Origin of the sequence: Clostridium sp. (genome assembly GCF_030532265.1) — a bacterium.
Classification (GTDB): Bacteria; Bacillota; Clostridia; order Clostridiales; family Clostridiaceae; genus Clostridium.
Genome location: NZ_JAUNLM010000001.1, coordinates 115,344 through 173,014, shown reverse-complemented (window position 1 = coordinate 173,014; position 57,671 = coordinate 115,344). Strand labels below are relative to the sequence as shown.

Below are 57,671 nucleotides of genomic sequence, written 5' to 3'. Positions count from 1 at the left end.
ACATCTAAACACAATAGGAATATTAAAAAAATCTCTAATTTCTTCTAATCTATCTTTATACAACCAATGACATTCTACAAATAATAATTTTATTTTCTTTTCATTTATAATATTTCTTATTTCTTCTAATGTTTCACCTGGAACTTCAAATATACTTCCAGAATTTATTACATCAAGAACTCCAAATTCACCTGTTATATTTTTTAAAATATTATGATTAAATTTTATAATTTCTGATGTTTTTGTAGAATTATCATCTATATAATCACAAAATTTACATCTTCCCCATTTACAAGGAAATGCTTTTAACATAACCATTTCCCTACTATTTTTTCCAAATATTTTACTATACCTTTGCATTTAAAATTACTCTCCTTAATTTTTAGTTATTAAAAGGCAAAAATAACAATAAAAAAAGACAGCAAAAAGCCATCTATTATATATTATAAGATGCCTTAGTTTTGTTTTTTGACAGGAGGCTTACGAACTGTCATTTATTTATTTATATTTTTTATTATATATATTAATATTATAAATTTCAATATTTAAAAGTTTTTGTTTTTATTTATTTTTTTATTTTAAATAATCATTTACGAGTATATCTTATTAGATTTATAATCAATTAATATTTTTCTCTTTTATATATAATTTAATATATCAGAATATTAAAGCTAAAAAGCTCGTAAAATACATTATTTTACGAGCTTTTTATAATCAATATAATTTAGTTTTCATAATTGTATATTTAAAATAATACTCCTCTAAATGACATAATAACAAAAGCTATTACTATTATTACACATACAACTAATGCAATTTTTTGAATTAATTTAGTCTCCTTCATATACGCTTATACCCCCATATTTATTATGTGAATATTTTACCATATGTACTTATATTATATGTAAACTATTTATTACTATAAAATTAATATTCATTTTACATTTAAAATATTGTTAAAAATCCTAATGGCAATTATAATAGCTTGGTATGTATTTAACTAAGGAGGACGTATTTTGAACTTAGAATTAATTTTTGATTCAGTACTTAATTGGATTTCTAGAAACGGAATAAAATTAATTATAGGCCTTATTGGTCTTTGGATTGGATGGAAACTTGTTAATAAATTAATTGCTTGGTTAAACATTTTATTCAAAAAGCAAAATATTGATTTAACATTAGTTTCCTTCTTTAATGCATTTGCTGATGTAGCTCTTAAAATATTATTAATAATAGCTTTCGTTGGATTTTTAGGTGTACCAACTGCAAGTTTTACTGCCATTTTAGCATCTGCTGGACTTGCCATAGGTCTCGCACTTCAAGGAAGTTTATCAAACTTTGCAGGTGGAGTAATAATTTTACTTATAAGACCATTTAAAGTTGGAGACTATATAGAAACAGCTTCTTATCAAGGTAAAGTTGAAAAAATAAGTATTTTTTATTCTCATTTAGTTACTTCAGATAATAAAGAAATACTTATACCAAATGGGGCATTAGCTAATGGAAGTTTAATAAATTATTCTTCTAAACCAATTAGAAGAGTTGATTTAACATTTAGTGTAGCATATGAAAGCGATTTACAATCTGTAAAAAATATATTAAATAATATAACACTTAAAAATAATTTAATACTAAATGACCCTGAGCCATTTGTTGCTATAAGTGCTCAAGCTGCAAGTTCTATAGATTTTATAGTTAGAGCTTGGTGTAAAACAGAAGACTATTGGAATGTTCATTTTTATTTATTAGAAGAAGTTAAACTAAAATTTGATGAAAATAATATTTCAATTCCTTTTCCACAAATGGACATACATATGTATAAATAAAAAGAGATAGAATTTTTTTCTATCTCTTTTTATTTATAATTTTATTTATAGTATTATAAATTCAAATTAAAATTATTATATTCTATCTTTATTTGAAATTTTATTTATAATATAATGTTTAATATATTGAAAATTTGAAGGGAGGAAATTATTTTAAGTTTCATCTTAAAATAATAAGTTTTATGAAAAAATTAAATATAGATTGGAATAACTTAGGTTTTGAATATATTAAAACAGATTATAGATATATATCTATATGGGAAAATGGTAAATGGGATGATGGTAAGTTAATAGAAGATAATAAACTTTTAATTGAAGAAGGAGCACCAGCTTTACATTATGGTCAACAATGTTTTGAAGGTTTAAAAGCCTATAGAACAAAAAATGGAGATATACAATTATTTAGACCTAATAAAAATGCAGAAAGATTAAATAATAGCTGCAAAAGATTGTTAATGCCAGAAGTGCCTGTTGAAAAATTTATTGATGCATGTATACAAGTTGTTAAAGCTAATGAACATTTTGTTCCTCCATATGGAACAGGTGCTACATTATATTTAAGACCTTTTTTAATAGGTGTAGGTGATAATATAGGCCTTAAATCTGCAAATAAATTTATATTTTCAGTATTTTGTATACCTGTAGGGCCTTATTTTAAAGGTGGAATGAAACCAGTAAACTTTATGGTATCTGATTATGATAGAGCTGCTCCAAATGGTACTGGAGCACAAAAAGTAGGAGGAAATTATGCCGGTAGTTTAATTGCACAAAAAAAAGCTAAAAGCTTAGGATTTGCTGATGCAATATTCTTAGATCCGGCTACTCACACAAAAATTGAAGAAGTTGGATCAGCTAATTTTTTTGGAATTACTAAAGATAATAAATTTATAACTCCTCTTTCACCTTCAATACTTCCAAGTATTACAAAATACTCTCTTTTAGAACTTGCTAGAGATTATTTTAATATGGAAACTTCAGAAGAAGATGTATTTATTGATAATCTAAATATATTTAAAGAAGCTGGTGCATGTGGAACGGCTGCAGTAATAACTCCAATAGGTGGTATATATTACAAGGATAATTTACATATTTTTTATAGTGAAACGGAAGTTGGTCCAATAACTAAAAAATTATATGATACTTTAATTGGTATTCAATTTGGTGATATTGATCCAATTCATAGTGATTGGATATATAAGATTAAATAATATTTTTAGACAATATTAAATTGATTTTAGTATTGTCTTTTTTATTATTTCTAATTATCATTTACGAGGAAATCTTTTTAGAATATTATACGTTTTAATTATAAAATAATTTTATAATTAAAATAAAAAGAAGCGGCACTTTATACCACTTCTTTTTTATTATTTGTTTTATTAATAAAAATTAAAGATGTAACAAAATATAATATTATTAAACTAATTCCCTTTATTATTAGTGATATTATATTTTGTTCTAATAAATAAGTACTTAAAATATTATTTAAATATATACAGGCAATAATAAGTATTATTGATAAAATTATTAATAATACTTTTATTAATTTTTTGTTTAATACTTTTATAGATGAGATTTTTTTAAAAGCCTTACTATTTCTCCAAATATAATCTAATAAATAAAAAATCAAAGCTATATATATAACATTTAACGCATAATTCATTTATCTTACTTCCTTATTATCTTTTGTATTTTCTAATTCTATCTCTTTATTTATAATATTTTCTGAGTCTTCTAAAAATTCTTTTACTTTAAGTAAATCAACATTTTCTTCAATTAATTTAGCTAATTTATCATATTGTTTTAATCTATAAATTTTATATTTTTCTTTTTCTTCTACACTATTTTCAATAACAACATTATATTTTTCTTTAAGGCTATTTAAAAGTTTTTTTCTAAATTCTTCCACCTCAAAGATACCATGAATATATGTTCCAAAAACATCTCCAGTTTCATTAGATAAACCAACTATATTATTGTTTTTATCTATAATAAAAACTTCCCCACCATCTAACATCTCACTATATCCATTTTGAATTTCATATCCATATATTTTTATATTAGATAAAGATTTTAATTCGTTTTCCATTGAGCAAACAATGCCTCGTGCTATAGCAGTTTTTTTATTTAATGAAAGCTTAGTATTAAATGGTAACATTTCAAAACCTTCTATTGGCATTTTCTCTTCTGTAGCAATTAAATGTTTTCCAAGCATTTGAAATCCACTACAAATTCCCATTACAGTTGCTCCATTTTTATGTAATTCTAGTATTTTATTATACATTCCATTTTCTTTTAATTTATTTAAATCACCTAGTATATCTTTTGTACTTGGTATTATTATTAAATGAGCACCTTCTATTTCATTCTCTGAACTAACATATCTAATATTTATATTTTTCTCTAACTCTAATGGATAAAAATCTGTTAAATTAGATATATTATCTAATTTAACTATTGCTATGTTAAGTCCACTTCTTTTAGTGCTTCTTATCTTTTTAATAACTGTTTTTTCTTTATCTAATTCTATATTTTCATATGGTATAGTACCTAAAATCGGTATGTTGAAATATTCCTCAAATTGTTTTAATTGTTCTTTAAAAGAATCGCTATTATCTTTATTTTTATTTATTATAATACCTTTTATAGATTTTTTAATATTCTCATCGATAATCATTAAAGTTCCATATAATGAAGGTATTGCTGCGCCTCTCTCATTATCAGATAATAATATAATATCAGAATCTGATATTTCTTTTGTAAAGTCATTAGATATAAAATTATATTCATATCCTTTTTGTGATATTGAACCATTTCCTTCTATTATTCTATATTCATAATCTTTACATACTTTTTCAAAATCTTCAGTTATAAAGGCTTTAAAATCTTCTATTAGCTCGTCTGATTTAAAGTTTTCCTTATTTCTATAAAACTTACCATTTATAAGTATTTTATTGCTATCTTCTTTTATACATATAGGATTTAATATACCTCTAGGATTTATTTCACATGCTTCAGCTTGTACAAATTCTTCTACTGATATATATTCTCCTAAATCATTTTTTTTAACTTCTCTACATATGCTTATACTTTTAAATGGAGCTATATTATAACCTTGATTTTTTAAATACCTACATAATGCTATTGAAACAGTTGTTTTACCAACTCCTGATTCTGTACCTAAAATCATTAAATTTCTCTTCAAAGCTATAATCTCCTTTCATAAACTATTTACTAATTAATATATGATTATAATTTTTACCTATAACTCTATCTACTATTTTAAACTCTATTGAATTTTTAAAAATAGGTCCACTACAAACAAAAGTGTGATATTCTCCATTTTCTCCACAAGGATCAGCACCTCTTTTTTTTATTTGTGATACAAGATCTTTTGTTAAAGTTTTTCCTAAAAAACTGCTATCTAGTTCTTTATTATTGCAGCATTTTATAATAGCTTCAAATCCACTATCTATAAATTCATTTGTTAGATCTTCCCTACCTTCATTCCAAAGGGGAAATAAATAACCTATATCTACATTATCACATCTATCAGTACACCATTTTTTATGAGCTTCTATGTCTATATCTCCAAATGCACATTTAGTAGCCCCTAAACTTTTAGCTTTTTTTAAAGCCATTTCAAATTCATCCTCATAATTATCGCCTATACATTCTACCTTTATTAGAGGTATTTCTAGTGATTTGGAAACTTCTTCTAAAATTTCATTTGGTATTCCATGAAACCAAGATTTATTCTCATCTTTATTTACTGTAACGATTAATCCTACTGGATTGTGACCTTCTTTAATTAATCTATATAATGCTAATGTGCTATCTTTACCGCAACTATATGATAATACAAAATTCATCTTAAAACTGTTCTCCTTAATTTTTAATTATTTCATAAATTATTTTATCATGTTATTTTAAAGTAGTAAAAGTTTATTATTATTTATTTACTAAAGATACATATTTAGTATATATCTTTTATATTATTTATTTTAAATCCTTTTTCAGTAAATTTAATACTTAATATATATCCTTTTCCGCATTCTGGTTGCCACTCATAAAAACTTTTTCTATTATCATAAAATACTTCTAAAATTGTTCCTATTGTACCACCATGACATACTAATACAACTCTTTTTTTATTTTCATATGATATTTTATTTATAAAATTATTAAATGCCTTTTTAATTCTTTTTCTATACTCATTTTTACTTTCTCCATTTGGTATTACAAAATCTCCAATTTCATCTGTTATCCATGATATATAATTATTATCTTCTTTTAATTCATCATAACCTTTCATTTCAAAAGATCCAAAATTATATTCTCTGAAATTTTCTTCAACATTATAGTTATCACTAAAAAGTATACTCATAGTTTTGTTTGTTCTTCTTAATCCAGTAGTATAATATCCGTCAAATTTAATTTGTTTTTTAATATTATCATATATTTTCTTATTTATATATAAATCCTCTATTCCATTTTTAGACAAATCTAAATCTGTCTTTCCACAATACAATCTTTTTTCATTTCCATATGTTTTTCCATGTCTTATAATGTACAACTCTAAATTATTCATCTTTTAACACCATCTCTAAACCAAAAAATACTCTTATAACCTTAGTATTTTCTTTTGATAATATTTGTAGAGCTTTTCCGTTTACATCTCTCCATTTTCTATCAAATTTATCTATAGGAACAATTCCTGAATTAATATCATCTGCTATTAAAATTTTTTCTTTAAGTAATTCTTTATTCTCTTCAATATATTTTATTGCATCTTTATTATTTATTAGCATTTCTCTAATAAATATATGAAAACCTGAAATAACTTTTTTTTCAAGATTTATTTCATCTGATTTACAGTAATAAATTTCTTCATCTTTTAAACTATATTTATCTTTCACATATTTTAACTTTCCGTTAAAAGCACCACCTAAAACTAACATATAATCCCCTCCTAAATTAATGCTAATGTTATTAAACCAACTAACTCTCCAGTTATAAGACAATATCCTGCAACATCTCCATTTATACCGTCTAAATCTTTTACATTTTTATATGTCTTATAAAACATACAAATGCACATAATAACTAAAATAAGATCATATTTAATTCCTAATAATAAATAAATTATAATAATTAATATTGAAATAATTATTATTTGCAATATTCTGTCAAACTTATTTGTATTTTCTTTAAAAAATTTAGTTAAAGTACTTGCCTTAAGATCTTTATTTATTAAAATCATAAGTGCAGAAAAACTCCTAGATATTATAGGAATGAATATAATAAATATAATCTCTTTTTTTTCTAATAAAATTGTATTCACAGATGCATACTCAAACATTATTAAAATAACTAAACTTATTACAGAAAATGCACCAGTACAAGAATCCTTTAAAATTTTAATCTTTGTTTCCCTATCTCTTCTTGATAAAATAGCATCACTAACATCCATAAAGCCATCTAAATGTAGCATACCTGTTATATATACTGGAAATGCAACGAGTATAGCTGACATTAATATATAGTTTATAGAAAAATAATTTAATATCATATAAATCAAATACCAAAGAACTCCTATTATGACACCAACAAGTGGATAAAACTTCAATATATGTCTTACATTTTTATCATCCCATTTATATTTAGGTGCTGGAATTACAGAGAACATTGATAATGACATAAAAAAACTTCTAATATATTTCATTTAATAATTTCTTCCCTTCTTCTTTTCCTTTATGAATTATATAATTATTACTACTACATTCTAATACTAAATCAAACTCTTTAACTATTTCCCTATTTATATAAGCAAGCTCTTTTGTATATTTTATAACTAAGTCATCATAAATTATTGAATCACTAAATAAATAATCACTAACTATTATAATGTTTTTACATAATTTACTTATTTCCAATATTTCTTTAGATATTTTTTTATGGATTTTTTCTTTAATTTTTTCTTCACCAAACATTTCATTATTAAGTAATGTAGTAATGCTATCTAACAAAATAGTATCATTATACTTTATTTTATTTTTTATACTAGAAATATCTTTAAATACTTCTATTGTTTTAAATTTACTTCCTCTTCTTCTTTCTACATGAATACTTATTCTTTCTTTATCTTCAGAACAAAATGGTTTCATTGTAGCTAAATATAAAATATTATTTTCTTCATTTAATAATTTACTTAATTCTTCTGCTATAAATGACTTTCCACTCCTTGTTCCTCCAATTACAATGATTTTCATAAATTATCTCCTTTAATAAGTAATTATATATTATAACACTTTTCATCTCTTATTGACTCTAAGTATTCGCAATCTATACCAGACTCTTCAAATGTAGCCATATTACTAACAATAGCATTTGCTGTATCTATAATTGTAAATGCTATTGGACAGCCACTTCCTTCGCCAAGTCTCATATCCAAATTAATCATAGGCTCTAATTCAAGTTCCTCTATAGCTTTCATATATCCTAATTCTTTACTTATATGAGATGCAAATGTATATTCTCTTACTTTATCATTTAACTTTGTAGCTGTAACTGCTGCAACTGCTGAAATAAATCCATCAATTACTATTGGAACTTTATAATAAGCAGCTCCAATGAATGCTCCTGTCATTGCTGCAATATCAAACCCACCAACTTTTTGTAACACATCAACTGGATCTAAACCATTTGGCTTATTTATATTTAAGGCTTTTTTTATAACCTCCTTTTTCTTTTTAAATGCACTATCTGTAAGACCAGAACCCTTACCTATTGCTAAATTCATATCACAATTTGTAAGTGCTATTAAAATAGAACTACTTGTTGTTGTATTTCCTATTCCCATTTCACCAACACCAATTAATTCATATCCATTATCCACAGCATTTTTTACAGCTTCTATTCCTACTAAAAGTGCCTTAATACACTCATCTCTATTCATCGCAGGACCTTTCGCTATATTACTTGTGCCTTTTCTTATTTTCCTATCTATTACACCATCTATTTTTAAATTACTATTAATACCAACATCGATTGGAACTATATCACTACCATTTTGTTTTGCTATAACACCTACTCCTGATAACCCTTTTGTAAAATTTATTGTTTGCGCTACTGTTACATACTGAGGTGTACTTGCAATTCCTTCTTCAAATAATCCATTATCCGCACAAAAGATTAATACACATTTTTTATTAAATTTATTTTTTATATTACCAGTAATTCCCGATATTTTAATTCCTATTTTCTCTAATTTTCCCAAACTGCCTAAAGGCTTAGCTAAAGAATCTAACCTTTCTTTAGTTTTATGTTTTATATTTTCATCTATCTCACTAATATTATTAACTATATTATAAAAATTCTTTTCATTTAAACTCATTGAATTTATCTCCTTTTAATAAAATTAGCTGAATATATTATATATTCAGCTCTATAAATTATCTTTCTTTTATTGTTTTACTAGCTAAGCATAAAAATATAAATGTAATAAATATAGATATTGGTACTATAAATATTGCAAATTTTATTCCAATTAAGTCTGATACTACCCCTAAAAACAAATTAACAATCATATTTACTACACTTGCAAGAGCTATTATTATTCCTGTAATATAAGCTGTACTTCTTTTAAATGTATTACTAACTATTACTACAACAGTTGGAAACATTATTGAAAAGAAAAATCCAGCTATTGATATAATGTATAATCCACTTTCCCCTAAAAATAATCCTATAATAAATATAATTGAACCAATAAGAGAAAAAGATTTAACAGCCGTCATAGACCCTATCTTTTCTACTATAAATCCACCTATAAGTCTACCTATAGTTAATAATAAGAAGAACATTGACACATATGATGCTATTTTTGATTCATTTATATTGTTATAACTACTTTCTATAAAAGTTGGTAGCCATCTTCCAGTTCCTTGTTCTGCTAATATGTAAAATCCAAGACCTACAAAGAAAAACCAAACTAACTTATCTTTTAATATAATAGTAATTGGTAATTTATCTTCTTTTTCTTGTTTATATATTGGAAGTTTTATGAACATAAATATTATAAAAACTATTAAAGTTAATATAGCAGATCCAATATATATTTTTCTCCATGAAAACCCATCAACCATTAAAATACCTGATAGTTTTTGTGAGGCTGAAAGCCCTACTCCATATGCAAAGTGTGTCAAATTCATAGCTATAGCTTGTCCTGTTATCCATATTACAGGAATTATAGTATTAGTAGCTATTGACATTAAAGCTAAAAATGCTTGTATAAGTGCAAAAGAAATTGTAAATACTATAAAATTAGGAGACCAAGCTTGAATTAAATTAGTTATTATTGCTCCTAACAAACCTACTAATATAATTCTTTTTTGTCCTATTCTATCACATAAAGCTCCACCTACATAATTAAATATTAAATAAGCCAATGTTCCAAACATAAACATAACTGATAAATTAGTATCTGTTATATTAAATTCACTTTTTATTGGAACAGTAAAAATATTTATTAAACCTTCTGCAATAGCTGCTATTACCATAACTAAATATATAAGAGTTGTAGCTATTATTTTATTTTTTTTATCCATTTTTTTCTCCTTCCAATTATAATAAACCGAATATTATTATATCATATTAGTTAATTATAATTAAAGGAAAAAACTAGAAGCAAAACACTTCTAGTTTTTTATTTTAAACAGTAATTTCACTCTTTATATCAACTGCATCTTTATTTTTTTCTATTATAGGATTTACATACTCATCTATAAATTCTACAACTTGACTTGGCGCTCTACCTATAAATTTAGTAGGATCTATAATATTTTCTATTTGCTCTTTTGAAAGCTTTATATTTTCATCATTAATAATTCTTTTTATTAAATCATTATCAAGACCTTCTGCTTTAACTCTTTTTGCAGCATCCATTGAATGAATTCTAATTCTCTCATGAAGTTCTTGTCTGTCTCCACCTAATTTAACAGCTTCCATCATTATATTTTCAGTAGCCATAAATGGTAATTCATTATTAACATGAGCTTTTATAACTTTTTCATAAACAACCATATTTTCAGCTATGTTTATATATAAATTAAGAACTCCGTCTAAAGCTAAAAAGCCTTCAGCTATAGATAGTCTTTTATTAGCTGAATCATCTAAAGTTCTTTCAAACCATTGAGTAGATGCTGTAATTGCTGGATTTAATGAATCTACTATTACAAATCTTGCTAAAGCACCCATTCTTTCACTTCTCATTGGATTTCTTTTATATGCCATAGCTGATGATCCTATTTGATGCTTTTCAAATGGTTCTTCTATTTCTTTCATACTTTGTAGTAATCTTAAATCATTACTAAACTTGTAGCAACTTTGAGCAACCTCTGATAATGTGTTTAAAACTATTGAATCTAATTTTCTTGGATAAGTTTGACCTGTTACAGCATAACTTTTTTCAAATCCCATTTTTTCAGCAACTTTTTTATCTAATAACTTAACCTTTTCTTCATCATTATTAAATAAGTTCATAAAACTTGCTTGAGTTCCTGTAGTACCTTTTACCCCTCTTAATTTTAATGTGCTTAATACAAAATCTATATTTTCTAAATCCATAACTAAATCTTGCATCCAAAGTGTCGCTCTCTTTCCTACTGTAGTAAGTTGAGCTGGTTGAAAATGAGTAAATCCTAATGTTGGCATATCTTTATATTTAAGTGCAAACTTACTTAATCTATCTAATACTGTTATTATTTTTTTCTTTACTAAAAGTAGCGCATCTCTCATTATTATTACATCAGTATTATCACCAACATAACAGCTAGTCGCCCCTAAATGTATTATTCCTTTTGCACATTCACATTGAAGTCCATAAGCATACACATGACTCATTACATCATGTCTAACTTCTTTTTCTCTTTTTATAGCTTCATCATAATTTATATCATTAACATATTTTTTTAATTCATTAATTTGTTCTTCTGTTATATTTAATCCTAATTCTTTTTCACTTTCCGCAAGTGCTACCCATAACTTTCTCCAAGTTATAAATTTCATATCATCAGAAAAAATATAACTCATTTCTTTTGATGCATATCTTGAATTTAAAGGTGTACTATATAAGTTTCTCATATCTTTCCTCCACACGAATATATTATAATTAAACTTTAACATAGTTCGTATTATAACATAAATTTTATTTATTTTCATCATTTTATTTATTTTTATATAAATCTCATTAAGTTAAGTAATTATTCTTATTATATCCTCATATATATATTTTAAATAATATTTATTTAAAGGAGTTTTTATGTGTAAAATAACTTGGTTAGACAAACTTTCCTTCTTACTTGTGTTAATAGGAGCTTTAAACTGGGGACTTGTTGGACTACTTAATTTTAACTTAGTAACTTTTTTAACTTTAGGTGTACCTATTATATCTAGAATAATATATGTATTAGTTGCCATTTCAGGAATAAACCTAATTTCTTTATTATTTAGATGTAATTTTGTACAGAAGTAATAAATTATAATACATAATTTATTATAAAAGAAAAGGTTCCTAATTAAATTAGGAACCTTAATCTTTAAAATTAATCTTCTAAGTTTTCAATTAATTTTGCAATCTCTTCTGCAGCTAAAGCTTCATCATCTCCTGAAGCAATAACGTTTACTACTGAGTTAGCAGTAACAGCTAATGAAAGAACTCCGATTAAACTCTTAACATTTGCCTTCTTTCCATTAAACTCTAAGCTTATGTCTGATTTAAATGAAGAAGCTTTCTTTACTAATAAAGTTGCTGGTCTAGCATGTAAGCCAGTAGCATTTTTAACTAAAACCTCTTTAGATACCATGTAAATACACCTCTTTACTATTTTTTAAGTTAATATCCTATTAACCATTTCATTATAAATGTTTTTTAGTAAAATTTCAACTATTCAATACTTTTATTTTAAATAATTTAAATTATTATTATTTTTTTAAATAATATATTTATATTAGATAAAATAATATTTTATCTAGGTTGTACTATTAATTTAATAGCTGTTCTTTCTTCTCCATCTATAACTATATCCGTAAATGCAGGTATACATATTATATCCTTTCCACTTGGAGCTACAAAACCTCTAGCAATAGCAATAGCTTTAATAGCTTGATTTATAGCTCCTGCTCCTACAGCTTGTATTTCTACTATATTTTTCTCTTTTATTATTGCAGCTAATGCTCCTGCAACTGAATTTGGATTTGATTTTGTTGAAACCTTTAATACTTCCATTTTTATTATTCCTCCTACATATATTACTAATCGTTTACATTTTAAATTTATATACTTTCGTATAAGTATAATATTCTACTTTTTTTTTGAAAATCCTTTTATTTTCTTGTAATTTTTTATATTTTTTAGTAAATTAAAAAATACACTTTGTTTAAAACAAAATGTATTTTAATTATCTTTATTATTTATTTAGCAAAATCAACCGCCCTTGTTTCTCTAATTACGTTGATTTTTATTTGACCTGGATATTCTAATTGTTCTTCTACACTTTTCGCAAGATTTCTAGCTAACTCAACTGCTCCAGCATCATCAATTTGTTCTGGTTTAACCATAATTCTAATCTCTCTACCAGCTTGAATGGCATATGACTTTTCTACACCTTCATATGAGTTTGAAATTTCTTCTAATTTCTCCAATCTCTTTATATATGCCTCCAATGTTTCTCTTCTTGCACCTGGTCTAGCTGCTGATATAGCATCTGCCGCCTGAACCAATACTGCTTCTAAAGATTGCATTTCAACATCCCCATGATGGGCTCCTATAGCATTTACTACTAATTTAGATTCTCCATATTTCTTAGCAAGGTCTGAACCAATAATAGCATGTGGTCCTTCTTGTTCTTGATCTACAGCCTTTCCTATATCATGTAGTAATCCTGCTCTTCTAGCTAGAGTAACATCTAAACCTAACTCCGAAGCCATCAAACCAGCTAAGTATGAAACTTCTATGGAATGTTTTAATACATTTTGACCATAACTTGTTCTATACTTTAATCTACCAAGTAATCTTGTAAGCTCTGGATGAAGTCCGTGAACTGCAGTTTCAAGTGTTGCTTGTTCTCCTTCTTCTTTTATGTCGTTTTCAACATCTTTTTGAGCTCTTTCTACCATCTCTTCGATTCTTGCTGGATGTATTCTACCATCCACTATTAACTTTTCTAGTGCCATTCTAGCAACTTCTCTCCTAATAGGATCAAAGCTTGATAGAATTACAGCTTCTGGAGTGTCATCAATTATTAAATCAACTCCTGTTAAAGTTTCAAGGGTTCTAATGTTTCTTCCTTCTCTACCTATTATTCTACCCTTCATTTCATCATTTGGTAATGCTACAACGTGAACAGTTGATTCAGAAACATGATCTGCTGCACATCTTTGTATAGCTGTAGTAATAATTTCTCTAGCCTTCTTATCAGCCTCTTCTTTAGCTTTACTTTCAATTTCTTTTATAAGTAAAGCAGATTCATGAGAAACTTCTTTCTTTACTTCATCTAGTAAAATTTGACGTGCTTCTTCACTTGAAAGATTAGCAACTCTTTCAAGTTCCTCTCTTCTCTTTTCGTGAAGATCATTAGCTTCTTTTTCTAACTGTTTAATTTCATTAACTCTACCATTGATAATTTCTTCTTTTTTCTCAAGAAAATCGCTCTTTTTATCTAGAGCTTCCTCTCTTTGTAAAACTCTTCTTTCAAGCCTTTGAATTTCATTTCTTCTCTCACGAGAATCTTTTTCCAAATCACTTCTTAATCTATGAACCTCTTCTTTTGCTTCAAGAATAGCTTCCTTTTTCATAGCTTCAGCTTCTTTTTTAGCATCTTCTACTAACTTTTCAGCATCTCTTTCAAGAGATTCTATTTTGTTTCTTGATGTACTTTGTATAGTTTTATAAAGTACTATTCCTAATATTAACAGCACAATTATATCAATTAAAATTATCGGCATAATTTGTTGCATATTAACACCCCCTAGCTTATTTTTCTTTAAAGAAAGCGTAGTAGGTGTCATACTGTTTCTCACTGTTATCTTTGGAATATGATAAACCAGTATTTGTTATTATTGTATAGTAAAAATAAATTTATGTCAAGTTAAGCAATATTAATTACTTTATTTTTATTTTTTTCATTTTTCTTTAAAATACTCTTTTTTTCTCTTTTTATAATATAATTTTCAAAACTTAAGTAAACCTTTTAACTTTTAGATTTAATAGTAAAAAAACAAGATATATTAAAATATATCTTGTTTTTTTTATTTATTTTTTTTCATTTTCAATCTCATTATTTTTTTCTATAATAGGACTAGATAATGGTAAATTATGTTTTTCTCTTATTTTATTTTCTATCTCTAATGCAACTTCTGGATTTTCTTTTAGGTAAGATTTAGCGTTTTCTCTACCTTGACCTAATCTTATATCTCCATATGAGAACCATGCACCACTTTTTTGAACTATTTCTTCCTTAACACCCACATCTATTATATTACCTTCTTTTGATATACCTTCATTATACATAATATCAAATTCCGCTTGTCTAAATGGAGGAGCTACTTTATTTTTTATTATTTTAACTCTTGTTCTATTTCCTACTATATTTTCACCTTGTTTTATTGAATCTATTCTTCTAACATCCATTCTTACTGAAGCATAGAATTTTAATGCTCTACCACCAGGTGTTGTTTCAGGATTTCCAAACATAACACCAACCTTTTCTCTTAATTGGTTTATAAATACTGCAACACAATTTGTTTTATTTATAGTTCCTGCAAGTTTTCTTAATGCTTGTGACATTAACCTTGCTTGAAGTCCAACGTGAGAATCTCCCATTTCTCCTTCAATTTCAGCTCTTGGTACAAGTGCGGCAACTGAATCTACTACTATAGCATCTATAGCTCCTGAACGCACTAAAGCTTCTGCTATTTCTAAAGCTTGCTCACCAGTATCTGGTTGTGATACTATAAGATTTTCTGTATCTACACCTATTTTTCTTGCATATGCAGGATCTAAAGCATGTTCTGCATCTATAAATGCAACTGCTCCACCTTTTTTTTGTGCTTCTGCAACTATATGAAGTGCAACAGTAGTTTTTCCTGAACTTTCTGGTCCATATATTTCTATTATTCTTCCTCTAGGAACACCACCAATTCCAAGTCCAATATCTAAGTCTAGACATCCTGTTGATATTGAATCTACATTTAAAGTTGATTCCTCACCAAGTTTCATTACTGAACCTTTTCCAAATTGTTTCTCTATCTGACCCATAGCAGCTTCTATTGCTTTTAATTTATTTGCATCTATATTCATTAATAATACACCATCCTCTCATCGAACTTATGTTCTATAATTAATTATATATAACATATTTTATATAGTCAACTAAAACTGCAAATAAAAGTTCCAACTAACATAGAAGGAACTTTTATAATTATTGACATATATTATTTTTTTAAATCAACTTATTTTTTTGTTGATATAACTCTTTTGTTTTTTCTAAAATAATCATATCCTGAAATTATTGTTATTAATACTGCTAAATCTAAAGCTAAATCAGGAACATATTTAAAAAAGCTTACTAAGAAATTGCTTTTTACTACAAACTCATACATAACTGTACTTTGAGCTATATTAACTTCAATTAATAGTAATATTAAAGCAATTATTTGTATTACTGTTTTTATTTTTCCCCACCAACTAGCTGCTATTACTTTTCCTTCAGCAGCTGCTATAGTTCTAAGTCCAGAAACAGCAAATTCTCTAGCTATTATTATAACTGCTGCCCAACTAGGTACGACCCCATACTCTACCAAAGATATTAATGCTGCTGTAACTAATAATTTATCTGCTAATGGATCCATAAATTTTCCAAAATTAGTTATCTGATTTCTACTTCTTGCAATATATCCATCAAGTTTATCAGTAATTGAAGCTATAATAAATATAAAAGTAGCAATAAATGTACCATAAGGTATTCCTTTAACAGCTATAAATATCAAAAATACAGGTACTAATATCATTCTAAGAACTGTTAATTTATTTGCAAGATTCACACATACCAACTCCTATTAAATCATACTCTGTATTCTTCTCAATTTTTACTTCTACAAATTCTCCTATACTTACAGGACAATGTTTTGTAAAGAATACATTTCCATCAATATCTGGTGCCATTTCAAAGTTTCTTCCATAGTAATATTCTTCATTTTTTCCTTCAACAAGAATATCATACACATTACCTATTTTCAAACTATTTATTTCTTTTGATATTTTACTTTGTAAAATCATAAGTTCTTTTTCACGTGCTTCTTTAACATCTTCTTCTATTTGACCTTCCATAATTGCAGCTGGTGTACCTTCTTCTCTTGAATATTTAAATACTCCAACCTTATCCAATTTGTATTCCATTAAGAAATCTTTAAGTTCATTAAAATCTTCTTCTGTTTCATTAGGGAACCCGACAATTAAAGATGTTCTAATTGCTATGTTAGGTATTTTTTCTCTTAATTTATTTATTTTATTAGTTATATCAAGTTTTGTAGTTTTTCTGCCCATAAGTTTTAATATGTGATCACTTATATGTTGTATAGGTAAATCTAAGTAATTTACTACCTTTTCATTAACAGAAATTTCTTCTATTAATTCATCATATATTTCTTCTGGATAACAATACAACACTCTTATCCATTTTAAATCTTCTATTTTTGAAAGCTCACTTAAAAGTGTATGAAGACTCTTTTTTCCATATATATCGCTACCGTAAAGAGTTGTATCTTGAGCTATCAAAATTAATTCTTTAACACCTTTATTAACCAAAGCTTTAGCCTCTTCTAGTATATTTTCCATACTTCTACTTCTAAATTTTCCTCTTATTTTAGGTATTATACAATAAGTACAGAAATTGTTACACCCTTCTGCTATTCTTATATATGCTGTACTTTTATTAGTAGTAAGTATTCTTTCTCCTTCATTTATATTATCATCTGAATACTCAACTTCAGTAAATCCTAAATTAGTATCATTTTCATTCATAAACTGCTTTATTAATTTAGCTATTTTTATATAATCATTAACCCCAAGCATTATATCAATTTCAGGCATTAATTCTTTTAATTCATTTCCATATCTTTGAGTTAAACAACCAGTAGCAATTAACATTTTACATTTATAATCTTTTTTGTATTTTGCCATCTCTAATATTGTATCTATTGATTCTTGTTTTGCTTTATCAATAAAACCACATGTATTAACAATTATTATATCTGCATCTTTAGGATTGTTTGTTATTTCATATTCTTTATTCATTATTCCTAACATTATTTCAGAATCTACTCTATTTTTATCGCAGCCTAGGCTAACCATTCCTACTTTATATTTTGCCAAAACTTATTCCTCCTACGTTTTTAAATACTTTTACTTAACTATTTTATAACTGTTTTTATCCTATTACAAGTTTTAATTAAAACTATATTCTAAATAAGTTACTCTAAATTATCAGTAGCAATTAAATCTTCTTTTTTAACTAATACCTGTCTAGGTCTACTGCCATCCTTTTTAGATATTACTCCTCTTTCTTCTAATTCATCCATTATTCTAGATGCTCTATTAAAACCTATTCTTAATCTTCTTTGTAAAAAAGATGTGGATGCTTGTCCATATTCTACAACAATATTTATTGCATCATCAATAAGTTCATCACTATCTTCATCTTTAATATTATTTAAGGAAGAATCTGATTCATTATTTATATGTTCTATTATTTCTTCCTTATACTCAACTTTTTCTACTTCATTTTTAACAAATTCAACAACTCTCTCAACTTCATCTTCTGAAATAAAACAACCTTGAACTCTAAGAGGTTTACTAGATCCAACCGGATAATATAACATATCTCCTTTTCCTAAAAGCTTTTCTGCCCCACCACTATCTAATATTGTTCTTGAATCTATTTGTGATGAAACAGCAAAGGATATTCTAGATGGAATATTTGCTTTTATTACACCTGTTATAACATCTACTGAAGGTCTTTGAGTAGCTATAACTAAATGCATACCTGCAGCTCTCGCCATTTGAGCTAATCTTCCTATATAGTCTTCCACATCATTAGGACATACCATCATAAGGTCAGCAAGCTCATCAACTATAATTACTATATAAGGTAATTTCTCTTCTATTATTCCTTTTTCAAATAAAGTATTATAAGAATCTATATTTCTAGCCCCTGAATCAGCAAATAATTTGTATCTTCTAGTCATTTCATTAACTGCCCAATTTAAAGCTCCAGCTGCTTTTTTAGGATCTGTAACTACTGGAACTAATAAATGTGGTATTCCATTATAAACACTAAGTTCTACTACTTTTGGATCAACCATTAAAAGCTTCACTTCATCTGGAGAATATTTGTATAATAAACTAACAATTAAAGTATTTATACAAACACTTTTACCTGATCCTGTTGCCCCTGCAATTAATGTATGAGGCATTTTACTTAAATCTCCAACAACACATTTTCCACCTATATCTTTTCCCAATGAGAAAGCTAATTTTTTATTTGTATTTAAAAATTCATCAGACTCTAATACTTCTCTTAAAAATACTGGAGTTTGCTCTCTATTTGGTACTTCTATTCCAACTGCCGCTTTACCTGGTATTGGTGCTTCAATTCTCACTCCTGTTGCTGCAAGACCTAATGCTATATCATCTGATAAATTAACTATTTTACTTACCTTAACACCTGGACTTGGTTGCAATTCAAACCTAGTTACTGATGGACCTTTTGTAACTCTAGTAACACTTGCATCAACTCCAAAACTCTCTAATGTACTTTCAAGCTTATCAGCACTTTCCATGAGTTCTTGCTTGTCATCATTATTTAAATTTGTAGAACTATTTATCTTTAATAATTCTAATCCTGGATATACATATGTCTTATTTTCACTATTAGTTGCTTTTTCTATATTGTTTTCTATTTCTTTATTTACTTTTTCATTAAATAAATTATCCGTATTTTCATTTTTATATTTATTGTTATTTTCATCATTCAAAGAAACTTTTTGAATCTTTGATTTTTTTGAATTATAAGGTTCTTTACTTTTATCATTGCTTATATAATCATTATCAAATATGCATGTTTGTTCATCTAAATCATCAACTTCTGGATTTTTCATAAAATCTAATATTTTTATTTTATTATTTACACCATTTAAAAATTCATCTTTATTTTTGTTTTTATTATTATTTTTTTCTACAACTTTTATAAATGTATCATCTAGATAATCATTATCATCTTTTTTCTTCTCTACTATAGGCTTAATTTTTTTACTCTTATTTTTAACTTCTTTACATAAATCATGTAATGTAATATCAAAAGTTAACATTGTAGCTATTATTAATAATGATATATATACTATATAAGAACCAATAGCTCCTAAAAATTTAAATAATGGATAAGCAAAAATATACCCTATTATTCCTCCATTAAGTATACTATTCATAGATGCTATATTTTTTATTCCATCGCTAAATGAAACTATATCATCACTTATTTGAATATATATAGTTGAACAAATTAATATAAGTATTAAACAATATATAGTAATTCCATAAAATTTTCTGCTTAATATTAAAACTCCCTTATTTTTTATGTATTGATAACCTAGATATAATATATATAATGGTAACACATATATACCAATACCAACTAGAAAGTGAAATATTCTTTGTGAAATACTTGATAATATTCCTACAAAATCTGTATATATTGCTACTGATAGAAGAATTCCTAAAGATATATATATAAGTCCAATTATATCTGTATTCTTACTAATTTTTTTACTATTTCTCTTTTTATTAGTCTTCCCCAAATTTACTCACCTCACTTTATTATTTTCTACAAATATACTAAAATCCCTTTATGAATACATAAGAAAATCAGCCATAAGATATTATAGCTGATTTTTTAAAATTACTCATTATCATCTATTAATGAATTTAATTTTGCAATCGCTTCTTTCAAACCACCGACTTCATTTATAAGTCCACATTCTACAGCCTGATTACCTATTAATATAGTTCCAACATCATTTAATAAATCTCCTTGCTGTTTTAAAAGTTTTTCTAAATGTTCTTTGCTTATGTTAGATGTTCTGACTATAAAATCATTTATTCTTTCTTGCATTTTCTTAAAGTATTCAAAAGTTTGAGATACTCCGATTATAAATCCATTCATTCTTATTGGATGTACAATCATAGTGGCTGATGGAGTTATAAATGAATAACTTGCTGAAGTTGCAAGTGGAACTCCTATAGAATGTCCTCCACCTATTACTATTGAAACAGTCGGTTTTGAAATTGAATTAATCATTTCAGAAATTCCAAGCCCAGCCTCTACATCTCCACCTACTGTATTTAGAACTATAAGAACGCCTTTAACATTTTCATTTTGTTCCATTTCTATAAGTTGTGGAATTACATGTTCATATTTCGTAGCCTTATTTTGGGCTGGTGAAACAATATGTCCTTCTATCTGTCCTATTATTGGTAATATCCTTATTCTTTCATTAGGATTTACTATTCCAGTATTTCCAAATTCTTTTATAGCCTCAATATTTTTATCTAACTTTTCTTTATCTTTTTCATTATCATTACTCATAACCATTCCTCCTATACATTTTTATTTTGTACAAGAGTAAATATTTTATACTATTTATTTAGTTTATGATAATTCAAATGATTTATGTAATGCATTAATAGCTTCAGATACTTTTTCTGTTTTTATTAAACACCATATAGTCATATGTGAATCTGCTGTTTGTAAAACTTCAATATTATTATCAGTTAAAGTTTGAACAATCTTAGCTATAACTCCAGGTATTCCAGCCATTCTTGATCCTATTACAGCTATTTGACTACATCCTTCATTTAATGAATATTTTATATTAATTGAATTTAATATATTTTCTAAATTGTTTTTGCTTTCATTATCTATAGTAAAAATTTGTTGATCTGGGAATATATTTATAAGATCTAAGCTTATTTTATTTGCTGCTAATAAACTTAATACCTCTCTATATTTTTGATTATCTTTATTTTCGTTTAATTTTATATTTACTTGTATTCTATTATTTCTATGAGTTATACCAGTTATTATTTTATCATTATTTATATCACCATTATTATTTATAAGAGTACCTTCTGCATCACTCATTGTATTTTTTATTAAAAGAGGAACATTACTCTTCATTGCAATATCTACAGCCCTTGGATGTATTACTTTTGCACCTTGTTCTGCTAATTGGAATACTTCATTATAACTTATAACATTTATAACTGAAGCATTTTGAACTATTCTTGGATCAGCTGTCATTATTCCATCTACATCAGTATAAATCTCTATTTGATTTGCATTTAATGCTGCTCCAATAATAGCTGCACTCGTATCACTACCTCCTCTTCCAAGAGTTGTGAAAAATCCATCTTCTGTCATACCTTGGAATCCTGTTATTACAGGAACTCTTCCTTTTGAAACTGCATCTAATATCTGATCTGGCTTAACATCTATATGATTAGCATTTGTATAAATATTATCAGTTTTTATACCAGCCTGACCTCCAGTTAAAGGAATTGCATCTATTCCTGATTTAAATAACTCATTACTCATAACTACTGAACTTATTATTTCTCCACAACACATTAAAAGATCTGTAGCTAATTTATTTGTTGCTTTAAAATCTTTTTCTATTAATGATAATAATGTATCAGTAGCATAAGGATCTCCCTTTCTTCCCATAGCCGAAACTACCACAACGGGTGAAAATCCTTTATTAATAGCTTGCTTTACTTTTTCTATTACTTTCTGTCTTCTTTCTTTTGTAGATACAGATGTTCCACCAAATTTTTGTACTACAATTTTCATAACGTTTCCCCCTTAAATTTATACTTTAGCTCGTTTTATACTTCTTTCATCAGCATCTAATATTATTGTTTTTGCTCCAACCTTTTGAACTGCATTCCAATTTATTTCTAATACTTCTCTCGCCCCACCAAAAATACTAAACTTAGAAGTTGTAGTATCAACTATTAAATATCTTATATTTCCTTCTTCATCAATTACTAAATCATTATTTTGAAGATAATCGTATTTTTCACCATCATTTATATTTATAAGCTCATATTTTTCAAGTTCACTAAGATATTTTATATTTTTATCTCCTTGAACATACATAAGTAAGACCTCCTATATATTTATACATAAATATATGAAGTATAATTTATTTTTATTACTATATTTTACATTTGTCTTCATTTTTATAATTATAAGCTATTGTTGATTTATATATAAATGAATCTAAGTAGTCCTTATCTATGTCACTACCAACATAAGCAGTGTTTATAACTCCATCTTTAAAACACTTATTAATAACATAATCTATATCATTTTTACTTATTTTATCTATTTTTTCTATAACTTCTTCTTCAGTTCTAATATTTTTTCTTAAAAGCAATGATTTTGCATTAGCAAACATTTTAGAACTAGTGCTTTCTAAACCTAATATATAATTAGCTTTAATCTTTTCTTTATTTATTTTTAATTGTTCTTCTGTTATACCATTTTCAACCAAATTCTCTATTTCTCTTCTTATAACTTGTAAAGCTTTTGAAGCATATTCTTTACTAAGACCTATATATATACTTATTAATCCAGTTTCTTGAAAAGCTTGAATATATGAATATACAGAGTAACAAAGTCCAAGTTCTTCACGAACTTTTTGAAATAATATAGATGATGCTCCACCACCTAATATATTATTTAATAATACTAATGCATATCCTTTATCATCATTTGCTGGTAAGCCCTTTAAACCTAAATTTATATGAAGTTGCTCGATTTCTTTTTTTAAAAAATATGAATTTTGTTTTATTTCAAAAGGTTCATATTTAGGAGAATAATTACTTTTATTTTCCCATTCTCCAAAAAACTTTTTTACTAGCCTTAATATTTGATCTTCATCAAATTTACCACAAATAGATATAACAGAATTATTTGGTGTATATTTTTCATCTATAAATTTTATAATTTCATCTCTTGTTAAATCCTTAACCTTTTCTATACTGCCTAATATAGGGTAAGATAATGTATTTCCTTCAAATGCTGCCTTTGAATGAAGATTATCTAAGACATCTTCTGGACTATCTTCACTCATATTTATTTCTTCTATTACTACACCTTTTTCTTTTTCAATTTCTTCTTCATCAAACTTTGAATTTAAAATCATATCTGATAATACATCTAAAGAAATATCTATATGTGTATGCAATGTTTTTATATAATAACAAGTTACCTCTTTACTTGTAAAAGCATTTATTTGCCCACCTACATTTTCGATTTCTTCTGCAATTTGTTTTGCAGTTCTATTTTTCGTACCTTTAAAAAACATGTGTTCTATAAAATGAGAAATACCATTTACCTCTAATTCTTCATTTCTTGATCCATTTTGAATCATTACTCCTACACTAACCGAATTAACCCCATCTATTTTTTCTGTAACAATTTTTAGCCCATTTTCTAGTGTAAAAATTTTATGCATAAAAGCCTCCTCTAGTAAAAAAAAGGCAATTATATTGCCCTTTTATTATTCCTTATCTTCTTTTTCTTCATTATCTTCTAATGCATCTTTTCTTGAAAGATTTATTCTTCCTTGGTTATCAATCTCTGTAACTTTAACAAGGATTTCATCACCAACCGAAACTATATCTTCAACTTTATTTACTCTACTTTTATCTAATTTTGAAATATGCACTAGCCCTTCTTTATTAGGAAGAATTTCTACAAAAGCTCCGAATGTTGTTATCTTAGTTACTTTACCTAAGTAAATTTCTCCAGCTTTAACCTCTTTAGTTAAACCTTCTATTATGCTAATAGCCTTTTTAACTCCATCATGATCTACTGATGATACAAATACTGTTCCATCTTCTTTTATATCTATTTTTACACCAGTATCTTCGATAATTTTGTTAATTACCTTTCCACCGGCTCCAATTACATCTCTGATTTTTTCTGGATCAATTTTTATAATTGATGTTTTTGGTGCATATATTGAAACATCTTTTCTTGGCTCTGGTATACATTCTTGTATTTTTTCTAAAATTGTCATTCTAGCTTTTCTAGCATTTTTTATTGCAGTATTTACAACATTAAAACTTAACCCTTTAAGCTTAGTATCAACTTGTATTGATGTTATACCTTTTTCTGTACCTGCAACTTTAAAATCCATATCACCAAAGAAGTCTTCTATTCCTTGGATATCAGTTAATACTTCTTCTTCAGTTAAATCTTCTGATGTTATAAGTCCCATAGCAATACCTGCCGCTGGTCTTTTTATAGGAACTCCTGCATCTAATAATGCTAAAGTAGATCCACAAACAGAAGCTTGTGATGTTGAACCATTTGAACTTAAAACTTCTGAAACTAATCTTATAGTATATGGGAATTCATCTTCAGAAGGTATTAAAGGTTCAAGTGCTCTTTCTGCTAAAGCTCCATGACCTATTTCTCTTCTTCCTGGACCTCTAAGCGGTCTTACTTCTCCAACACTATATGCTGGGAAATTGTAATGATGCATATATCTTTTAGACTCTGCCTCGTCTATTCCATCTAATATTTGTATATCACCAATTGATCCTAATGTAGCAACTGTCATTACTTGAGTTAATCCTCTTGTAAATAATCCAGTACCATGAGTTCTTGGTAAAATTGAAACTTCACAATCAAGTGGTCTTATTTCATCAAAAGCTCTACCATCTGGTCTTCTTTTATCCTTTAAAAGCATATTTCTAACTACTGCTTTTTGCATTGTATAAAGAACTTCTTTTATGTCTCCTTCTTTACCTTCATGCTTTTCAGAAAACTCTGCATAAACCGCTTCGTTTACTTTGCTCATAGCTTCATTTCTTTCATCTTTATCCATGATATACATAGCATCTTTTACCATATCTGAAGCAAAATCTTTAACATCTCTTTCTACTTCTTCATCTACTCTATAAAGAACGGCTTCTTCTTTAGCTTTTCCTAACTTAGCCATAGCTTCTTCTTGAAAGGCTATTATTGGTTGACATGATTCAAATCCAAAGTTTATTGCTTCTATCATTGTATCTTCTGGTATTTCATCTCCACCAGCTTCTATCATCATAACCTTTTCTTTAGTAGCACATACAGTAAGATCTAATATGCTTTTTTCTCTTTGTTCTGATGTAGGATTAAGTATAAATTCGCCATCAACTAAACCAACTTGTACTCCAGCTACTGGAATATTATATGGTATACTTGATAAACATAAAGCTATTGAAGCTGCATTTATAGCTAATATTTCAGGTAAATTATCTTTTTCAACTGAAACTACAGTACATACAACTTGAACATCATTTCTATATCCCTTTGGAAATAAAGGTCTTATAGTTCTATCAACAGCTCTTCCATGAAGAATAGCTTTGTCTGATGGCCTTCCTTCTCTCTTTATAAATCCTCCAGGTATTTTTCCAACAGCATATAATCTTTCTTCATATTCTACACTTAATGGAAAGAAATCTATACCTTCTCTCGGTTCTTCTGACTTATTTACATTAGTTAATATTACAGTATCTCCATAGCTTACTAACACAGCAGCATTTGATAACATACCTAAATCACCAAATTCAACTTTCATTTCTCTTCCAGCTATTACTGTACCTATTGTATTTCTCATAAGGAACCCTCCTTTCGACTTGTTTTCTTACAAATTTTTCTAATTATTTTAAAATAATAGAGCGGTTTTAACCGCTCTAAGCTATCTTCTTAAACCTAATTTTTTAATTATAGCTCTATATCTTTCGATATCTTGCTTTGCTAAGTAATTTAAAAGACCTCTTCTTTGTCCAACCATCATTAATAATCCTCTTCTTGAGTGGTGGTCTTTCTTGTGAACTTTTAAGTGTTCAGTTAATTCATTAATTCTTTCGCTTAATAAAGCGATTTGAACTTCTGCTGATCCTGTATCTTGTTCACTTCTTCCAAATTCTTTAATTATTTCTTGCTTTCTTGCCTTATCCATAATTACACCTCCGTAAAATATCCCCTTAGTTCCACGTAATAAGATGGCACCTTATAACGTAGGACTAGGTTTCCGCTATTTATTATAGCAGAACAATCTATTATTGTAAATAAAATTTATATAATATGATTTATTCTTCTTAATTGTGCAAACTTTTCATCATCTTTTAATTGATTCTTTAATTCATATATAGAGTTAAATTTTATTTCCCCTCTAATTCTTTCAAGAAAATACAAAGTTATTTCATCTCCATAAATTTCTTTATCAAAATCTAATATATATGTTTCTATTGTTAAACTCTTACCTTCAACAGTAGGATTTTTACCAACTGATGTTATTCCCTTATATATTTTATTATTCCACTTTACATTGCTATAATATACACCAATGCAAAGAATAATTTTATTGAAATTCATTTTTAAATTTGCAGTAGGAAATCCAATAGTTCGACCTAACTGTCTACCATGTATTATCTTTCCTGTAATACTATAAGGTCTAGTTAACATCTTATTTGCACATTCAATTTCACCATCTCTTATTGCTTTTCTTATTCTAGTACTACTTATAGGATATCCATCAAATAAAAGTGGTTCCATAATTTTTAAATCATAATTATAAATTTTAGATAGTTTTTCTAAAAGTTTTGTATCTCCTAGATTTTTATGTCCAAACTTATAATTAAAACCTACTACTATACCTTTAACATTATATTCATTGCAAAGTTTCTCTATAAATCCTTCTGCTGATAATTCCATAAATTCTTTATTAAATTCTCTAAGAACAACCTTATCTATACCCTCATTTTTTAGAATATTAATTTTTTCATTATTGTTCATTAAATATTCTATTTTTTTATCTGGATTAATAACAGTTCTTGGATGATTACTAAATGAAAATACCATACTATTGCAATTGTTTATTTTAGAAAGCTCTATACACTTTTCTATTAATGACAAATGTCCTTTGTGCAATCCATCAAAACTTCCTAATGCAATATAATATCCAGTATCTTTTTTATCAATTACTTTCATCTTTTAGCATTCTCTCCTATTAAGTTATATTAATAATTTTTCTAACTTAAAGCCATCTTTATATTTCTTTCCAAGCCCTAAAAACATATTATCTTCATCAAAAACTCTATATAAAGTATTTATCTCAACATCACTTTTAAAAATCCTCTTATCGTATACATTTGCTCCATTTACAAGAAGATTTCTAAATTTATTATTTATAGTTACAGAAGGGTATGCATTTAATGCTTTTTCTATAGGTATTAAATATTCACTAATATTATCTTCATTTAGTAAATCTATATTTACACTATCTTGTTCTTTAAATACTGATGTTTCAGTTCTTCTTAACTTACACATAGTTCCATAAACACCTAATTTTTCACCTATATCATAGCATAAACTTCTTATGTATGTTCCCTTAGAACACTTAACAGACATTGTAATTTTAGGTAAATCTATCTTTATATTATCTATGTTATATATAGTAACTTCTCTACCTTCTCTTTCGATTTCTATTCCCTGTCTTGCTAAATCATATAATCTTACACCATTTTTTTTAATAGCCGAATACATTGGTGGAATTTGACTATAAGTTCCTTCAAAAGATTTTATGACATTATATATAATATTTTCCTCAAGATGAGAAATATCCTTTTTATCTAGAACCTCACCTTCTAAATCATATGTTGTAGTCTTAAATCCTAAAGAAAATTCAACTTCATATCTTTTAGGTGCTATCATTATATAATCTATTATTTTTGTTGCTTTTCCAAGACAAATTGGTAAAACACCACATGCTTCAGGATCTAGAGTGCCTGTATGTCCTACTTTCTTTTCTTTTGAAATCTTCTTTATAATTCTTACAACATCAAAAGATGTCATTCCAGGGTTTTTAAATATATTAATTACTCCTTGCATGACATTAACTCTCTTTCAATAGACTTTAAAAGATTATCTTTAGCTACATTAAGTAAAACCCCTCTTTGCATTAGTCCAGAAGCTTTTATATGTCCACCGCCTCCAAATTGTTCTGCTATTTTTCTAACATCAAAATCATTTTTTGATCTAAGGCTTGCTTTTACACCTTCTTCAACTTCCTTTAAAAGAATAGCAATTTCAACTGATTTTATACTTAAAAGAGTTCCTATTATATCTGAAGTATCTTCTTTTTCAGCATCAAATTTTTTTATTATATTATCATCTATAGATGCACAAACAACTTTACCATCAAAATAAAGTTTAGCTCTTTGAAAAACATATCCCATCAAATTAAGTTTATTTATACTTCTATTATCAAACAAATTATTGTATATACTTGAATTATTAACTCCTACTTCAATTAAATCCCCAGCTATATTATGTGTTCTTTTAGTAACATTAGAATGTCTAAAAGAACCTGTATCCGTAACTAAAGATGTATATATACAATTTCCTATTTTTTGCAATATATCTTCTTTAACTGAAAAGTCATATCCCATTTCTTTTAATAATAAAAATACTATTTCTGCTGTAGCAGCCGCCTCAGTATCAACATAATTTATAAACCCATAATTATCATTCGACATATGATGATCTATATTAATTATCATTCCTTTAAATTGCGATAAATCTGCAGATATTCTTTCTAAATTCCCACAATCTAAAACAATTACCAAGTCCGTTCCTTCTGTTGGCTCTGTAATTGTACCATTAATTTCTTCTGAATAATGAAGATAAGAGAAATCTTCAGGAAGTGTATCCTTAGATATTATATACACTTCCTTACCAAGTTCTCTTAACCCATTAAGAAGACCTAAGGCACTACCTATAGCATCTCCATCTGGTGATGTATGATATGTTATTCCAATTTTATTAGCCTCAATGATAATTTTCTTAATATCCTTAAGTGCCATATATTATTGCTCCTTAGCTTTTCTTATTAATCCATCAATTTTCATTCCATAATCGATTGATTCATCTAATTCAAAAATTATTTGTGGGGTAACTCTTAATTTAACCTTACGCCCAACTTCTCTTCTTATAAACCCACTTGCACTTTTTAAAGCCTTTAGATTGCTTTCTTTTTCTTCTTCACTATTTGCAAATATGCTTACAAATACTTTTGCATAACTTAAATCTCTAGTTACTTCAACGCCTGTTACTGAAATCATAGCTGTTAATCTAGGATCTTTTATTTCATTTTGAATTAAACTACTTACAACTTTCTTAACTTCTTCGTTTATTCTTCCACCTCTATAATTAGCCATGTTAATTCACCTCTTAATTACAGTTCTTTTCTTTCGATGGCTTCCATAGTATATGCTTCAATAATGTCTCCTTCTTTAATGTCATTGAATTTTTCAACACTTAATCCACATTCATATCCGCTCTTAACTTCTTTTACGTCATCTTTAAATCTTTTTAAAGATGCTAAAGTTGATTCAAATATTACTATACCATCTCTTATAACTCTTATATCTGAATTTCTTGTTATTTTTCCATCTGTAACATAACATCCAGCTATTGTACCAACATTTGATATTTTATAAGTTTCTCTTATTTCTGCTTTACCTAATACAACTTCTTTATATTCTGGCTCAAGCATTCCAATCATAGCTGATTTAACATCATCTATTGCATCATATATAATTCTATAAGTTTTAATATCTACACCATCTTTTTCAGCCGCTGAAACAGCATTATTATCCGGTCTTACATTAAATCCTATTACTATTGCATTAGAAGCAGTTGCTAATGTTATATCTGTTTCAGTTATAGCACCAACACCTCCATGTATAACTCTTACTTTAACATCTTCTGTTGATAATTTTTCTAAAGATTGTCTTATAGCTTCAACTGAACCTTGAACATCAGCTTTTACTATAATACTTAATTCTTTTACAGTACCTTCTTTTATTTGACTATATAAATCTTCAAGAGAAACTCTATGTCTATTTTGACTTTCAGCTTTCATTTTTTCTTTTCTGTTTTCAGCCATATTTCTAGCAGTTTTCTCATCTTTTACTTGATTAAATCTGTCTCCTGCTGCTGGAACTTCTGAAAGTCCTAAAATTTCTACTGGAATTGATGGACCAGCTGATTTTATTTTCTTTCCTGTATCGTCAAACATAGCTCTTATTCTTCCATAAGTTGATCCAACTAATATTGAATCTCCAACATGTAAAGTACCATTTTGAACAAGTAAACTAGCAACTGCTCCTCTACCTTTATCAAGTTTAGCTTCAATTACAGTTCCTTTAGCTTTTCTATTTGGATTAGCTTTTAATTCTAACATTTCTGCTGTTAAAAGAACCATTTCAAGTAATGTACCTATTCCTTGACCTTCTTTAGCTGAAACTGGAACACATATTGTATCTCCACCCCAGTCTTCTGCAACTAATCCATACTCAGTTAATTCTTGTTTTACTCTATCTATATTAGCTCCTGGTCTATCTATTTTATTTATAGCAACTACCATAGGAACCCCTGCTGCTTTACAGTGGCTTATAGCTTCTTTTGTTTGTGGCATTATTCCATCATCTGCTGCAACAACTAATATAACTACATCTGTAATTTGTGCCCCTCTTGCTCTCATTGCTGTAAAAGCTTCATGTCCTGGAGTATCTAAAAATGTTATTTCTTCTCCATTTACTGTTACTGTATATGCTCCTATGTGTTGTGTTATACCACCTGCTTCTGTTGCAGTAACCTTAGCTTTTCTTATAGCATCTAAAAGTGATGTCTTACCATGGTCAACGTGTCCCATTACAGTTATTATAGGAGGTCTCTTTTGAAGATTTTCTTCTTTTTCATCTTCTATTTCTAATTTATCAAGCTCTGCTGATTCTTCTTTTTTCTCTATTAAAACTTCGTACTTTTCACAAACTTTTTCTGCTGTAGCAAAATCTATTTCTTGATTTATTCCAGCCATAACACCAGTAAATATAAGTGTTTTTATAACATCTGCTGATGGTTTATTTAATTTTTCTGCTAATTCTTTTACAAGAATAGTTTCACCAACTTCAATAATTTTAGCTTCATCACCATCATTATCTTCATTTGAATTTGAATTTCTCTTACCTTTTTTCTTTTTCTTAGGTCCTTTGTTTACTTCTTCGTCAACAATTTTCTCGTATTCTTCTACGATTTCTGCTGTTCCTTCTGATGAGTTTCCTAAAAGTTCTTTTATAAGTTCTGCATCCTCATCTTCTATTACACTCATATGATTCTTGACTTCTATATTAAATTCATCCATTAATAATTCAATTAAATCTTTTGAACTTATATTAAGTTCCTTTGCTAATTCATACACTCTAATTTTTGACATACAGTCACCCCCGGTTAATTTCTACATACATTTTCCTCCTCGTAAAGAGATAATAATTTTTTAGCCATATTTTGATCTTTAATTGCTAAAATTTTAATTTCTTCTTTTCCTATGCCAATCCCTAAATCTTCTTTAGAGAAGTCTTCAATATATGTTATTTCATTTTCATTACAATGCTTTTTAAATTTTTTCTTAGTTGATTCAGATGCATCTTTTGAAATTACAAAAAGATATATTTTTGTCTTATTTCTAAGTTCATTGCATCTGCTATATCCTTCTATCAGGCTACCTGATCTTTTAGCTAATCCTAGAAAATTCAAAAATTTATTCATCTTTCATCTCTTCCCTTAGCCTATCATAAATTGCCTCATCTATTTGAATGTCTAAATTTCTACTAAGTCTTCTTGTTTTTACTGCATTTTTTAAACATTCAGTAGATCTACAAATATAAGCTCCTCTACCTGACTTTTTTCCTGTTAAATCTACAGAAACTTCACCATCTTTTGATTTTACAACTCTTATAAGTTCAACTTTCGGCTTCATTTCCATACATCCAGTGCACATTCTTAAAGGTATTTTTTTAGTCTTCATAAAAAACATCTCTCCTATTCTGATATTTCTTCTGAATCCATATTAATAACTTCTTCTTTATTTGCTTCCTCTTCTTTTAAAGCTTGTGTCTTACTCTTTATGTCTATTTTCCAATTAGTTAATTTAGCTGCTAATCTAACATTTTGACCTTCTTTTCCAATTGCTAAAGAAAGTTGATTATCATCTACAACAACTTTTGCTGATTTTTCATCTTCATTAACTGTAACACTTAAAACTTTTGCTGGACTTAAAGAATTAGCTATAAATTCTGCTGGGTCTTTACTCCATTTTATTATATCTATCTTTTCATTTTTAAGTTCATTTACTATATTTTGAACTCTTACTCCTTTAGGGCCAACACACGCTCCCATAGCATCTACAGATTCATCATTTGAATATACAGCAATTTTACTTCTTGATCCTGCTTCTCTTGATATACTCTTAATTTCAACTATTCCTTCATAAATTTCTGGAACTTCAAGTTCAAATAATCTCTTAACTAATCCTGGATGAGTTCTTGAAACATTTATTTGAGCTCCTTTTGAAGTGTTTTTAACTTCAACTATATATAGTTTTAACTTTTCGTTGAAATTGTATTCTTCACCTTTCATTTGCTCATTAGGTCCTATAACTCCTTCAAGTTTTCCTATGCTTACGAATACTAATCCTTTATCTTTTCTAAGAACAGTACCTGTTATTATGTCAAACTCTTGATCTTTATATTCACTATAAACTATATTTCTTTCTGCTTCTTTTATTCTTTGTGTAACAACTTGTTTAGCTAATTGAGCTGCAACTCTACCAAAGTTTCTTGGAGTAACTTCTATATCAACAACATCATCAACTTCATATTTAGGATTTATTTCTTTTGCTTCTTCTAAACTGATTTCAGTTACTTCATCATAAACTTCATCAACAACAACTTTTTGAGCATAAACTCCTATTTCTCCATTATTTCTATTTATTGAAACTTTGACATTTTGAGCTGATGTATATTGATTTGCATAATTTTTTTTATATGCTGCAACCATTGCATCCTCAATTGTTGTAAATATTAAATCTTCACTTATTCCTTTTTCTTTTACTATCTCTTTAAGAGCACCTATAAACTCTTCGTTCATCTGTTTATCCTCCTTTTATAATTCTCCTTCTAAATTTGCTGATTTAACCTTTTCAAGTTCAATCCTTACTGTTTCTTCTCCATCTATTTCTATAAAACCATCTTTACATGATTTTAATATACCTTTTATATTTTTACGTCCATTTGTTGTCTTTGTAAATCTTACAAATATTTCTTTACCTATAAATCTATTAAAGTGATCTTCTTTATATAAGTTTCTATTTATTCCTGGTGAAGAAACTTCAAGATAATATGAAGTACTTATTGGATCTTCTATATCTAACATTTCACTAACTCTTCTTGAAACATTTTCACAATCAGTAAGTGTTATGCCATCTTCATTATCTATATATATTCTTAAATAATTTTCTCCATTTTCTTTTACGAATTCAACATGATATAATTCATATCCTAAATCATCAGTTATTGGAATAACTAATTCTTCTATTCTTTCGATTAAAGCATCTTTTTTCATATTTGTCCTCCTTTTCCATATTCAATTTTTTGCTCTTATTATTCCCAATACACTAAAATTCTATTTCTAAGTAAAAACGCAACCTATTATTAAGTTGCGTTCTAAACAGAAAGAGCGGGTAATTACTTCCCACTCCTTTAATCTAGCTATTAGTAATAATCTTCTTCATATAAAGTTTATCATATAAGCTATCTTTTTTCAAGTATCTTTAAATAAATTGTCAATATAATGAATTTTTAAAATAAAGATAACTGGTTAGTTTCAGACATTCCTTCTAAGCATCCATGATTATCTAATGTTTCTACAGCAGTTTTTGTTATTTTTGCTCTAAGTCTTAAATCTTCTTTTGATATAAATTCTCCATCTTTTCTAGCCTCAACTATAGCTTTTGCTGCATTATCTCCAACTCCCTGAAGTGCATTTATAGGAGGTCTTAATCCATCTTTTTCTATTATGAACTTAGTTGCTTCTGATTTATATAAATCTACTCTTAAAAATTTAAATCCTCTTTTATACATTTCAAATGCCATTTCTAAAGATGTTATCATTCCCTTATCTTTTGCTGTAACTGCATTCCCTAAGTTATATAATTCTTGTAGTTTATCATCAATTGCTCCTTCACCTTTACATATAAGGTCAGCATCAAAATCATCAGCTCTTACTGTAAAATATGTAGCATAGTAAGCTTCAGGATAATAAACTTTATAATAAGCTATTCTTACAGCCATCATAACATATGCAACAGCGTGTCCTTTTGGGAACATATATTTTATTCTTTTGCAAGATTCTATATACCAATCTGGTACATTGTTTTCTCTCATTAATTTTTCATCATCCTCAGTTAGCCCTTTTCCTTTTCTTACCTTTTCCATTATGGTAAATGAGGCCTTTGGTGGAACACCTTGGTACATTAAGTAAACCATAATATCATCTCTTGTTGCTATACAATCTTTTAAAGTTGTATATCCTTCTTTAATAAAATATTGAGCATTATTAAGCCAAACATCTGTACCATGTGAAAGCCCTGATATTCTAACTAAATCTGCAAATGATTTTGGCTGGGTATCAACAAGCATTTGTCTTACAAATTTTGTACCAAACTCCGGCAATCCATAACTTCCAACTTCACATTTTAACTCTTCTTTGGTAACTCCAAGAGCATCTGGTTTAGTAAATAAACTAAGAACTTTTTCATCATTTAAAGGAATAGTTTTAGGATCAAGCCCAGTTAAATCTTGTAACATTCTAAGAACTGTCGGATCATCATGACCTAATATATCAAGCTTTAAAAGCCTACCACTTATTGAATGATAATCAAAATGTGTTGTTATTATATCTGTATCATTATCATCTGCAGGATGTTGAATTGGACAAAAATTATATATTTCATTATCGCTAGGTACAACCATAATACCACCAGGGTGCTGACCAGTAGTTCTCTTTATACCAGTACATCCTATTGTTAATCTTTCAATTTCAGCACTAGTTGCTCTTATTCCTCTTTCATCTAAATATTTTCTTACATATCCATAAGCAGTTTTTTCTGCCACTGTACCTATTGTTCCAGCTTTAAAAACATAACCCTTTCCAAATAAAACTTCACAATATTTATGAACTACTCCCTGATATTCTCCTGAGAAATTTAAATCTATATCAGGCTCTTTATCTCCTTCAAAACCTAAAAATGTTTCAAATGGAATATCATGCCCATCCCTTTTATAAGGGGTTCCACAATTTGGACAATTTTTTTCAGGCAAATCAGCTCCTGAACTTATAGATCCATCTAAGAAAAACTCAGATTTTTTACAATTTGGACAAACATAATGTGGTGGTAATCCGTTAACTTCAGTAATATCAGACATTGTTGCAACAAAAGAAGATCCAACAGATCCTCTAGATCCAACTAAATATCCATCTTCTAAAGATTTTGCAACAAGTTTTTGTGCTATAAGGTAAAGAACTGCATAACCGTTATTTATTATTGAATTAAGTTCTTTATCTAATCTTTTTTGTATTACATCTGGTAAATTTTCACCATATATACTATGAACTTTATTATTAACCATATTTCTTATTTCATCTTCTGCCCCTTCTATTTTAGGGGGAAAAGTTTCTTCTGGTATTGGCTTTATATTTTCAACTTCAGATGCTATTTTCTTAGGATTTAAAATAACAACTTCTTTTGCTTCTTCTTCACCTAAGTAAGAAAATTCTTTAAGCATCTCGTCCGTTGTTTTTAAATAAAGAGGAGGTTGATTATCAGCATCTTTAAATCCCTTACCAGCCATTATAATTCTTCTAAACGCCTCATCCTGTGGATCTAAAAAATGAACATCTCCAGTCGCTACAACTAATTTATTTAACTTTTTACCTATATTATATATTTTCTTATTAATATCTCTTAATTCTTCTTCATCATTTACATTCCCTTTTTGAATTAAGAAATTATTATTTGCAATTGGTTGTATTTCTAGATAATCATAAAATCTACATATTTCAATAATTTCCTCATCACTTTTACCATCTAAAATAGCCCTATATACTTCACCCGCTTCACAAGCTGAACCAATTATAAGTCCTTCTCTCATTTCTTGAAGTCTAGATTTTTTGGTTCTAGCATTTTTAAAAAAGTTATCTAGATGTGCTTCAGACACTAATTTATATAAATTTTTAAGTCCTTCTTGAGTTTTAGCTAATATTATTATGTGATTAGTAGGTTGCTTTTTTATATCAATATGAGATAAAAACTGATTATTTAAACTTTTTAAATCATATATCTCTTTTTCTTCTTTTAATTTTTCAAAACATTTTAATAATATTTGCGCTGTTGCTTCAGCATCATCTACTGCTCTATGATGATTCTCTAAAGATATGCCTAAATGTTTAGCAACTATATTAAGCTTAACCTTCTTTAATTCTGGATATAAAAATCTAGCAAGAGGAACTGTATCTAATATAGTAAAAGAAAATTTAAGTGATTTATTTCTACAGTTGTATTTAATAAATCCAGTATCAAAAGCTGCATTATGTGCAACTAATACACTTCCTTCACAAAATTTCAAAAATTTAGGCAATAATGTATCTATTGTTTCTGCTTCAGCTACCATACTATCTGAAATTCCTGTAAGTTCAGTTATTTTATATGGTATATTTCTTTCTGGATTTACAAACTCACTAAATCTATCAATTATTTTTCCTTCTCTGATTTTTACAGCGCCTATTTCTATTATTTTATCATTTTTAGGTGAAAAACCTGTAGTTTCTAAATCAAATACTACATAAGAATCATCTAAAGATTCCCCATTTTCACCTATAGCTAAAGGAATTCCATCATTAACCAAATATCCTTCAACTCCATATATAACTTTAACTCCAAATTTTTTAGAAGCACTTTGAGCATCTGGAAAAGCCTGAACAACTCCATGATCTGTTATAGCAATAGCCTCATGCCCCCACTTAGAAGCTCTCTCTATCATTTTGCTTGCTGATACCATTCCATCCATAGTACTCATATTAGTATGAAGATGTAATTCTACTCTCTTTTCCTCTGAACCATCCATTCTTTCTATTTTCTTCATTTTTACTATATCTCTACCCATTATTACAACTTCTCTTGCATATGTATCATATATAGCTTCTCCTCTTACTTTACAGTAAAGCCCCTTCTTTACATTATCTAAAACTTCTTCTTTATCCTTATCTCTTAAAAAACATTTAACTGTAATTGAACTTGTATAATCAGTTATAAAAAATGTTAATATCATTTTTCCAGTTCTTGTTTCTATTATTTCTGTTTTAAATACTTCACCTATAATTGCAACATATCCAGAAGTCTCATCAATTTCGCTTATATTTATAGCTTCTTGGCTTATATTTCTTCCAAGAATCGTATTTTCACCTTTAGGCTCTTTTTTAAACTTTTGATAACCTTCATTTTGTTGTTTCTTTTGATGTTCTTTCTTTTCTTTTTTACTTTCCTTAGGAACTTCACTTTTTTGAACTATTCTTCCTTGAAGAACATCATCAACTATTTTTTTATTTTCTTTAGCTTTATTTTCTTCATAGTTTTCATCTTCTAAAGAACTATCATATATCAACTCTAATCTTATTTTTTTACCAAATATATCACGTATTTGGTAAGATACTTTTTTTTCTATATCTTTTTTCTTTAGATGATTTATAATAGCTTCACTACCATACCTTATAATTATAGTGTTATTATCTACTACTTCTTTATTTTTTGAATAAAGGACGTTTTTAGATAATGGATTTTTTTTAACTATATCTAAAACTACATCCGACCAATATTTTTTTATTATTTCATAAGCTGTAGCATCATCCACATCTTTATATATTAAAAGCTCTATATTAATATTTATTCCTAAGTTTTTTGTTATTAATCCTTTAATCCAATCTTCTTCTCTATTTGATAAATCATGTTTTGATTTTATTACAACTTTTAATATATTACTTTTTTTATAAAATTGAAATCTACTTAATTTTATTTCTTTTTCTTCTAAAGTATCATTTTTCTTAATTTCTTTATTAATATTTTTTATAAACTCTTCACTCAAAGGATTTCCTCCTTTCCTTAATTACTTTTTCAAAATATTACCCCCAAAACAATTATAATTTTGGGGGATAATTTAAATTTATAAACCTTATAAAGATTTTATCTCGTTTATAAGTTCATCAACTAAATTCTCTTCTTTTACTTTTTTTACTATTTCACCTTTTTTGAATATTATTCCAACTCCCTTTCCACCAGCTATTCCAATATCTGCTTCTCTAGCTTCTCCAGGTCCATTAACAACACAACCCATTACTGCAATTTTAATATTCTTATTTATTCCTTCTAATCGTCTTTCAACTTCTTCAGCTATACCTATAAGGTTTATTTCTGTTCTTCCACAAGTAGGACATGAAATAAGTTCTATTCCTTCCTTTGTATATTCTAAATCTCTCAATATTTCTTTTGCTACTTTTATTTCTTCAATTGGATCAGATGTTAATGAAACTCTTATAGTACTTCCTATTCCTTCTGCAAGTAATGTTCCTATTCCTATACTTGACTTTATAGTTCCTTTAAATGTAGTGCCTGATTCTGTAACACCTAAGTGTAATGGATAATTACATTTATCACTCATTAATCTATAACTTTCTATCATCATAGGAACATTTGATGATTTAATTGATACTACTATATCATAAAAATTTAAATCTTCTAATATTTTAACATGTCTTAATGCACTTTCAACTAATCCTTTAGCAGTTGGCTTTCCATCTCTTTGTAATATATCTTTTTCTAAAGATCCTGAATTTACTCCTATTCTTATAGGAATTCCATTTTCTTTGGCTTTAGAAACAACAGCTCTTATTCTCTCGTAATCACCTATATTTCCTGGATTTATTCTAAGTTTTGAAACTCCATTCTCAATTGCTTTAAGTGCTAGTCTATAATCAAAATGAATATCTGCTACTATTGGAACTGGTGATTTTTCTGTAATTTCTTTAAGTGCTTCACAAGCTTCCATGTCAGGAACAGCACATCTTACCATTTGACATCCAGCACTTACTAATTTATTTATTTGTTCTAGTGTACTTTTTACATCTCTTGTATCAGTATTAGTCATTGATTGTATTATAACAGGATTATTCCCACCTATTTTCAAATCTTTTATATTTACTACTCTAGTTAATTTTCTTTTCATTTTTTATTCTCCTATAAATTTATTGGGAACAGTATATCTTTTACAGTTACTAAAAGCATTAACCCCATAAGAAATGCAAATCCAACAAAATTTAACGCTCCAACAACTTTATCTGGAACCTTTCTTTTTGTTATTAATTCAATTAAAAGAATTACTGTCCATCCACCATCTAGCGCAGGAAGTGGTAATAAATTAAATACTGCAAGATTTACACTGATAAATGCAGTTAAGTTTAATAAATTCCATATACCAGCCTTTGCTGCTGCACCTGATAATTTTATGATAGTAACAGGGCCACCAACATCAGTCTTAAGATTAGCTTCCCCAGTAAATATCATCTTAAGTCCATTAAAAGTTTGATCTACAACAGACACTGTTTTATATAAACCAGCTTTTATGCTTTCTATTATAGTAGGATTTTTTATTTTTTCAAAGTAAAATCCTAACATATCTCTTTTTTCTTCCTTATTATATTCTGGTTTAACTTTTAAATTTAAAAGTTCTCCATTTCTTTCAATCTCTAAATCTAAAGGCTTACCTTTAGATAAAGCTATAGCAAAAGTTACATCATCTGAATAATGAACTTTATCTCCATCAACTTTTATAAATTTATCTCCTGACTGTATACCAGCCTTTGCTGCTGGACTATTTTCTGCAACTTTGTAAACTTTTGTAGAAGCATATCCAAAGTTACTAATAATTGTAGTAAATATAACAATAGCCAGTATTAAATTCATTATAGCTCCTGCTAATATAATAGTAATTCTTCTTAAAGGAGATTTTGATGAAAAACTTCTTTCATCTTTAACTTCTTCTTCTTCCCCTAGCATTTTTACATAACCGCCTATAGGTAATAACCCTAAAGAATACTTAGTTTCTTTTCCATTTACAGAAAAAATCTTAGGTCCCATACCTATTGAAAATTCTTCAACCTTAACCCCATTTATTTTGGCAAGGATAAAATGACCAAACTCGTGAACTATTATAAGTAATCCAAATGCTATTATAGCATATAGTATATACATTTAATTTCCTCCTAGCTATATTTTTTCCTTACATATTCCTTTACTTTTTTATCTAGAGAAATAACATTTTCTAAAGTTACTTCTCCTTCCCCTTCTTTCTTAAAATACTCCATACAGTGTTCTATTATATCTCCTATTTGAAGATATTTTATTTTTTTATTCAAATACAAGTCTACTGCCTCTTCATTTGCTCCATTTAATATTGTAGGCATTAATTTTCCATGCTTTCCAGCTTGAAAAGCTAATTTTAAACATTTAAATGTATCTATATCAGGCTTTTCAAATGTAAGATTTGCTATTTCATAAAAATTTATTCCATTTGCAATAGATTTTTCTCTACTTGGATAATTAAGCGCATACTGAATAGGAAGCCTCATATCTGCTGATCCTAATTGTGCTATTATACTATTGTCTTTATATTCCACCATTGAATGTATTATGCTTTGTGGATGTACTAAAACTTGTATATTATCATATTCACAATTAAATAACCAATGTGCTTCAATAACTTCAAGTCCTTTATTCATTAGAGTTGATGAGTCTATTGTTATTTTTCTGCCCATACTCCAATTAGGGTGATTTAAGGCCTCTTCTAATGATATATTTTTTAAGTCCTCAATCTTTTTACCTCTAAATGGACCTCCTGATGCAGTAAGAATTATTTTTTTTAATTCTTTAATAGAATTTCCTCTAAGACTTTGAAATATTGCACTATGTTCTGAGTCTACTGGTAAAATTTTAACACCATACTTTTTAGCTTCTTTCATAACAAGCTCACCTGCTACAACTAAAGTTTCTTTATTAGCAAGAGCTATATCTTTTTTACTTCTAATAGCATTAATAGTTGGTTCTAAGCCTATCATTCCAACTACTGATGTTACAACTGTATCTATTTCATCTAAGGATGCTATTTTATTTAATCCTTCTATACCTTCAAATACGTTTATAGCTAACTTTTTTTCCTTAACATACTTTTCTATTTCATATTTTGATTTTTTATCCATCATTCCTACATATTTGGGATTAAATTCATCAATTATATCTTTTACCTTATCTACTGAAGTATTTGCTGTAATTCCAATTAAATTTATATTATTAGATTTTCTAATTACATCTAAAGTTTGTGTTCCTATTGAACCTGTTGCTCCTAATATCGAAATGTTTTTCATATCTTTTCCTCCATATTTAATTTAGCTATTACAAAATATATCTTTTACCATAATACTATATATAGGACCTATTATTATACCTATTATACCAAATACTTTTATTCCTATATAAACAGAAATAAACATTATTAAAGGATGCATATTTAATTTATTACTTAATAATTTCATTTCTAAAAGTTCTCTTAAAATTTGTATTAATATATAAAGGCATATCAATCCAAAAGATATTAGGTAATTTTTTATAATAATATTGTATATTATTATTGGTATAAATACAATTATTGTTCCCACATATGGAAGTAAATCTAATATACCGCATATTATTCCAAGAATTATAGACTCCTTAATTCCTAATATTTTAAATCCTATTATAGTTATAATAGTAGATGTAATTACAAGAACAGATTGAACAACTATTATTTTTTTTATATTTTTTCTGCTATTATCAATTCTTTCTAAAGTATTATTTGGAACAGCTTTAAATATATAATTTATTATCTTTTTTTTGTCTACAAGTATAAAAAAAGTACAAATATTTCCTATAAAATAACTAACTATCCCTTCACCTGTATTTATAGCACCTTTTGTTATAAAATCAGGACTAATTAGTTTTAACGCTTCATTGCTTATATTTACATTTCCAAATACATTTTCCAAAAAATCATTAAATTCTAATATTAAATAATTCATTATATTTATGTTTTCTCTATAAATATCCATTAATAATTCAAATATATTTCTACCTAAGTAATATAAAGTTAATGCTAATGTTAAATTTAGTAAAAGCAAACTTAAAAGAGCTGATAATTTATTACTAATTTTAAACTTTAACAATAAATTATATATGGGATTTGACAGTAACAATGTTATGCATATCCATAAAAAAGGAGTAAAATACATTTTTATAAAAAACACAAAAAAAACAATGAAAAATAATAATAAAATAGCTTCTATAACCTTCTTATGTTCTCTTTTTAATTCCATAACCCTCCCCCTTTGTTTTTATTTATATGCAAAAAAAAAACTCTTAGAATTTAAAAAAGAGAGCTCTAATTTAAATTAGAGCTCTCTTTATATACATACTATAAATGTTAAATAATAAAATACTACAAGTCCTGAAAATAATATGCTATCAAATCTATCTAATATACCTCCATGTCCTGGTATTAAATTACTATAATCTTTTATTCCAACATATCTTTTTATTGAAGATGCAACTAAATCTCCAAATTGACTAAATACTCCACATAAAATACCTATTATAAAATAATTATAAATTGGCATTATATAAATATATTTTGATACAACTATTCCAAATAAACCACAAAATAATGTTGCTCCTATTATCCCTCCAATAGATCCTTCTATTGTTTTTTTAGGACTAACTTTAGGACATAATTTATGTTTTCCAAAAAACTTTCCTGAATAATAAGCTGCAGTATCAGTCATCCATGAGCCTATAAATATAAGCCAAACAAGGAATTCACCACCATACTTTATATTTACTAAATGTAAAAAACTAAATAAAATTCCAACATACATAAATCCTAGCAATGTTAATGAAACATCTATAAAAGTATATTTTAAATTAACAACAGGAATTATCAAAAGTATAAATGTTGAAAATACAACTAAATATGTTAGATACTGAAAGTTATTATTTAATGCATAAAATAATAAAAGCATTAAATATCCTATTATTGATATAGGATTAAAATCTTTTTTCTTTAAAGCACTATAAAATTCATGCATACCAATTGCAGAAATTATTAAAGTAAATAATTCTAGCCAAATTCCACCTAAAAATACAAATATAATAAACGGAGCAATCATTAAAGCACCAAGATATCTGCTATTTGATTTCACTAAAAAACCTCCTTATTTATTATTTTATTCCACCAAATCTTCTATCTCTATTTTGAAAATCATAAATGGCTCTTCTTAAATCTTCCTCTTTAAAATCAGGCCAGCAAATATCTGAATACCAAAATTCAGAATAAGCACACTGCCAAAGAAGAAAATTGCTTAATCTTTGTTCCCCAGAAGGTCTTATTATAATATCCGGGTCAGGTATATCTTTTGTATATAAATGTTTTTCAAAAATCCCATCATTTATATCTTCTAAATTAATATTCCCATTTAAAACATCTTCTACAATTAATTTTGTAGCTCTTATTATTTCATCTCTTCCACCATAATTTAAAGCTATATTCATAGTTATTCCTGTATTATTTTCCGTCTTTTCAACTGATGATTTTATTTCTTTTTGACATTCTATAGGAAGTCTAGATATATCTCCTAAAACATTTATTTTAACGCCGTTTTTATGTAGCTCATTAATTTCTTGTTTTAAATATTGTATTAATAATTTCATAAGTGCATTTACTTCATCTTTTGGTCTTTTCCAATTCTCAGTTGAAAATGCGTATAAAGTCATATACTTTACCCCAAGTCTATCTGCTTCTTTTAATACTCTACGGATAGTTTCAACACCAGCTTTATGACCCATAGTTCTTGGTAATTTTCTCTTTTTAGCCCATCTTCCATTACCATCCATTATTATAGCAATATGTTCAGGAATATTACCCATATCAATATTTATGTTATTATCTATATTTTCTTTTTCCCCTTTAAAAAAATTAAGCATGAGTTTCCTCCCCACCTTTATTTATGTAAAAAACCTGCTAAAGAGCAGGTTTTTTGTTTAAATTAGATTGACATTATCTCTTTTTCTTTTGCTTCTATTAACTTATCTATTTCCTTAACAAATTTATCAGTAGATTTTTGAATATTATCTTCAGCTTTTTTCATTTCGTCTTCTGTAAGCTCTCCATCTTTCTTAAGAGCCTTTATCTTATCATTTGAATCTCTTCTAATTGATCTTAATGCTATCTTAGCGTCTTCTCCAGCTTTTTTTACGTTTTTAACTAGATTTTTTCTAGTTTCTTCTGTTAATTCTGGTATTATTAATCTTATAACAGCACCATCATTTGAAGGATTAAGACCTAAATCTGAAGTAAGAATAGCCTTTTCTATATCTTTTAAAAGAGTTGATTCCCAAGGAGTTATTTGAAGAACTCTTGGTTCTGGAGCAGATATGTTAGCTACTTGATTTAAAGGACACATACTTCCATAATATTCAACTTGAATTCTGTCAAGCATTGTAGGATTAGCTCTACCTGCTTTCATTGTTGATAAATCACTTTGTAAAACATTTATTGTTTTTTGCATTTTTTCTTCTAGTGTTTTGAAAATCGCCTTAGTCATAAATATCCTCCTTTTTTTATTTTGAAACTAATGTACCTATTTCTTCACCTGTAATTGCTTTTTGAATATTTCCTGGTTCATCTAAACCAAATACTAATATAGGAATTTCATTATCCATGCATAAAGAAGTCGCTGTTGAATCCATAACTTGTAATCCTTGTTCTAAAACTTCTATATATGATAGTTTATCATATTTTTTAGCATCTGAATACTTATGAGGGTCTTTGTCGTAAACACCATCTACTTTTTTAGCTAGAAGAATTACGTCTGCTTCTATTTCAGCCGCTCTAAGAGCTGCTGTAGTATCAGTTGAGAAATATGGATTTCCTGTTCCAGCTGCAAATATAACAACTCTACCTTTTTCTAAATGTCTCATAGCTCTTCTTCTTATAAAAGGTTCAGCTATTTCTTTCATTTCTATTGCAGTTAATACTCTAGTATCTACTCCAACTTGCTCAAGTGAATCTTGAAGAGCTAAAGCATTTATACAAGTAGCCATCATACCCATATAGTCAGCAGTAGTTCTATCCATACCTTCGCCGCTTCTACCTCTCCAGATGTTTCCGCCTCCAACTACACATCCAACTTCTACTCCTGAATTAACTAATTCTTTTATTTCTAATGCTATTCTTTTCGCTACATTAAAATCTAATCCAAAACCATTAGTTCCAGCAAGAGCCTCACCAGATAATTTTAGTATTACTCTATTATATTTACAATCTGCCATTTAAATCCCTCCAAATATTCATATGTTGATTTTCAAAAAAAGAGAACACAAGGTGTTCTCTTTTGTAGGTCACTATTTACCCATTTGTTTTGCAACTTCTTCAGCAAAGTTTTCTTCTTTCTTTTCGATTCCTTCGCCTCTTTCAAATCTAACAAACTTTGTTATAGTCATTGGAGCACCTGCTTCTTTTGACTTTTCTTCTAATAACTTAGCTATTGTCTTATCTCCATCTTTAACCCATACTTGGTCAACTAAACAAACTTCTTTGAAGTATTTTTGAATTCTTCCCATAACCATTTTTTCAACGATTTTTTCTGGCTTTCCTTCATTTAAAGCTTGAACTCTGTAGATTTCTTTTTCTTTTTCTAATGATTCTTGATCTACTGAATCTCTGTTTAAGAATAGAGGGTTAGCAGCAGCTACTTGCATACATACTTCTTTAGCTACTTCTGAAGCTACTTCTTGATTTCCTTCAGTTGAAACTTCAACTAAAACACCAATTCTTCCGCCACCGTGAATATAGCTTTCGATTGCACCATTTTCTAATGCTAATCTTTCAAATCTTCTTACTGTCATATTTTCTCCAAGCTTAGCAACTAAAGCAGTAAGAGTTTCTTGAACTGTAGCATCTCCCATTTTTTCGTTTAATAATTCTTCTACTGTTGTAGCATTGCTTTCAACTACTAATTTAGCAACATTTTCAGCAAATGCTATGAAATCTTCGTTAGCAGCAACGAAATCTGTTTCACAGTTAACTTCTACTATTGAAGCTTTCTTTTTATCTTCAGTTACAAAAGTTTTAACTATACCTTCTGCAGCTATTCTTCCAGCTTTCTTAGCAGCAGCAGCTAATCCTTTTTCTCTTAATACTTCGATAGCTTTTTCTATATCTCCATTAGTTTCTGTTAAAGCTTTTTTGCAGTCCATCATACCTGCACCAGTTTTATCTCTTAATTCTTTAACTGACTTTGCAGTAATCATTATAATTCCTCCTTAAATTTTAAAAGTAACCCTTATCATCTAGGGTAAAAGGTAAATGAAGTTACCCTCACCTACCTTTTATTTAGCATCTATATTATTCAGCTATTTGTTCACCTTGTCTTCCTTCGATTATAGCATCAGCCATTTTAGCTGCGATTAATTTTACAGCTCTTATAGCATCATCATTTCCTGGAATTACGTAATCAACTTCTTCTGGATCACAGTTTGTATCTACGATAGCTACAACTGGAATTCCTAATATTTTAGCTTCTGAAATAGCATTCTTTTCTTTTCTTGGGTCAACTACGAACATAGCTCCGATATTCTTTGAATCTAAATTCTTGATACCGCCAAGGTTCTTTTCAAGCTTTTCCATTTCGCCTTTTAATTTTATAACTTCTTTCTTAGGAAGAACATCAAATGTTCCATCTTCTTGCATTCTTTCTAAATCTTCTAATCTCTTGATTCTAGTTTTGATAGTCTTGAAGTTTGTTAACATTCCACCTAACCATCTGTTGTTTACGAAGTGCATGTTTGATCTTACAGCTTCTTCTTGAATAGCTTCTTGAGCTTGCTTCTTAGTCCCAACAAAAAGTACTTCTTTTCCTTCTTCTGAAACTTCTCTTAAGAAGTTATAAGCTTCTTCTGCCTTTTTAACTGTTTTTTGAAGATCTATAATATAGATTCCATTTCTTTCTGTGAAGATGTAAGGAGCCATTTTAGGGTTCCATCTTCTAGTTTGGTGTCCAAAATGTACACCAGCTTCTAATAATTGTTTCATTGATATAACTGACATATTGTTACCTCCTGGTTTTTCCCTCCACTATCGATATAATTACAATAAACCTTAAATAAAGGCACCTATATCATAATTTCGATAATGTGTGTATTTTTATTACCTTAGATAGTATATCATAAGGTAATTTTTCTATCAACATAAATTTATTTTTTTTTATATTTTTATATAAAATAATACGAGTAACTAAAATTCAATGTTACTCGTATTATTGACTACTTTATCTTTTTTAATTCATCAAGTAATTTATCATTTAATATTCTTATATGAGTTCCCTTCATACCTAATGATCTTGACTCAATTACTCCAGCACTCTCAAACTTTCTTAAAGCATTTACTATAACGCTTCTAGTTATTCCAACTTTATCAGCTATTTTTGATGCTACAAGTAATCCTTCATTTCCACCTAACTCATTAAATATATGTTCTACAGCCTCTAATTCTGAATATGATAATGTTCCTATAGCTAATTGAACTACAGCTTTCTTTCTTGTTTCTTCTGCTAGTTCTTCTTGTTTAGCTCTTAACATTTCCATTCCTACTATCGTTGCACTATATTCACATAAAACAAGATCATCATCTGTAAATACTTCTCCAAATCTTGCTAGAAGTAATGTGCCTAACCTCTCTCTATTTCCTATAATAGGTACTATAGTTGATAGCTTGTCTGACATAGTGCACATTCCTATTCCATCAAAGACACATTCACCTTTGTTTGGTAAATTAGCTAAAGTTTCTGAAACCTTTAATAACTTTTCATTATAATCATTTGGAAACTTTTTTTCTTCTATAACTTTCTCTTTCATTATTTCACATTCAAAGCTAGTTGCAAAACTATGACCAATAACTTTTCCTCTTTTGCTAACAATATAAACATTACAAGCTAAAACATCACTTAAAAGTTCACATATGTCTTCAAATGCTACTGCTTCAGTTCCTGACTTTTGCAGTATTTTATTTAATTTTCTCGCTTTATTAAGTAGTGATGACATTAAAAATCCTCCTTGATATCTAACTATTTCAGATTCATATTGTCATTTGTTAGAATATTTAAAATTGTTTTAATTTTTTAACAAATCCGTAATACTAATACAGTTTATCACACCAAGTTATCTATTTCAATATCATTCTAATTTTTTTGACAAAGCTTTTATATTATTTTAGTTTAATCTTCTTTAATTTCTTCTTTGTTAATTTTTAGTTCCTCTTTATGTTTGCATTCTGGATTTGAACATTCTATATAATCTCCAGATTTTTTAGAATATTTTTTCACCATATAAGATCCACATTCTGAACATTTTTCTTTGACTGGTTCATTCCAACTTACAAAATCGCAATCTGGATATCTAGAGCATCCAAAAAACTTCTTACCTTTTTTACTTCTCTTTGCTAAAACTTTTCCTCCACATTTTGGACAAGGTGCATCTATTTCTTCTACTATTGGTTTAGCATTTTTACATTCTGGATATCCTGGACAAGCTAAAAACTTTCCATATCTTCCTTTTTTAATAACCATCATTCTTCCGCATTTATCACATTGCACATCACTAACTTCATCTTCTATAACGACCTTTGCCATTTCTTTTTCAGCTTTATCAAGTGATTTTTTAAGTGGTTCAAAAAATTCTCTAACTACAGATTTCCATTTAATTTTTCCTTCTTCTATACTATCTAGATTTTTTTCCATACTAGCAGTAAAGTCCACATCAGCTATTTGTTTAAAATATTCACATATTATATTATTAACTATAAAGCCTAATTCTGTTGGTATTAAATTTTTCTTTTCCCTATTTACATAATCTCTACTTAATAATGTTGAAATTGTAGGAACGTAAGTACTAGGTCTACCAATCCCCTTTTCCTCAAGCAACTTTACAAAAGATGCTTCTGTATATCTTGCAGGTGGTTGAGTAAAATGTTGTTTTCCTTCAATATTTGCTGCTGATAACACTTCTCCCTCTTCAAGTTCTGGAAGAGATGTATCATCTTCTTCATTTATAGCATATTCATAAATTTTCATAAATCCATCAAAATTTATTGTTGATCCTGTAGCCTTAAACTTGTAATCACCATTTAAAATATCTATAGAATTTGTATTTAAAATACAAGATGCCATTTGAGAGGAAACAAATCTCTTCCAAATTAAAGTATAAAGTTTATATTGTTCAGGTGATAAATTTGCTTTTGCTACCTCAGGAGTTATATCTATATTTGTAGGTCTTATAGCTTCATGAGCATCCTGGATATTTTTCTTTCCTTTATAAACTCTTGTTTCTTCAGGTAAATACTTCTCTCCATAATTATTTAAAATAAAGCTTTTAGCACTTTCTTGCGCTTCTTTTGATATTCTAACAGAATCTGTTCTCATATAAGTTATAAGACCAACTGTTCCGTATCCTTTAACTTCTACACCTTCATATAAAACCTGAGCTACTGACATAGTTTTCTTTGTCATAAAATTCAATTTTTTACTAGCTTCTTGTTGAAGTGTACTTGTAGTAAAAGGTGCTAAAGGATTTTTAAGTTTACTTCCCTTTTTTATTGAAGCAACTAAAAATTCATCTTTATTTAATTCTTCTATTACTTTATTAGAATCCTTTTCATTTTTCAATTCAATTTTCTTATTTTTATAAGTTGAAAGCTTTATTGGGAATTTTTTTCTTCCCTTTTTAAGAAAGCAATCAACCGTCCAATATTCTTCTGCTTTAAACCTTTTGATTTCTTCTTCTCTTTCACAAATTAATTTAAGAGCAGCTGATTGAACTCTTCCAGCACTTAATCCCCACTTTACATTTTTCCATAAAATTGGACTAATTTCATAACCAACTAATCTATCTAATATTCTTCTTGCTTGTTGTGCATCCACTAAATCTTGATTTATTTTTCTTGCATTTTTTATAGAGCTTTTAACTGCTGATTTAGTTATTTCATTAAATACTATTCTGCATTCCTCGGAATCATCTATCTTTAAAAGATTAGCTAAATGCCAAGAGATTGCCTCTCCTTCTCTATCAGGGTCAGTAGCTAAATATATTTTATCTGCTTTCTTTGCAGCCTTCCTTAAAGATTTAAGTAAATCTCCTTTTCCTCTTATTGTAATATATTTAGGTTCAAAATCATCATCTATATCAACACCTAACTTACTTTTAGGTAAATCTCTAACATGCCCCATAGAAGCTTCAACAATATAATTTTTTCCTAAGTATTTTCCTATTGTTTTAGCCTTCGCTGGTGATTCTACTATTACTAATTTTTGGCCCATAATTAACTCCAATTTTTATTGGAGTCTTCACCCCCTTAGATTCAAGTTATTCTTACATAATAATTTCCAGGTAAACTTAATATTTCATTTTTAATTTGCAGTTCAAATAATAAACCATATAAAGTATTTCTGTCAACCTGTGATTTTACAAATATGTCATCAATATGTACAGGTTCATTCTTAATCATGCTTAATATATTGCTAGAATTAGCTATAGTTTTTTCTATCTTCTTTTCTATTTTAAATATAGTATATATATCATCTAAGCAAGTATATATATAAGCACCATCTTTTATTAGAAGATTACATCCTAATCCCCTGTCTGAAAATATATCATGAGGAACAACTAAAATATCTTTTCCTTGATCTAATGCGCAACTAGCTGTTATTAATGAACCGCTTTTTTTATTAGCCTCGGTTATAATTACCCCTTTTGCTAATCCACTTATTATTCTGTTCCTTCTTGGGAAATTATATGCATTAGGTTTTGTTCCTGGCAAAAACTCCGATATTATTAAACCGTTTTCTTCTATTCTTTTTAATAATTCTTTATTGCTTAAAGGGTAACATATATCTAGTCCACAACCTAAAACAGCAATAGTTTTTCCATCATTTTTTAAACATTCATCATGAGCTATTTTATCTACCCCAAGTGCTCCTCCACTAACTATACATACATTGTTTTTAGACAGATCTTTAGCTATTAGTCTAGTTGACATTTCTCCATATGAAGTATTTTTTCTAGCCCCAACTATAGCAACTATTTCTTCATTTAATAAATTTATATTCCCTTTATAAAAAATTATGTAAGGTGGTTCCTTTATATTTTTTAGACTTTCAGGATAATTACTATCATTAAATGAAATAAACCTTATATTAAGCAATTTTAAGTTTTCAATTAGCTTCTCAGTTTTATTTAATTCTTTATATTTATCATAATTTGTAAATTTTTTATTACTAAATGGAATTTCACTTTTTATTTCATCAAAATGAAGAAAAATCATCTTCTCATCTTTATATTTTTTTATAAGTTTAATTTTTTGAAGATTCGTACATTCCATTAACATTAACCATAATATATATTTTTCCATTTGTCTACCTCTCTTTAAATAAACTCACCATTTATATCCTTCCTATAATTTATTGCTTCTATAATATGTTCACTTTTTATTTCTTCTTCTAACTCTATATCTGCAATGGTTTGTGCTACTTTTACTACCTTCCCATACCCTCTAAGTGAAGGAGTATTTATTCTAAAATAATCTTCTAGTATTTTTTTTGCATTTTTATTTATCTTACACAATTCAAATATATCCTTTCCTTGTATATCTGAATTGAATTTATATTTTGTATTTTTTAATCTCTTATTTTGAAGTTCTCTTGATTTAATAACTCTCTCCCTAATTTGTTTACTATTTTCTGATATTTTTCCTTTATTAAATTCATCTAAATTAATTAAAGGAACATAATTAAATATATCAATTCTATCTTTTAATGGTTTTGATAACCTTTTTTGATATCTTCTAACTTCATACTCGCTGCATTCACACTTATCATTATGTCCTAATATAGACTTTCTACCACAAGGACAAGGATTATAAGAAGCTATAAGTTGGAAGTTGCTTGGCATTTCTATCCTATCACTTAATCTATCTATTCTGATTACTTTTTCTTCTAATGGAATTCTTAAAACTTCTAAAACTTCTCTCTTGAACTCTAAAATTTCATCTAAGTATAAAACACCATTATGAGCTAAAGTAATCTCTCCAGGTTTAACTTCTTTTCCTCCACCAATTAATGCAGTTTTACTTATAGTGTTATGAGGTTGCCTAAATGGTATATTTATACTTTTATATTTATCTATCATTCCAAATATAGAATATATTTTAGCTACCTCTATTTTTTCCTCTTCTGTAAGAGGAGGTAATATAGAGTTTAATGCTTTTGCAAGCATTGTTTTTCCACTTCCTGGATTACCAAATAAAGCTATATTATGTCTTCCAGAAGCTGCAATTTCTAGTGCTCTTTTTGAAGATTGTTGTCCAATTATACAACTAAAATCTAAAAATTTTTCTATTTCTTTTTCTTCCTTATAATCACCATAATCAACTGGCAAAATATCCTCATAATTTATATAATTTATTGCTTCTTTTAAATTCTTAATTAAGTATACTTTACCTTTTCTTACCTCTAAAACTTCATTTAAATTTTCTTCAGGAATTAAAAATTTACTTATGTTATCATCTAATCCTTGAAGTAAAATAGAAATTATTCCCTTACTCCTTTTAAGTTCTCCATTTAAAGATAATTCTCCAATTAACAAATGTTCTTTTAAGTCCTTTTTTGGTAATTGATTAGATTCCATTAATATACCTATAGCTATAGGTAAGTCTAAAAGTGTACCAACCTTTCTCATATCAGCTGGCGCTAAATTTATAACTATTCTACCAAGAGGAAATTCAAATCCAGAATTTATTATAGAAGCTCTAACTCTTTCTTTAGCTTCTCTTACAGCAGCATCAGCAAGACCAACTATGGAAAAACTAGGAATCCCCTTTGATATATCAACTTCAACATTTATAACATAACTATTTATTCCAATATTAGTTGCACTATTTATATTTATTGCCATTTTAATCACCTCATAGATGATTATTAACAACAAAAAAGATTTTAATCAAAGTTTTATTTAATAAATTTAATCTAACATGTCAATAATACATAACTGAGGTGTTTTAATATGAAATCTTTTAATAAAAAAATAGGATATTATGGTGAAAATATTGCAAAAGAATATTTAATTAAAAATGGTTATAATATAATTTGCAAAAACTATTCAAATAGATTTGGTGAAATAGATATAATCTGCAAAAAATATGATATATTATGTTTTGTGGAAGTTAAAAGTAGATATAATAAAAATTATGGAAGTGCTATAGAATCTATAACTTATAAAAAAATTCAAAACATAAAAAAATTAACAAAATATTTTCTATTAAGTAATAATTATAAAAATTTTTTTATAAGATTTGACGTTTTAGAGATTTATTTTAATACAAAAAATAATAACTATAATATCATTTATACAAAAGATGCTTTTAGATAAAAAAGTAGTAATAGCTTTTGCTATTACTACTTTTTATAGTATATTCCTTAAAAAACTCATTCTATGTATAGGTGTAGCTCCAAATTCCTTTAATGCATCTAAATGTTTCTTAGCTCCATATCCAACATTGCTTTCAAATCCATACTCTGGATATTTTTTGGAAATATCCTTCATTAGATTATCTCTATAAACTTTTGCAATTATAGATGCTGCAGCTATACTAGCACTTTTAGTATCACCTTTTATAACAAATTTATTTTCTATTTCTATACCTTTTATATTGTATCCATCAGATAAAACTATTTCTGGTCTTTCTGAAAGCCCATAAGTTGCATCTAAAAATATTTTGTTATTACAATAAGCTATACCTTTTTCATCAATCTCATCATTAGAACATTCACTAATACAATAAGCTAATGCTTTTTCCTTTATTATTTCTGAAAGTTCTTCTCTTTTATGTTCAGATAATTTTTTAGAATCATTTAAGTAAAGTATAATATCATCTAAAGAATCTAAATCTAAAACTACAGCAGCTGATACAATTGGTCCAGCAAGTGGTCCTCTTCCTACTTCATCTACACCTGCAAGTACTTTCCCTTTAGCAAACCCTCTATCAAAATCATACATTTTTTTTACTCTTATAAATTCATCTTCTAATTTCTTTTTTTCTTTTAATATTTTATTACCTAAACTTTGAACATTTTTCCTTTTATCATTTAATAAAATTTTACTTAAAATATTTATATCATCTGTTTTAAAATTAAGTTCTAAATTATCAAATTCACTTTTTATATCTTTATAACTAAATTCTGATAAATTATCTTTTAAAAGATTCATAAAATTCAAACCTCCTTTATTAAGGTCTTTCTAATGATATCTTTCCTATTTTTCCGCCTCTAAACTCATCTAATAATATAACAGCTATTCTATTATAATCAATTTCGCGCCCCTTCATTATAGCACCTCTTTTTATAGCTATAGCATCTAAAGTCTCCAATGGATTATCGTATATTGTATCTATTTTATATCTTTCCATTAATTCATCTGGATAATACTGTTGTAATCTTTCAACTAATCTATATGCCAAATCTTCAATATCCATAATTTCATCTTTTATAGCTCCTGTAAAAGCAAGATTTAATGCAGTTTCATCATCCTCAAATTTAGGCCATAAAACTCCTGGTGTATCTAACATTTCAACATCCATAGATGTCTTTATCCATCTCTTACTCTTAGTAACACCTGGTCTGTCTCCAGTCTGTGCTATATTATTTCTAGCCATTTTATTTATAAATGTTGACTTTCCAACGTTAGGTATACCTACTACCATAACCCTTGTCATTATTGTTTTTAATCCTTTTTCTCTAAGTCTATCATGTTTTTCTTTTAATAATTCATTAAGAGCAGGCTTTATTTTTTGAAGTCCACTTCCTTTTAAGCAGTTTACCTCTAATACTTTAACATTATCTTTTGTTAAAGATTTCATCCATTCTCTTGTAACTTTAGACTCAGTTAAGTCACTTTTATTTAAAAGTATTAATCTTGGTTTATTTCCAACTAATTTATCTATATCAGGATTAGCAGAACTTTTTGGTATTCTTGCATCTCTAATTTCAATAACTGCATCTACAACTTTTAAATTCTCTTTTATTTCTCTTTGAGTCTTTTTCATATGCCCTGGGAACCAGTTTATTGCCATAAAAAATTCCTCCTTTAATTTATTTATAGAAAAAAAAGAGACTTACTTCTAAGCCTCTTCTTTATGGTTAATTATCTTACTAATAATTCTTTAACCTTAGCAGCCTTACCTACTCTATCTCTTAAGTAGAATAACTTAGCTCTTCTTACTTTACCTCTTCTAGTCACTTCAATTTTTTGAATCATTGGAGCGTTCATTGGGAAAGTTTTTTCAACTCCTGTACCGTAAGCTAATCTTCTTACAGTGAAAGTTTCTCTTAAACCACCGTTTTGCTTCTTAATAACAGTTCCTTCGAATACTTGGATTCTTTCTCTGTTACCTTCTTTTATTAATTGGTGAACTTTTATGTTGTCCCCAACGTTGAAGCTTGGTAAATCATTTCTTATTTGTTCTTGTTCGATTGCTCTTAAAATTTCGTTCATTGTGCATTCCCTCCTAAAATTAATTTGACGTTCATTCCGGAGCTTAAAATCCAGAAGAGGACCGCCCGTACTAGCACAAAGCATATTCTATCATAAAAAATATCTCTTTGCAATAATTTATTTATTAAATATATACCTAAATATAATTTCTTCATCAAATATGCATACTTATAATAATTTATTTATTATAAGTTTTTAATATTTTTTTATCTTCCTTTGTTAATTCTATTTTATCAAATAAGTCTTTCCTTCTATCTCTTGTAATGATTAAAGATTGTAATCTTCTCCATTTTCTAATATTTTCATGATGTCCTGATAAAAGTACTTCCGGAACTCGTTTTCCTTCAAATTCTTCAGGCCTTGTATATTGAGGATATTCTAATAATCCATTTGAAAAAGATTCATCCATAAAACTTTCTTCTTTACCTAAAACTCCAGGTTTTAGCCTTAAAACAGAATCAATAACTGGTATAGCAGCCATTTCTCCACCAGTTAATATAAAATCTCCAATAGAAATTTCTAAATCTATGTATTCATATATTCTTTCATCTATTCCTTCATAATGCCCACATAAAAATATTAATTCATCTTCTTTTGCTAATTCTTTTGAAAGGTCATGATTAAATTTCTTTCCTCTAGGTCCTAAAAAAACTACTTTTCCTTTGTTTTCTTTTTTACATTCTCTTATAGTATCTATTACAGGCTGAGGTGCCATAACCATACCAGCACCACCACCATAAGGATAATCATCAACTTTTTTATGCTTATTTTTAGTATAATCTCTTATATTTAAAGTTTCTATTTCTATAAGTCCTTTTTCTTGTGCTTTTCCTATAATACTATGGTTAAATATTGAAAACATCTCTGGAAAAAGAGTTAATATACTAATCTTCATCTAACCATTCTCCTACAGGTCTTATAATAATTTTTTCATCTTCTAAATTAATATCTAAAACTATATCTTTAAGTACAGGAATTAATAATTCTTTTGGTTCTCTTATCCAATATACATCATTATTTTTAGTTTCTATAACATCATAT

At 27.4% G+C, this 57,671-nt stretch carries 56 protein-coding genes (2 of these 56 cut by a window edge); 4 read left to right on the top strand and 52 right to left on the bottom strand.

Annotation, left to right across the window (positions count from 1 at the left end; translation table 11 throughout):
• Positions 1–360 carry the 5' portion of a radical SAM protein gene (locus tag Q4E08_RS00885; protein ID WP_303127171.1) on the bottom strand. The gene continues 342 nt to the left of window position 1, outside the view, so only the first 360 of its 702 coding nucleotides appear in the window; its start codon is at positions 358–360; the stop codon falls past the left edge of the window.
• A 656-nt stretch (positions 361–1,016) separates the two neighbouring features.
• Between Q4E08_RS00885 and Q4E08_RS00880 the strand changes: the two genes are divergently transcribed.
• A complete protein-coding gene (locus Q4E08_RS00880) occupies positions 1,017–1,826 on the top strand; it encodes a mechanosensitive ion channel family protein (protein ID WP_303127169.1) in 810 nt (269 codons plus the stop codon).
• A 182-nt stretch (positions 1,827–2,008) separates the two neighbouring features.
• On the top strand, positions 2,009–3,034 hold the full coding sequence (locus Q4E08_RS00875; protein WP_303127166.1) for a branched-chain amino acid aminotransferase: 1,026 nt from the start codon (positions 2,009–2,011) through the stop codon (positions 3,032–3,034).
• A 455-nt stretch (positions 3,035–3,489) separates the two neighbouring features.
• On the opposite strand, the gene Q4E08_RS00870 is transcribed toward Q4E08_RS00875, so the two are convergent.
• From Q4E08_RS00870 to purB, 9 genes are all read right to left on the bottom strand, one after another.
• On the bottom strand, positions 3,490–5,031 hold the full coding sequence (locus Q4E08_RS00870; RefSeq protein ID WP_303127164.1) for a cobyric acid synthase: 1,542 nt from the start codon (positions 5,029–5,031) through the stop codon (positions 3,490–3,492).
• A 22-nt stretch (positions 5,032–5,053) separates the two neighbouring features.
• Positions 5,054–5,698, bottom strand: a complete 645-nt coding sequence (locus Q4E08_RS00865; protein ID WP_303127162.1) for a diphthine--ammonia ligase — start codon at positions 5,696–5,698, stop codon at positions 5,054–5,056.
• Positions 5,699–5,802: 104 nt separating this feature from the next.
• Positions 5,803–6,417 (bottom strand): histidine phosphatase family protein, encoded by a 615-nt coding sequence (locus Q4E08_RS00860; protein WP_303127160.1) that lies wholly within the window; start codon positions 6,415–6,417, stop codon positions 5,803–5,805.
• Positions 6,410–6,787 (bottom strand): bifunctional adenosylcobinamide kinase/adenosylcobinamide-phosphate guanylyltransferase, encoded by a 378-nt coding sequence (locus Q4E08_RS00855; RefSeq protein WP_303127158.1) that lies wholly within the window; start codon positions 6,785–6,787, stop codon positions 6,410–6,412. The genes Q4E08_RS00860 and Q4E08_RS00855 overlap by 8 nt, the downstream gene beginning before the upstream one ends.
• An 11-nt stretch (positions 6,788–6,798) precedes the next feature.
• Positions 6,799–7,551: an adenosylcobinamide-GDP ribazoletransferase gene (locus Q4E08_RS00850; RefSeq protein ID WP_303127156.1), complete on the bottom strand. Its 753-nt coding sequence runs from the start codon at positions 7,549–7,551 to the stop codon at positions 6,799–6,801.
• The gene (locus Q4E08_RS00845) at positions 7,538–8,098 is read right to left on the bottom strand and encodes a bifunctional adenosylcobinamide kinase/adenosylcobinamide-phosphate guanylyltransferase (protein ID WP_303127154.1); all 561 of its coding nucleotides are present in this window, start codon (positions 8,096–8,098) and stop codon (positions 7,538–7,540) included. The genes Q4E08_RS00850 and Q4E08_RS00845 overlap by 14 nt, the downstream gene beginning before the upstream one ends.
• A 23-nt stretch (positions 8,099–8,121) precedes the next feature.
• A complete protein-coding gene (gene cobT / locus Q4E08_RS00840; RefSeq protein ID WP_303127152.1) occupies positions 8,122–9,222 on the bottom strand; it encodes a nicotinate-nucleotide--dimethylbenzimidazole phosphoribosyltransferase in 1,101 nt (366 codons plus the stop codon).
• Positions 9,223–9,280: 58 nt separating this feature from the next.
• Positions 9,281–10,435 carry a sugar MFS transporter gene (locus Q4E08_RS00835; RefSeq protein WP_303127150.1) on the bottom strand — a complete coding sequence of 385 codons (1,155 nt, stop codon included), beginning with the start codon at positions 10,433–10,435 and terminating at the stop codon, positions 9,281–9,283.
• Positions 10,436–10,538: 103 nt separating this feature from the next.
• Positions 10,539–11,969 (bottom strand): adenylosuccinate lyase, encoded by a 1,431-nt coding sequence (gene purB, locus Q4E08_RS00830; RefSeq protein ID WP_303127148.1) that lies wholly within the window; start codon positions 11,967–11,969, stop codon positions 10,539–10,541.
• Positions 11,970–12,147: 178 nt separating this feature from the next.
• Here purB and Q4E08_RS00825 point away from each other — a divergent pair, with 178 nt between their 5' ends.
• A complete protein-coding gene (locus tag Q4E08_RS00825) occupies positions 12,148–12,360 on the top strand; it encodes a DUF378 domain-containing protein (protein ID WP_303127146.1) in 213 nt (70 codons plus the stop codon).
• A gap of 70 nt (positions 12,361–12,430) precedes the next feature.
• Here Q4E08_RS00825 and Q4E08_RS00820 read toward each other — a convergent pair whose 3' ends face one another.
• The 37 genes from Q4E08_RS00820 to Q4E08_RS00640 form a co-directional block, all read right to left on the bottom strand.
• Positions 12,431–12,691 (bottom strand): HPr family phosphocarrier protein, encoded by a 261-nt coding sequence (locus Q4E08_RS00820; RefSeq protein WP_024614743.1) that lies wholly within the window; start codon positions 12,689–12,691, stop codon positions 12,431–12,433.
• Between the two features lie 161 nt (positions 12,692–12,852).
• On the bottom strand, positions 12,853–13,113 hold the full coding sequence (locus tag Q4E08_RS00815; RefSeq protein WP_024614742.1) for a stage V sporulation protein S: 261 nt from the start codon (positions 13,111–13,113) through the stop codon (positions 12,853–12,855).
• Positions 13,114–13,298: 185 nt separating this feature from the next.
• A complete protein-coding gene (gene rny / locus Q4E08_RS00810; protein ID WP_303127141.1) occupies positions 13,299–14,843 on the bottom strand; it encodes a ribonuclease Y in 1,545 nt (514 codons plus the stop codon).
• A 295-nt stretch (positions 14,844–15,138) separates the two neighbouring features.
• Positions 15,139–16,185, bottom strand: a complete 1,047-nt coding sequence (gene recA / locus Q4E08_RS00805) for a recombinase RecA (protein ID WP_303127139.1) — start codon at positions 16,183–16,185, stop codon at positions 15,139–15,141.
• A gap of 152 nt (positions 16,186–16,337) precedes the next feature.
• On the bottom strand, positions 16,338–16,928 hold the full coding sequence (gene pgsA / locus Q4E08_RS00800; RefSeq protein WP_303127137.1) for a CDP-diacylglycerol--glycerol-3-phosphate 3-phosphatidyltransferase: 591 nt from the start codon (positions 16,926–16,928) through the stop codon (positions 16,338–16,340).
• Positions 16,912–18,258, bottom strand: coding sequence for a 30S ribosomal protein S12 methylthiotransferase RimO (gene rimO / locus Q4E08_RS00795; protein ID WP_303127135.1), 1,347 nt, complete (start codon positions 18,256–18,258; stop codon positions 16,912–16,914). Before rimO ends, pgsA begins: the two co-directional genes overlap by 17 nt.
• A 98-nt stretch (positions 18,259–18,356) precedes the next feature.
• Entirely contained in the window at positions 18,357–20,738 is a 2,382-nt protein-coding gene (locus Q4E08_RS00790) for a DNA translocase FtsK (protein ID WP_303127133.1), read from the bottom strand.
• Between the two features lie 101 nt (positions 20,739–20,839).
• A complete protein-coding gene (locus tag Q4E08_RS00785) occupies positions 20,840–21,526 on the bottom strand; it encodes a ClpP family protease (RefSeq protein WP_303127131.1) in 687 nt (228 codons plus the stop codon).
• A gap of 63 nt (positions 21,527–21,589) precedes the next feature.
• The gene (gene dapG / locus Q4E08_RS00780; RefSeq protein ID WP_303127129.1) at positions 21,590–22,789 is read right to left on the bottom strand and encodes an aspartate kinase; all 1,200 of its coding nucleotides are present in this window, start codon (positions 22,787–22,789) and stop codon (positions 21,590–21,592) included.
• Positions 22,790–22,807: 18 nt separating this feature from the next.
• Positions 22,808–23,098, bottom strand: a complete 291-nt coding sequence (locus Q4E08_RS00775; protein WP_303127127.1) for a YlmC/YmxH family sporulation protein — start codon at positions 23,096–23,098, stop codon at positions 22,808–22,810.
• A 58-nt stretch (positions 23,099–23,156) separates the two neighbouring features.
• Positions 23,157–24,461, bottom strand: a complete 1,305-nt coding sequence (locus Q4E08_RS00770) for a pitrilysin family protein (RefSeq protein ID WP_303127125.1) — start codon at positions 24,459–24,461, stop codon at positions 23,157–23,159.
• 45 nt (positions 24,462–24,506) lie between these two features.
• Positions 24,507–26,615, bottom strand: a complete 2,109-nt coding sequence (locus Q4E08_RS00765; RefSeq protein ID WP_303127123.1) for a polyribonucleotide nucleotidyltransferase — start codon at positions 26,613–26,615, stop codon at positions 24,507–24,509.
• An 81-nt stretch (positions 26,616–26,696) separates the two neighbouring features.
• The gene (rpsO, locus tag Q4E08_RS00760; RefSeq protein ID WP_209795242.1) at positions 26,697–26,960 is read right to left on the bottom strand and encodes a 30S ribosomal protein S15; all 264 of its coding nucleotides are present in this window, start codon (positions 26,958–26,960) and stop codon (positions 26,697–26,699) included.
• 116 nt (positions 26,961–27,076) lie between these two features.
• Complete coding sequence (locus tag Q4E08_RS00755) at positions 27,077–27,991, bottom strand: bifunctional riboflavin kinase/FAD synthetase (RefSeq protein ID WP_303127119.1); 915 nt, start codon at positions 27,989–27,991, stop codon at positions 27,077–27,079.
• A 24-nt stretch (positions 27,992–28,015) separates the two neighbouring features.
• Positions 28,016–28,891 carry a tRNA pseudouridine(55) synthase TruB gene (truB, locus tag Q4E08_RS00750; RefSeq protein ID WP_303127117.1) on the bottom strand — a complete coding sequence of 292 codons (876 nt, stop codon included), beginning with the start codon at positions 28,889–28,891 and terminating at the stop codon, positions 28,016–28,018.
• Entirely contained in the window at positions 28,879–29,865 is a 987-nt protein-coding gene (locus Q4E08_RS00745) for a bifunctional oligoribonuclease/PAP phosphatase NrnA (protein WP_303127115.1), read from the bottom strand. Before Q4E08_RS00745 ends, truB begins: the two co-directional genes overlap by 13 nt.
• Positions 29,866–29,868: 3 nt before the next feature.
• Complete coding sequence (rbfA, locus tag Q4E08_RS00740) at positions 29,869–30,219, bottom strand: 30S ribosome-binding factor RbfA (RefSeq protein ID WP_303127113.1); 351 nt, start codon at positions 30,217–30,219, stop codon at positions 29,869–29,871.
• Positions 30,220–30,236: 17 nt separating this feature from the next.
• On the bottom strand, positions 30,237–32,279 hold the full coding sequence (infB, locus tag Q4E08_RS00735) for a translation initiation factor IF-2 (protein WP_303127111.1): 2,043 nt from the start codon (positions 32,277–32,279) through the stop codon (positions 30,237–30,239).
• A gap of 14 nt (positions 32,280–32,293) precedes the next feature.
• Positions 32,294–32,611 (bottom strand): ribosomal L7Ae/L30e/S12e/Gadd45 family protein, encoded by a 318-nt coding sequence (locus tag Q4E08_RS00730; protein ID WP_303127109.1) that lies wholly within the window; start codon positions 32,609–32,611, stop codon positions 32,294–32,296.
• The gene (locus Q4E08_RS00725; RefSeq protein WP_303127107.1) at positions 32,604–32,870 is read right to left on the bottom strand and encodes an RNase P modulator RnpM; all 267 of its coding nucleotides are present in this window, start codon (positions 32,868–32,870) and stop codon (positions 32,604–32,606) included. The genes Q4E08_RS00730 and Q4E08_RS00725 overlap by 8 nt, the downstream gene beginning before the upstream one ends.
• Positions 32,871–32,884: 14 nt before the next feature.
• Positions 32,885–33,991 carry a transcription termination factor NusA gene (nusA, locus tag Q4E08_RS00720; RefSeq protein WP_303127105.1) on the bottom strand — a complete coding sequence of 369 codons (1,107 nt, stop codon included), beginning with the start codon at positions 33,989–33,991 and terminating at the stop codon, positions 32,885–32,887.
• Between the two features lie 15 nt (positions 33,992–34,006).
• Positions 34,007–34,465: a ribosome maturation factor RimP gene (gene rimP, locus Q4E08_RS00715; RefSeq protein ID WP_303127103.1), complete on the bottom strand. Its 459-nt coding sequence runs from the start codon at positions 34,463–34,465 to the stop codon at positions 34,007–34,009.
• A gap of 236 nt (positions 34,466–34,701) precedes the next feature.
• A complete protein-coding gene (locus Q4E08_RS00710; protein WP_303127101.1) occupies positions 34,702–39,039 on the bottom strand; it encodes a PolC-type DNA polymerase III in 4,338 nt (1,445 codons plus the stop codon).
• A gap of 87 nt (positions 39,040–39,126) precedes the next feature.
• On the bottom strand, positions 39,127–40,176 hold the full coding sequence (gene ispG / locus Q4E08_RS00705) for a flavodoxin-dependent (E)-4-hydroxy-3-methylbut-2-enyl-diphosphate synthase (RefSeq protein WP_303127099.1): 1,050 nt from the start codon (positions 40,174–40,176) through the stop codon (positions 39,127–39,129).
• A gap of 11 nt (positions 40,177–40,187) precedes the next feature.
• Complete coding sequence (gene rseP / locus Q4E08_RS00700) at positions 40,188–41,201, bottom strand: RIP metalloprotease RseP (protein ID WP_303127097.1); 1,014 nt, start codon at positions 41,199–41,201, stop codon at positions 40,188–40,190.
• 11 nt (positions 41,202–41,212) lie between these two features.
• Entirely contained in the window at positions 41,213–42,370 is a 1,158-nt protein-coding gene (dxr, locus tag Q4E08_RS00695) for a 1-deoxy-D-xylulose-5-phosphate reductoisomerase (protein ID WP_303127095.1), read from the bottom strand.
• Between the two features lie 21 nt (positions 42,371–42,391).
• On the bottom strand, positions 42,392–43,354 hold the full coding sequence (locus Q4E08_RS00690; RefSeq protein ID WP_303127093.1) for an AI-2E family transporter: 963 nt from the start codon (positions 43,352–43,354) through the stop codon (positions 42,392–42,394).
• A gap of 87 nt (positions 43,355–43,441) precedes the next feature.
• Positions 43,442–44,236 (bottom strand): phosphatidate cytidylyltransferase, encoded by a 795-nt coding sequence (locus Q4E08_RS00685; protein ID WP_303127091.1) that lies wholly within the window; start codon positions 44,234–44,236, stop codon positions 43,442–43,444.
• A gap of 19 nt (positions 44,237–44,255) precedes the next feature.
• Positions 44,256–45,017, bottom strand: a complete 762-nt coding sequence (locus Q4E08_RS00680; protein ID WP_303127089.1) for an isoprenyl transferase — start codon at positions 45,015–45,017, stop codon at positions 44,256–44,258.
• A gap of 62 nt (positions 45,018–45,079) precedes the next feature.
• Complete coding sequence (gene frr / locus Q4E08_RS00675; protein WP_303127087.1) at positions 45,080–45,637, bottom strand: ribosome recycling factor; 558 nt, start codon at positions 45,635–45,637, stop codon at positions 45,080–45,082.
• A 16-nt stretch (positions 45,638–45,653) separates the two neighbouring features.
• Positions 45,654–46,364 carry a UMP kinase gene (gene pyrH / locus Q4E08_RS00670; protein ID WP_303127085.1) on the bottom strand — a complete coding sequence of 237 codons (711 nt, stop codon included), beginning with the start codon at positions 46,362–46,364 and terminating at the stop codon, positions 45,654–45,656.
• Positions 46,365–46,436: 72 nt separating this feature from the next.
• Complete coding sequence (gene tsf / locus Q4E08_RS00665) at positions 46,437–47,345, bottom strand: translation elongation factor Ts (RefSeq protein WP_303127083.1); 909 nt, start codon at positions 47,343–47,345, stop codon at positions 46,437–46,439.
• A 94-nt stretch (positions 47,346–47,439) separates the two neighbouring features.
• A complete protein-coding gene (gene rpsB, locus Q4E08_RS00660; protein WP_303127081.1) occupies positions 47,440–48,141 on the bottom strand; it encodes a 30S ribosomal protein S2 in 702 nt (233 codons plus the stop codon).
• A gap of 215 nt (positions 48,142–48,356) precedes the next feature.
• A complete protein-coding gene (gene codY, locus Q4E08_RS00655; RefSeq protein WP_303127079.1) occupies positions 48,357–49,133 on the bottom strand; it encodes a GTP-sensing pleiotropic transcriptional regulator CodY in 777 nt (258 codons plus the stop codon).
• A gap of 173 nt (positions 49,134–49,306) precedes the next feature.
• Positions 49,307–51,403, bottom strand: coding sequence for a type I DNA topoisomerase (topA, locus tag Q4E08_RS00650; protein WP_303127077.1), 2,097 nt, complete (start codon positions 51,401–51,403; stop codon positions 49,307–49,309).
• 41 nt (positions 51,404–51,444) lie between these two features.
• Complete coding sequence (gene dprA / locus Q4E08_RS00645) at positions 51,445–52,494, bottom strand: DNA-processing protein DprA (RefSeq protein ID WP_303127075.1); 1,050 nt, start codon at positions 52,492–52,494, stop codon at positions 51,445–51,447.
• A gap of 14 nt (positions 52,495–52,508) precedes the next feature.
• Entirely contained in the window at positions 52,509–54,035 is a 1,527-nt protein-coding gene (locus Q4E08_RS00640; RefSeq protein ID WP_303127073.1) for a YifB family Mg chelatase-like AAA ATPase, read from the bottom strand.
• 108 nt (positions 54,036–54,143) lie between these two features.
• Between Q4E08_RS00640 and Q4E08_RS00635 the strand changes: the two genes are divergently transcribed.
• Complete coding sequence (locus tag Q4E08_RS00635) at positions 54,144–54,509, top strand: YraN family protein (RefSeq protein ID WP_303127071.1); 366 nt, start codon at positions 54,144–54,146, stop codon at positions 54,507–54,509.
• A 33-nt stretch (positions 54,510–54,542) separates the two neighbouring features.
• Here Q4E08_RS00635 and Q4E08_RS00630 read toward each other — a convergent pair whose 3' ends face one another.
• The 5 genes from Q4E08_RS00630 to rimM form a co-directional block, all read right to left on the bottom strand.
• Positions 54,543–55,346 carry a ribonuclease HII gene (locus Q4E08_RS00630; RefSeq protein ID WP_303127069.1) on the bottom strand — a complete coding sequence of 268 codons (804 nt, stop codon included), beginning with the start codon at positions 55,344–55,346 and terminating at the stop codon, positions 54,543–54,545.
• A 19-nt stretch (positions 55,347–55,365) separates the two neighbouring features.
• Positions 55,366–56,208, bottom strand: coding sequence for a ribosome biogenesis GTPase YlqF (ylqF, locus tag Q4E08_RS00625; protein ID WP_303127067.1), 843 nt, complete (start codon positions 56,206–56,208; stop codon positions 55,366–55,368).
• A gap of 71 nt (positions 56,209–56,279) precedes the next feature.
• Positions 56,280–56,630, bottom strand: a complete 351-nt coding sequence (rplS, locus tag Q4E08_RS00620; protein WP_303127065.1) for a 50S ribosomal protein L19 — start codon at positions 56,628–56,630, stop codon at positions 56,280–56,282.
• 178 nt (positions 56,631–56,808) lie between these two features.
• The gene (gene trmD / locus Q4E08_RS00615; RefSeq protein ID WP_303127063.1) at positions 56,809–57,525 is read right to left on the bottom strand and encodes a tRNA (guanosine(37)-N1)-methyltransferase TrmD; all 717 of its coding nucleotides are present in this window, start codon (positions 57,523–57,525) and stop codon (positions 56,809–56,811) included.
• Positions 57,515–57,671, bottom strand: partial view of a ribosome maturation factor RimM gene (rimM, locus tag Q4E08_RS00610; protein WP_303127061.1) — the 3' end only. The gene runs 341 nt beyond the window's last position; 157 of the gene's 498 nt are visible here — the last part of the coding sequence; its start codon lies off the right edge, out of view — the gene reads right to left on this strand; the stop codon is at positions 57,515–57,517. The genes trmD and rimM overlap by 11 nt, the downstream gene beginning before the upstream one ends.

Excerpts from the sequence above, each read along its gene's own strand:
- dxr (WP_303127095.1), bottom strand. The coding sequence starts at position 42,370 with ATGAAAAACATTTCGATATTAGGAGCAACAGGTTCAATAGGAACACAA.
- Q4E08_RS00770 (WP_303127125.1), bottom strand. The coding sequence starts at position 24,461 with ATGCATAAAATTTTTACACTAGAAAATGGGCTAAAAATTGTTACAGAA.
- dapG (WP_303127129.1), bottom strand. The coding sequence starts at position 22,789 with ATGAAAATTGTAGTACAAAAATTTGGTGGAACATCTGTATCTACAAAA.
- rpsO (WP_209795242.1), bottom strand. The coding sequence starts at position 26,960 with ATGGATAAGGCAAGAAAGCAAGAAATAATTAAAGAATTTGGAAGAAGT.
- purB (WP_303127148.1), bottom strand. The coding sequence starts at position 11,969 with ATGAGAAACTTATATAGTACACCTTTAAATTCAAGATATGCATCAAAA.
- Q4E08_RS00845 (WP_303127154.1), bottom strand. The coding sequence starts at position 8,098 with ATGAAAATCATTGTAATTGGAGGAACAAGGAGTGGAAAGTCATTTATA.
- dprA (WP_303127075.1), bottom strand. The coding sequence starts at position 52,494 with ATGGAAAAATATATATTATGGTTAATGTTAATGGAATGTACGAATCTT.
- Q4E08_RS00850 (WP_303127156.1), bottom strand. The coding sequence starts at position 7,551 with ATGAAATATATTAGAAGTTTTTTTATGTCATTATCAATGTTCTCTGTA.
- Q4E08_RS00725 (WP_303127107.1), bottom strand. The coding sequence starts at position 32,870 with ATGAAGACTAAAAAAATACCTTTAAGAATGTGCACTGGATGTATGGAA.
- cobT (WP_303127152.1), bottom strand. The coding sequence starts at position 9,222 with ATGAGTTTAAATGAAAAGAATTTTTATAATATAGTTAATAATATTAGT.
- Q4E08_RS00630 (WP_303127069.1), bottom strand. The coding sequence starts at position 55,346 with ATGAATCTTTTAAAAGATAATTTATCAGAATTTAGTTATAAAGATATA.
- trmD (WP_303127063.1), bottom strand. The coding sequence starts at position 57,525 with ATGAAGATTAGTATATTAACTCTTTTTCCAGAGATGTTTTCAATATTT.
- codY (WP_303127079.1), bottom strand. The coding sequence starts at position 49,133 with ATGTCATCACTACTTAATAAAGCGAGAAAATTAAATAAAATACTGCAA.
- tsf (WP_303127083.1), bottom strand. The coding sequence starts at position 47,345 with ATGATTACTGCAAAGTCAGTTAAAGAATTAAGAGATAAAACTGGTGCA.
- rimP (WP_303127103.1), bottom strand. The coding sequence starts at position 34,465 with ATGAAAAAAGATGCTTTAATCGAAAGAATAGAAGAATTAGTTATTCCA.
- infB (WP_303127111.1), bottom strand. The coding sequence starts at position 32,279 with ATGTCAAAAATTAGAGTGTATGAATTAGCAAAGGAACTTAATATAAGT.
- Q4E08_RS00640 (WP_303127073.1), bottom strand. The coding sequence starts at position 54,035 with ATGGCAATAAATATAAATAGTGCAACTAATATTGGAATAAATAGTTAT.
- rplS (WP_303127065.1), bottom strand. The coding sequence starts at position 56,630 with ATGAACGAAATTTTAAGAGCAATCGAACAAGAACAAATAAGAAATGAT.
- Q4E08_RS00785 (WP_303127131.1), bottom strand. The coding sequence starts at position 21,526 with ATGAGTAATGATAATGAAAAAGATAAAGAAAAGTTAGATAAAAATATT.
- Q4E08_RS00875 (WP_303127166.1), top strand. The coding sequence starts at position 2,009 with ATGAAAAAATTAAATATAGATTGGAATAACTTAGGTTTTGAATATATT.
- Q4E08_RS00860 (WP_303127160.1), bottom strand. The coding sequence starts at position 6,417 with ATGAATAATTTAGAGTTGTACATTATAAGACATGGAAAAACATATGGA.
- Q4E08_RS00865 (WP_303127162.1), bottom strand. The coding sequence starts at position 5,698 with ATGAATTTTGTATTATCATATAGTTGCGGTAAAGATAGCACATTAGCA.
- recA (WP_303127139.1), bottom strand. The coding sequence starts at position 16,185 with ATGAATATAGATGCAAATAAATTAAAAGCAATAGAAGCTGCTATGGGT.
- pyrH (WP_303127085.1), bottom strand. The coding sequence starts at position 46,364 with ATGGCAGATTGTAAATATAATAGAGTAATACTAAAATTATCTGGTGAG.
- rbfA (WP_303127113.1), bottom strand. The coding sequence starts at position 30,219 with ATGGCTAATTATAGAGGTGGAAGAATAAACGAAGAAGTTAAGAAAGTT.
- nusA (WP_303127105.1), bottom strand. The coding sequence starts at position 33,991 with ATGAACGAAGAGTTTATAGGTGCTCTTAAAGAGATAGTAAAAGAAAAA.
- Q4E08_RS00635 (WP_303127071.1), top strand. The coding sequence starts at position 54,144 with ATGAAATCTTTTAATAAAAAAATAGGATATTATGGTGAAAATATTGCA.
- Q4E08_RS00745 (WP_303127115.1), bottom strand. The coding sequence starts at position 29,865 with ATGGCACTTAAGGATATTAAGAAAATTATCATTGAGGCTAATAAAATT.
- Q4E08_RS00855 (WP_303127158.1), bottom strand. The coding sequence starts at position 6,787 with ATGTTAGTTTTAGGTGGTGCTTTTAACGGAAAGTTAAAATATGTGAAA.
- rpsB (WP_303127081.1), bottom strand. The coding sequence starts at position 48,141 with ATGTCAGTTATATCAATGAAACAATTATTAGAAGCTGGTGTACATTTT.
- rny (WP_303127141.1), bottom strand. The coding sequence starts at position 14,843 with ATGCAACAAATTATGCCGATAATTTTAATTGATATAATTGTGCTGTTA.
- Q4E08_RS00820 (WP_024614743.1), bottom strand. The coding sequence starts at position 12,691 with ATGGTATCTAAAGAGGTTTTAGTTAAAAATGCTACTGGCTTACATGCT.
- ylqF (WP_303127067.1), bottom strand. The coding sequence starts at position 56,208 with ATGGCAATAAACTGGTTCCCAGGGCATATGAAAAAGACTCAAAGAGAA.
- Q4E08_RS00825 (WP_303127146.1), top strand. The coding sequence starts at position 12,148 with ATGTGTAAAATAACTTGGTTAGACAAACTTTCCTTCTTACTTGTGTTA.
- Q4E08_RS00730 (WP_303127109.1), bottom strand. The coding sequence starts at position 32,611 with ATGAATAAATTTTTGAATTTTCTAGGATTAGCTAAAAGATCAGGTAGC.
- Q4E08_RS00765 (WP_303127123.1), bottom strand. The coding sequence starts at position 26,615 with ATGAGAAATACAATAGGTACAGTAATAGCTGGAAGAGAAATGAAAGTT.
- Q4E08_RS00835 (WP_303127150.1), bottom strand. The coding sequence starts at position 10,435 with ATGGATAAAAAAAATAAAATAATAGCTACAACTCTTATATATTTAGTT.
- topA (WP_303127077.1), bottom strand. The coding sequence starts at position 51,403 with ATGGGCCAAAAATTAGTAATAGTAGAATCACCAGCGAAGGCTAAAACA.
- Q4E08_RS00775 (WP_303127127.1), bottom strand. The coding sequence starts at position 23,098 with ATGTATGTTCAAGGAGATAAAAATATAAAATATCTTAGTGAACTTGAA.
- ispG (WP_303127099.1), bottom strand. The coding sequence starts at position 40,176 with ATGAAAAGAAAATTAACTAGAGTAGTAAATATAAAAGATTTGAAAATA.
- Q4E08_RS00690 (WP_303127093.1), bottom strand. The coding sequence starts at position 43,354 with ATGGAATTAAAAAGAGAACATAAGAAGGTTATAGAAGCTATTTTATTA.
- Q4E08_RS00680 (WP_303127089.1), bottom strand. The coding sequence starts at position 45,017 with ATGCTTAATTTTTTTAAAGGGGAAAAAGAAAATATAGATAATAACATA.
- Q4E08_RS00815 (WP_024614742.1), bottom strand. The coding sequence starts at position 13,113 with ATGGAAGTATTAAAGGTTTCAACAAAATCAAATCCAAATTCAGTTGCA.
- rseP (WP_303127097.1), bottom strand. The coding sequence starts at position 41,201 with ATGTATATACTATATGCTATAATAGCATTTGGATTACTTATAATAGTT.
- Q4E08_RS00755 (WP_303127119.1), bottom strand. The coding sequence starts at position 27,991 with ATGAAAGTAATTGATAAAAAAGATACTGGATATTATATTGCATTAGGA.
- frr (WP_303127087.1), bottom strand. The coding sequence starts at position 45,637 with ATGACTAAGGCGATTTTCAAAACACTAGAAGAAAAAATGCAAAAAACA.
- truB (WP_303127117.1), bottom strand. The coding sequence starts at position 28,891 with ATGCAAGGAGTAATTAATATATTTAAAAACCCTGGAATGACATCTTTT.